General features: G+C 41.6%; 64 protein-coding genes and 1 riboswitch (2 of these 65 running past the window's edge). Of the genes, 45 read left to right on the plus strand and 19 right to left on the minus strand.

Features of this window, described 5'->3' with window-relative positions:
* From trhO to BN2425_RS13345, 6 genes are all read left to right on the plus strand, one after another.
* On the plus strand, nt 1-431 hold the end of the coding sequence (gene trhO, locus BN2425_RS13320) for an oxygen-dependent tRNA uridine(34) hydroxylase TrhO (protein WP_042460225.1). 544 nt of this gene lie to the left of the window's left edge; the window shows 431 of its 975 coding nt (coding positions 545-975); the start codon falls outside the window, past its left edge; the stop codon is at nt 429-431.
* A gap of 160 nt (nt 432-591) precedes the next feature.
* Complete coding sequence (locus BN2425_RS13325) at nt 592-1203, plus strand: superoxide dismutase (protein ID WP_042460228.1); 612 nt, start codon at nt 592-594, stop codon at nt 1201-1203.
* A gap of 247 nt (nt 1204-1450) precedes the next feature.
* Nucleotides 1451-1954 carry a DinB family protein gene (locus BN2425_RS13330; RefSeq protein WP_235714633.1) on the plus strand — a complete coding sequence of 168 codons (504 nt, stop codon included), beginning with the start codon at nt 1451-1453 and terminating at the stop codon, nt 1952-1954.
* Between the two features lie 111 nt (nt 1955-2065).
* On the plus strand, nt 2066-2677 hold the full coding sequence (locus BN2425_RS13335; RefSeq protein WP_042460231.1) for a DUF421 domain-containing protein: 612 nt from the start codon (nt 2066-2068) through the stop codon (nt 2675-2677).
* A gap of 54 nt (nt 2678-2731) precedes the next feature.
* On the plus strand, nt 2732-3055 hold the full coding sequence (locus BN2425_RS13340; RefSeq protein WP_042460234.1) for a YnfA family protein: 324 nt from the start codon (nt 2732-2734) through the stop codon (nt 3053-3055).
* Between the two features lie 52 nt (nt 3056-3107).
* The gene (locus BN2425_RS13345) at nt 3108-3779 is read left to right on the plus strand and encodes an alpha/beta family hydrolase (protein WP_042460237.1); all 672 of its coding nucleotides are present in this window, start codon (nt 3108-3110) and stop codon (nt 3777-3779) included.
* A gap of 336 nt (nt 3780-4115) precedes the next feature.
* Here the strand turns inward: BN2425_RS13345 and BN2425_RS13350 are convergent, their stop codons facing one another.
* Nucleotides 4116-4352 carry a hypothetical protein gene (locus tag BN2425_RS13350; RefSeq protein ID WP_042460240.1) on the minus strand — a complete coding sequence of 79 codons (237 nt, stop codon included), beginning with the start codon at nt 4350-4352 and terminating at the stop codon, nt 4116-4118.
* Nucleotides 4353-4707: 355 nt separating this feature from the next.
* Between BN2425_RS13350 and BN2425_RS13355 the strand changes: the two genes are divergently transcribed.
* The 3 genes from BN2425_RS13355 (at nt 4708) to BN2425_RS13365 (ending at nt 7150) form a co-directional block, all read left to right on the plus strand.
* On the plus strand, nt 4708-5955 hold the full coding sequence (locus BN2425_RS13355) for an MFS transporter (protein ID WP_042460243.1): 1248 nt from the start codon (nt 4708-4710) through the stop codon (nt 5953-5955).
* A 119-nt stretch (nt 5956-6074) separates the two neighbouring features.
* Complete coding sequence (locus BN2425_RS13360; protein ID WP_042460246.1) at nt 6075-6614, plus strand: HD domain-containing protein; 540 nt, start codon at nt 6075-6077, stop codon at nt 6612-6614.
* Between the two features lie 32 nt (nt 6615-6646).
* On the plus strand, nt 6647-7150 hold the full coding sequence (locus BN2425_RS13365; protein WP_042460249.1) for a GNAT family N-acetyltransferase: 504 nt from the start codon (nt 6647-6649) through the stop codon (nt 7148-7150).
* Nucleotides 7151-7195: 45 nt separating this feature from the next.
* Here the strand turns inward: BN2425_RS13365 and BN2425_RS13370 are convergent, their stop codons facing one another.
* Nucleotides 7196-7963, minus strand: a complete 768-nt coding sequence (locus BN2425_RS13370) for an alpha/beta hydrolase (RefSeq protein WP_042460252.1) — start codon at nt 7961-7963, stop codon at nt 7196-7198.
* A 244-nt stretch (nt 7964-8207) separates the two neighbouring features.
* Between BN2425_RS13370 and BN2425_RS13375 the strand changes: the two genes are divergently transcribed.
* The 3 genes from BN2425_RS13375 to BN2425_RS13385 all read left to right on the plus strand — a co-directional run bounded on the left by BN2425_RS13375 (nt 8208) and on the right by BN2425_RS13385 (nt 11314).
* Entirely contained in the window at nt 8208-9455 is a 1248-nt protein-coding gene (locus tag BN2425_RS13375) for a cation:dicarboxylate symporter family transporter (RefSeq protein WP_042460254.1), read from the plus strand.
* Nucleotides 9456-9703: 248 nt separating this feature from the next.
* Nucleotides 9704-10741, plus strand: a complete 1038-nt coding sequence (locus BN2425_RS13380; protein WP_052352867.1) for a GGDEF domain-containing protein — start codon at nt 9704-9706, stop codon at nt 10739-10741.
* Nucleotides 10742-10903: 162 nt separating this feature from the next.
* A complete protein-coding gene (locus tag BN2425_RS13385) occupies nt 10904-11314 on the plus strand; it encodes a vWA domain-containing protein (protein WP_042460256.1) in 411 nt (136 codons plus the stop codon).
* A gap of 420 nt (nt 11315-11734) precedes the next feature.
* Here BN2425_RS13385 and BN2425_RS13390 read toward each other — a convergent pair whose 3' ends face one another.
* Nucleotides 11735-11833, minus strand: a complete 99-nt coding sequence (locus BN2425_RS13390; RefSeq protein WP_074433064.1) for a YjcZ family sporulation protein — start codon at nt 11831-11833, stop codon at nt 11735-11737.
* Nucleotides 11834-12021: 188 nt separating this feature from the next.
* Here BN2425_RS13390 and BN2425_RS13395 point away from each other — a divergent pair, with 188 nt between their 5' ends.
* The 20 genes from BN2425_RS13395 to BN2425_RS13490 all read left to right on the plus strand — a co-directional run bounded on the left by BN2425_RS13395 (nt 12022) and on the right by BN2425_RS13490 (nt 29598).
* Nucleotides 12022-12879: an ABC transporter permease subunit gene (locus BN2425_RS13395; protein WP_042460258.1), complete on the plus strand. Its 858-nt coding sequence runs from the start codon at nt 12022-12024 to the stop codon at nt 12877-12879.
* Nucleotides 12880-12997: 118 nt separating this feature from the next.
* Nucleotides 12998-13891, plus strand: coding sequence for an ABC transporter permease subunit (locus BN2425_RS13400; protein WP_195891938.1), 894 nt, complete (start codon nt 12998-13000; stop codon nt 13889-13891).
* Nucleotides 13892-14095: 204 nt separating this feature from the next.
* Nucleotides 14096-14266, plus strand: coding sequence for a hypothetical protein (locus BN2425_RS13405; RefSeq protein WP_154663506.1), 171 nt, complete (start codon nt 14096-14098; stop codon nt 14264-14266).
* Nucleotides 14267-14575: 309 nt separating this feature from the next.
* Nucleotides 14576-15325 carry a nucleoside phosphorylase gene (locus BN2425_RS13410; RefSeq protein ID WP_042460262.1) on the plus strand — a complete coding sequence of 250 codons (750 nt, stop codon included), beginning with the start codon at nt 14576-14578 and terminating at the stop codon, nt 15323-15325.
* A 15-nt stretch (nt 15326-15340) separates the two neighbouring features.
* The gene (locus tag BN2425_RS13415; protein WP_042460265.1) at nt 15341-15946 is read left to right on the plus strand and encodes an ECF transporter S component; all 606 of its coding nucleotides are present in this window, start codon (nt 15341-15343) and stop codon (nt 15944-15946) included.
* 34 nt (nt 15947-15980) lie between these two features.
* Nucleotides 15981-16748: an energy-coupling factor transporter transmembrane component T family protein gene (locus BN2425_RS13420; RefSeq protein WP_042460268.1), complete on the plus strand. Its 768-nt coding sequence runs from the start codon at nt 15981-15983 to the stop codon at nt 16746-16748.
* Entirely contained in the window at nt 16745-17590 is an 846-nt protein-coding gene (locus tag BN2425_RS13425; RefSeq protein WP_042460271.1) for an energy-coupling factor ABC transporter ATP-binding protein, read from the plus strand. The genes BN2425_RS13420 and BN2425_RS13425 overlap by 4 nt, the downstream gene beginning before the upstream one ends.
* A complete protein-coding gene (locus tag BN2425_RS13430; protein ID WP_042460275.1) occupies nt 17587-18384 on the plus strand; it encodes an energy-coupling factor ABC transporter ATP-binding protein in 798 nt (265 codons plus the stop codon). Before BN2425_RS13425 ends, BN2425_RS13430 begins: the two co-directional genes overlap by 4 nt.
* A gap of 307 nt (nt 18385-18691) precedes the next feature.
* A complete protein-coding gene (locus BN2425_RS13435; RefSeq protein WP_042460278.1) occupies nt 18692-19138 on the plus strand; it encodes an Lrp/AsnC family transcriptional regulator in 447 nt (148 codons plus the stop codon).
* A gap of 15 nt (nt 19139-19153) precedes the next feature.
* Complete coding sequence (locus BN2425_RS13440) at nt 19154-20215, plus strand: M42 family metallopeptidase (RefSeq protein ID WP_042460281.1); 1062 nt, start codon at nt 19154-19156, stop codon at nt 20213-20215.
* Nucleotides 20216-20295: 80 nt separating this feature from the next.
* On the plus strand, nt 20296-21144 hold the full coding sequence (locus tag BN2425_RS13445; RefSeq protein WP_042460284.1) for a M55 family metallopeptidase: 849 nt from the start codon (nt 20296-20298) through the stop codon (nt 21142-21144).
* 28 nt (nt 21145-21172) lie between these two features.
* Nucleotides 21173-22099 carry an ABC transporter permease gene (locus BN2425_RS13450; protein WP_042460287.1) on the plus strand — a complete coding sequence of 309 codons (927 nt, stop codon included), beginning with the start codon at nt 21173-21175 and terminating at the stop codon, nt 22097-22099.
* 2 nt (nt 22100-22101) lie between these two features.
* Nucleotides 22102-23046 (plus strand): ABC transporter permease, encoded by a 945-nt coding sequence (locus tag BN2425_RS13455; protein ID WP_042460290.1) that lies wholly within the window; start codon nt 22102-22104, stop codon nt 23044-23046.
* Between the two features lie 13 nt (nt 23047-23059).
* A complete protein-coding gene (locus BN2425_RS13460) occupies nt 23060-24079 on the plus strand; it encodes an ABC transporter ATP-binding protein (protein ID WP_042460293.1) in 1020 nt (339 codons plus the stop codon).
* Nucleotides 24076-25029, plus strand: a complete 954-nt coding sequence (locus BN2425_RS13465) for an ABC transporter ATP-binding protein (RefSeq protein WP_042460296.1) — start codon at nt 24076-24078, stop codon at nt 25027-25029. Before BN2425_RS13460 ends, BN2425_RS13465 begins: the two co-directional genes overlap by 4 nt.
* A 23-nt stretch (nt 25030-25052) precedes the next feature.
* Nucleotides 25053-26681, plus strand: coding sequence for a peptide ABC transporter substrate-binding protein (locus BN2425_RS13470; RefSeq protein WP_042460299.1), 1629 nt, complete (start codon nt 25053-25055; stop codon nt 26679-26681).
* 159 nt (nt 26682-26840) lie between these two features.
* Complete coding sequence (locus BN2425_RS13475; RefSeq protein WP_042460302.1) at nt 26841-27206, plus strand: DUF3899 domain-containing protein; 366 nt, start codon at nt 26841-26843, stop codon at nt 27204-27206.
* A 42-nt stretch (nt 27207-27248) separates the two neighbouring features.
* Nucleotides 27249-28424: a M20 family metallopeptidase gene (locus BN2425_RS13480; RefSeq protein ID WP_042460305.1), complete on the plus strand. Its 1176-nt coding sequence runs from the start codon at nt 27249-27251 to the stop codon at nt 28422-28424.
* Nucleotides 28425-28648: 224 nt separating this feature from the next.
* Nucleotides 28649-28873, plus strand: a complete 225-nt coding sequence (locus BN2425_RS13485; protein WP_042460309.1) for a hypothetical protein — start codon at nt 28649-28651, stop codon at nt 28871-28873.
* Between the two features lie 107 nt (nt 28874-28980).
* Nucleotides 28981-29598, plus strand: coding sequence for an exonuclease domain-containing protein (locus tag BN2425_RS13490; RefSeq protein ID WP_042460312.1), 618 nt, complete (start codon nt 28981-28983; stop codon nt 29596-29598).
* 50 nt (nt 29599-29648) lie between these two features.
* On the opposite strand, the gene BN2425_RS13495 is transcribed toward BN2425_RS13490, so the two are convergent.
* The 3 genes from BN2425_RS13495 to BN2425_RS13505 form a co-directional block, all read right to left on the minus strand.
* Nucleotides 29649-30074: a VOC family protein gene (locus BN2425_RS13495; RefSeq protein WP_042460315.1), complete on the minus strand. Its 426-nt coding sequence runs from the start codon at nt 30072-30074 to the stop codon at nt 29649-29651.
* 259 nt (nt 30075-30333) lie between these two features.
* Nucleotides 30334-30861, minus strand: coding sequence for a DinB family protein (locus BN2425_RS13500; RefSeq protein ID WP_042460318.1), 528 nt, complete (start codon nt 30859-30861; stop codon nt 30334-30336).
* A gap of 118 nt (nt 30862-30979) precedes the next feature.
* On the minus strand, nt 30980-31516 hold the full coding sequence (locus tag BN2425_RS13505) for a QueT transporter family protein (RefSeq protein WP_042460321.1): 537 nt from the start codon (nt 31514-31516) through the stop codon (nt 30980-30982).
* 6 nt (nt 31517-31522) lie between these two features.
* Nucleotides 31523-31567, minus strand: a riboswitch (PreQ1 riboswitch).
* Nucleotides 31568-31805: 238 nt separating this feature from the next.
* On the opposite strand from BN2425_RS13505, the gene gndA reads away from it, so the two are divergent.
* A complete protein-coding gene (gene gndA / locus BN2425_RS13510) occupies nt 31806-33218 on the plus strand; it encodes an NADP-dependent phosphogluconate dehydrogenase (protein WP_042460324.1) in 1413 nt (470 codons plus the stop codon).
* Between the two features lie 237 nt (nt 33219-33455).
* On the opposite strand, the gene BN2425_RS13515 is transcribed toward gndA, so the two are convergent.
* The gene (locus BN2425_RS13515) at nt 33456-33968 is read right to left on the minus strand and encodes a DoxX family membrane protein (RefSeq protein ID WP_042460327.1); all 513 of its coding nucleotides are present in this window, start codon (nt 33966-33968) and stop codon (nt 33456-33458) included.
* Between the two features lie 351 nt (nt 33969-34319).
* Here BN2425_RS13515 and BN2425_RS13520 point away from each other — a divergent pair, with 351 nt between their 5' ends.
* From BN2425_RS13520 to BN2425_RS22780, 3 genes are all read left to right on the plus strand, one after another.
* Complete coding sequence (locus tag BN2425_RS13520) at nt 34320-35585, plus strand: S8 family peptidase (protein ID WP_042460329.1); 1266 nt, start codon at nt 34320-34322, stop codon at nt 35583-35585.
* Between the two features lie 129 nt (nt 35586-35714).
* Nucleotides 35715-35873: a hypothetical protein gene (locus BN2425_RS22545; RefSeq protein ID WP_154663508.1), complete on the plus strand. Its 159-nt coding sequence runs from the start codon at nt 35715-35717 to the stop codon at nt 35871-35873.
* A 46-nt stretch (nt 35874-35919) separates the two neighbouring features.
* Nucleotides 35920-36063 (plus strand): hypothetical protein, encoded by a 144-nt coding sequence (locus BN2425_RS22780; RefSeq protein ID WP_195891939.1) that lies wholly within the window; start codon nt 35920-35922, stop codon nt 36061-36063.
* 91 nt (nt 36064-36154) lie between these two features.
* Here BN2425_RS22780 and BN2425_RS13525 read toward each other — a convergent pair whose 3' ends face one another.
* The 3 genes from BN2425_RS13525 to liaG all read right to left on the minus strand — a co-directional run bounded on the left by BN2425_RS13525 (nt 36155) and on the right by liaG (nt 39001).
* Nucleotides 36155-37543 carry an MATE family efflux transporter gene (locus tag BN2425_RS13525; RefSeq protein WP_042460332.1) on the minus strand — a complete coding sequence of 463 codons (1389 nt, stop codon included), beginning with the start codon at nt 37541-37543 and terminating at the stop codon, nt 36155-36157.
* 106 nt (nt 37544-37649) lie between these two features.
* Nucleotides 37650-38039 (minus strand): hypothetical protein, encoded by a 390-nt coding sequence (locus tag BN2425_RS13530; RefSeq protein WP_052352869.1) that lies wholly within the window; start codon nt 38037-38039, stop codon nt 37650-37652.
* Between the two features lie 104 nt (nt 38040-38143).
* Complete coding sequence (gene liaG, locus BN2425_RS13535) at nt 38144-39001, minus strand: LiaG family protein (protein WP_042460335.1); 858 nt, start codon at nt 38999-39001, stop codon at nt 38144-38146.
* Between the two features lie 384 nt (nt 39002-39385).
* Here liaG and BN2425_RS13540 point away from each other — a divergent pair, with 384 nt between their 5' ends.
* The 6 genes from BN2425_RS13540 (at nt 39386) to BN2425_RS13570 (ending at nt 44346) form a co-directional block, all read left to right on the plus strand.
* Nucleotides 39386-40351 (plus strand): bile acid:sodium symporter family protein, encoded by a 966-nt coding sequence (locus BN2425_RS13540; protein WP_042460338.1) that lies wholly within the window; start codon nt 39386-39388, stop codon nt 40349-40351.
* Nucleotides 40352-40964: 613 nt separating this feature from the next.
* Entirely contained in the window at nt 40965-41612 is a 648-nt protein-coding gene (locus tag BN2425_RS13550; protein ID WP_052352870.1) for an NTP transferase domain-containing protein, read from the plus strand.
* Nucleotides 41613-41706: 94 nt separating this feature from the next.
* Complete coding sequence (locus tag BN2425_RS13555; protein WP_042460344.1) at nt 41707-42642, plus strand: dipeptidase; 936 nt, start codon at nt 41707-41709, stop codon at nt 42640-42642.
* Entirely contained in the window at nt 42639-43700 is a 1062-nt protein-coding gene (locus BN2425_RS13560) for a DmpA family aminopeptidase (RefSeq protein ID WP_042460347.1), read from the plus strand. Before BN2425_RS13555 ends, BN2425_RS13560 begins: the two co-directional genes overlap by 4 nt.
* Nucleotides 43672-43902, plus strand: coding sequence for an excisionase family DNA-binding protein (locus BN2425_RS13565; RefSeq protein ID WP_042460350.1), 231 nt, complete (start codon nt 43672-43674; stop codon nt 43900-43902). The genes BN2425_RS13560 and BN2425_RS13565 overlap by 29 nt, the downstream gene beginning before the upstream one ends.
* Before the next feature lie 54 nt (nt 43903-43956).
* Complete coding sequence (locus BN2425_RS13570) at nt 43957-44346, plus strand: DUF488 domain-containing protein (protein ID WP_042460352.1); 390 nt, start codon at nt 43957-43959, stop codon at nt 44344-44346.
* 179 nt (nt 44347-44525) lie between these two features.
* On the opposite strand, the gene BN2425_RS13575 is transcribed toward BN2425_RS13570, so the two are convergent.
* Both BN2425_RS13575 and trhA read right to left on the minus strand, forming a co-directional pair.
* On the minus strand, nt 44526-45347 hold the full coding sequence (locus BN2425_RS13575; RefSeq protein ID WP_235714635.1) for a YitT family protein: 822 nt from the start codon (nt 45345-45347) through the stop codon (nt 44526-44528).
* Between the two features lie 182 nt (nt 45348-45529).
* Nucleotides 45530-46177 carry a PAQR family membrane homeostasis protein TrhA gene (gene trhA, locus BN2425_RS13580; RefSeq protein WP_042460356.1) on the minus strand — a complete coding sequence of 216 codons (648 nt, stop codon included), beginning with the start codon at nt 46175-46177 and terminating at the stop codon, nt 45530-45532.
* Nucleotides 46178-46308: 131 nt separating this feature from the next.
* Here trhA and BN2425_RS13585 point away from each other — a divergent pair, with 131 nt between their 5' ends.
* Nucleotides 46309-46899 carry a DUF1836 domain-containing protein gene (locus BN2425_RS13585; RefSeq protein ID WP_042460359.1) on the plus strand — a complete coding sequence of 197 codons (591 nt, stop codon included), beginning with the start codon at nt 46309-46311 and terminating at the stop codon, nt 46897-46899.
* A gap of 27 nt (nt 46900-46926) precedes the next feature.
* Here BN2425_RS13585 and BN2425_RS13590 read toward each other — a convergent pair whose 3' ends face one another.
* Complete coding sequence (locus BN2425_RS13590; protein ID WP_042460362.1) at nt 46927-48504, minus strand: glycosyl hydrolase family 28-related protein; 1578 nt, start codon at nt 48502-48504, stop codon at nt 46927-46929.
* Between the two features lie 102 nt (nt 48505-48606).
* Complete coding sequence (locus tag BN2425_RS13595; protein WP_042460365.1) at nt 48607-49332, minus strand: RDD family protein; 726 nt, start codon at nt 49330-49332, stop codon at nt 48607-48609.
* Between the two features lie 100 nt (nt 49333-49432).
* Here BN2425_RS13595 and BN2425_RS13600 point away from each other — a divergent pair, with 100 nt between their 5' ends.
* A complete protein-coding gene (locus BN2425_RS13600; protein WP_042460368.1) occupies nt 49433-49747 on the plus strand; it encodes a DUF3892 domain-containing protein in 315 nt (104 codons plus the stop codon).
* 23 nt (nt 49748-49770) lie between these two features.
* Complete coding sequence (locus tag BN2425_RS13605; protein ID WP_042460371.1) at nt 49771-50349, plus strand: GNAT family N-acetyltransferase; 579 nt, start codon at nt 49771-49773, stop codon at nt 50347-50349.
* A gap of 32 nt (nt 50350-50381) precedes the next feature.
* On the opposite strand, the gene leuD is transcribed toward BN2425_RS13605, so the two are convergent.
* From leuD to ilvC, 5 genes are all read right to left on the minus strand, one after another.
* The gene (gene leuD / locus BN2425_RS13610; protein WP_042460374.1) at nt 50382-50963 is read right to left on the minus strand and encodes a 3-isopropylmalate dehydratase small subunit; all 582 of its coding nucleotides are present in this window, start codon (nt 50961-50963) and stop codon (nt 50382-50384) included.
* Between the two features lie 2 nt (nt 50964-50965).
* On the minus strand, nt 50966-52384 hold the full coding sequence (gene leuC / locus BN2425_RS13615; protein WP_042460376.1) for a 3-isopropylmalate dehydratase large subunit: 1419 nt from the start codon (nt 52382-52384) through the stop codon (nt 50966-50968).
* A gap of 279 nt (nt 52385-52663) precedes the next feature.
* On the minus strand, nt 52664-53770 hold the full coding sequence (gene leuB / locus BN2425_RS13620; RefSeq protein ID WP_042460379.1) for a 3-isopropylmalate dehydrogenase: 1107 nt from the start codon (nt 53768-53770) through the stop codon (nt 52664-52666).
* Nucleotides 53771-53836: 66 nt separating this feature from the next.
* On the minus strand, nt 53837-55381 hold the full coding sequence (locus BN2425_RS13625) for a 2-isopropylmalate synthase (RefSeq protein ID WP_042460381.1): 1545 nt from the start codon (nt 55379-55381) through the stop codon (nt 53837-53839).
* A protein-coding gene (ilvC, locus tag BN2425_RS13630; RefSeq protein WP_042460383.1) for a ketol-acid reductoisomerase crosses the window boundary here: on the minus strand, nt 55368-56330 show its 3' portion. The gene runs 69 nt beyond the window's last position; 963 of the gene's 1032 nt are visible here — the last part of the coding sequence; its start codon lies beyond the right edge, outside the window; it ends in the stop codon at nt 55368-55370. Before ilvC ends, BN2425_RS13625 begins: the two co-directional genes overlap by 14 nt.

Below are 56330 nucleotides of genomic sequence, written 5' to 3' on the forward strand. Positions count from 1 at the left end.
CTGGAGGAATCCGTTGCGAGAAGTTCTCCGGCTGGCTTGTGAAAGAGGGCTTTGAAGATGTAGGACAATTGCATGGCGGCATTGTCACTTATGGCAAAGACCCTGAAGTGCAAGGCGAGCTATGGGACGGTCAGTGTTACGTGTTTGACGGAAGAATCAGTGTTCCTGTCAACCAGAAAGAACATGTCGTTGTAGGGAAAGACTATTTCTCAGGTGAACCTTGTGAACGGTACGTAAACTGTGCCAATCCTGAATGCAACAAACAAATTCTTTGCTCCGAAGAAAATGAGCATAAATATCTGCGCGGCTGTACTCATGAATGCCGGGTCCATCCTAGAAACCTTTATATAAAGGAACATGAGTTAACCGAGGAACAGGTAGCAGAGAGATTACATGCCATTGGTGAAGACTTGCCAGTAAAACAATCATAAGGCTGTTAGCCGTGTGCAATGATAGTATGAAAAAAGGAGCCTCAGGCTCCTTTTTATTATAAAGATGTTTTTTATTTTTAAACTAATTAGTTGAAAAAGTTAATTATCATATTCTATAATGAAAAAGTAGTAAATCAATATTTAATTGGAGGAATGGAAAATGGCAAAATACGAACTTCCTGCATTACCATATGCAGCAAATGCACTTGAGCCTCATATCGACGAGCAAACAATGAATATTCACCATGACCGTCACCATGCTACATACGTAAACAACTTGAATGCAGCTCTTGAAGGCCACGATGATCTTTCAAGCAAATCTGTTGAAGAGTTAATTGCAAACCTTGATGCTGTTCCTGAAAATATCCGCACAGCAGTGCGCAACAATGGCGGCGGACATGCTAACCATAGCCTATTCTGGAACCTGCTTTCTGCAAATGGCGGCGGCGCTCCAACAGGTGCAATTGCTGACGCTATTAACGAAGCTTTCGGAAGCTACGATCAATTCAAAGATGAATTTACAAAAGCTGCTACAGGCCGCTTCGGTTCTGGCTGGGCATGGCTTGTTGTTGATGGCGGCAAATTGGCTGTTACTAGCACACCTAACCAAGACAGCCCATTAATGGAAGGCAAAAAGCCAGTTCTTGGCCTTGATGTTTGGGAGCATGCTTACTACCTAAAATATCAAAACAAACGCCCTGATTATATCGCAGCATTCTTTAATGTTGTTAACTGGGATGAAGTTAACAGACTTTATGCTGAAGCAAAATAATTGCTGTGTTTTATTAAAAGGAACACTTTCCTACTAAGGAAAGTGTTCTTTTTTTATTGTTAACTAATTTAAGGAGGAATTTATTTTTAAAAGTCGAATAGTGTGGGAAACCCCGATTAGACAGCATGCGAGTATGGACCAGGGGATAGTAGCAACTTTTTCGGGCGTTAAAAGAGGGGATATCGAGGAAAAAGGTACCAGACATCCGAAAGCGTGCATTTGGATCAATAGAATGGAGGGAATGTTTTTGGGCGGACAACTAATAGAGTATCATTTATGGGCAAATCAGCGGGTTTTTAACCATTTGAAGGAATTGCCCTCAGAGATTTGTTTTCAAGAAGTCAAGAGTGTGTTTCCATCTCTGTACGAAACTCTTTTCCATATGTATCAAACTGATTATACCTGGCTGCGGACGATAAGGGGAGACAGTTTTGATGAGGTTGTTGCAGGTGTTGCTCAATTAAGCAAGGAAAAGTCCGAGAGAAATCTGGAGAAGCTTGAACAAAACTATATAGAATTAGGCGGTCAATACCTTGAGTTTATCAAGAGTAAAGAATTGAATGAACAGACAAGTATCCAACATCCTAGCTACGGAACATTAACAACCAGTTATTCTGAGCTCTTCCATCATGTTGCTAATCACGGAACTTATCACCGTGGCAATCTTACCGCTATTTTAAGACAAATAGGATATAAGGGAATCCCGACGGATTATATATTTTTTTTATACGAGAAAAATACAAATTCTTAACCCAAGGAGGATGGCAATTGACTGCCATCCTCTTTGGATTCATTTGAAAAAATAAAAATTCAGCCGTTTGGAAAAAGTAAGGAAAATCACTTTTGAAAGGCGGCTGATGAGATGAATGGGTCATTTCTTTGGCAATCACTAGTATTAATATTAGCGGGATTATCACTATTGAGATTATCGGGTAGAAAGTCCATTTCCCAAATGACCATAGCACAAACCATTGTGATGATTTCAATTGGAACGATCATCGTTCAGCCAATTGTTGAAAAGAGTACCATAAAGGCCATTGTCGCATCCGCTATTTTTGTTGCTGTTACCGTACTGTTGGAATACCTGCAGGTGAAGTTCAATCCTTTTGAAAAATTGATAACCGGAAAATCAAAAATAGTTATTCAAAATGGAACTGTAAATTCTATGAATTTGCGAAAGCTTCGTATGTCGGTGGATCAATTAGAAATGCGGCTCCGCAATGTAGGAATTACAAAAATATCAGATATTAAGACCGCGACAATTGAGGCAAATGGACTGCTGGGATATGAATTAATGGAAGATGCGAAACCGGTAACAGTGGGAGAGTTGAAGAAAATTTTAAGTCTTTATATGAAACCAATACAGGAACAAGCCGATAATGCCACAAATCAATCATCTTCTAATAAGGAGATGGAAAATATATTTACGGAAATTGAAAAGTCGATTCAAAACCATCCGGATTATTTAAATTAATTGATATAATGAGGGAAAGTCTTGGATAGCTCCGATGGTTAGGAAGTGTCATGGTTGAAAGCTATTTTTATATTTATATTGGCTGGACTCGCCGAAATTGGCGGCGGTTATCTTGTTTGGCTATCTTTACGAGAAGGAAAACCATTTTATTTCGGGATATTGGGTGGAATTATTCTTGCCTTGTATGGTGTGATTGCAACCTTTCAGGCATTTCCTTCCTTTGGCAGGGTCTACGCGGCATATGGAGGAGTCTTTATTGTTTTGTCCGTATTGTGGGGATGGTTAGTGGATAAAAAAATACCTGATTTTTATGACTGGTTAGGAGCCGCCATTTGCATAATTGGTGCTTCTGTAATTCTTTGGGCACCGCGCCATTGACCTATTTGAGAGAGAGAAGTTTTAAAAAAATCACTTACGAAGGGGAAGAAACATGTATCAAATTACTGAAGGGAAAGTTGTCAGGAATAGATATTCGACCATTCCATTTACCTGGATACGAGGACAAAGCCCCAATAAAAGTATTTGTATTATGCTGCCAGGACTTGGTTACACAACACAGATGCCTCTGTTTTATTATGCGACCAATGTGTGTATGACCTATAACATAGATGTTCTTCATGTGAACTATCAATTCAAGGAAAATGAACAATTTGCGAAATTGCCTGATGCTGAACAGGAACAATGGATTTACGAGGATGTTAAAGCAACGGCAGCAGAAGTACTAAAAGACGCTGAATATGAACAGTGTTACCTTTTAAGCAAATCAATCGGAACCATTCCGATGGCTATGGAGTGGGCACAGCAAACCTTCGTTCACAATTCGGTTGGAATATGGCTCACACCACTTATGAAAGACGATAAGGTATATCAAGCTATTTTGGAGACGGCAGTACCTTCACTTTGCATCATCGGTAGTAACGATCACCATTTTATGGAGGAACGGGTGGAGTCATTTAAACAGAATAAACTTGTAAGGACCGTAGTCATTCCAAAAGCAGACCACAGTTTAGAAATTAATGGCGATATTTATGCCTCAATCGATGCATTAAAAATAGTAATCGAAAACTCTCAAGCATTTATTCTTCAGAACAAACTGGATTAAATAAGATAGATCAACGATTAGTTAAAAAAATATTCTCTCTACAAAACCCCATATAATAAATCCAAAAACAATAAAGCCAAGAAATATCAAGGTGTCCCTTGATTCCTTTTGCTTATTTGTTGGTCTAGTTAGATTTTCCCTATAGATTTTCTGCACTTTTCTTTGCGTGAGGTCAAACGGGCTTTTTTGTTTTTCCATTCATTTTTCACCCTTTAAAGCGCTTTACTTTTTTGACGATAAAGGCGCTCTGTAGGTTACGGTGTGATCGCAAAATAGGTACAAAAAAAGGAAAATGATTCCGTACACATAACGGACATTTTCCTTGCTTCTCTATGGCTAGTAATCAAAAAATCCCAAAGCATAACTTACTGCCTGATGGATGTCCTTCGTTTCATAAGCCGTTAAGTCCTCAAATGAAATATGCATCTTGACACCTTCCAGGTCATAACCACTGTCTAGGTCAATATTCAACGTAACATCATAGCCTTCCTCACTCACACTGGTATCTAAAATATTGAAAGTCCGAACCGAAGTGCCTGTTTGATAATCAATCGGATCCAAACTATCCGCCATTCCAATCACCCCTTAAGATTCTAATAGCACGTTATAATTGCCTCTCATATTTTATCCTGTCAGGAAAGTGGTATGCATGAAAGAGTGTCTGTCCTAATTTAACATAAAGTGTAAAATTTTCTTGAATCTTCTATCGGATTACAGTAAGATAGAACTACATTTCAGTTCGGAAGGGTGACGAAAAGGCCAATGATCAACTAGTCCTATTTTAGAAGCTATTCGTATTATGACGAAAAATTTTCTGGATAGGATTGGTTTGGGCTTTTTTGTATGAAAGATCTCCGTATGATATTACGACTTCTTTCTGTGCTCATTTTCCTCCTGTCCAGATTTATGGATAAGGAGGATTTTTTTTATGGAAAATGCTCAAGCTGGCATGTCTGTGGGTGCTTTATTCCGAAATCGGGTGATTCAAACCATTCTACTATCTACCCTTTTCCTGCAAATCGGCATCTGGGTAAGAAATTACTCCATACTGCTATTTGTTGTGGAAAAGACCAACGAAAACCCGGTAGCAGTGTCACTGATTTCCGTTGCTGAGTTCGCCCCCATCTTTTTATTCTCGTTTATCGGGGGAACGTTTGCTGACCGGTGGAAGCCGAAGCGGACGATGATATGGTGTGATTTCTTAAGTGCCGTATCTATTTTTGTGGTGCTGCTGACACTCGTTTTTGGCAGCTGGAAAGTCGTATTCTTTGCCACACTTGCTTCTTCGATTCTGTCGCAGTTTTCCCAGCCTTCGGGAATGAAGTTGTTTAAATTGCATGTAAAAGAAGAATTGGTCCAAATGGGAATGTCTATCTATCAAACGCTGTTTGCTTTGTTCATGATCCTTGGGCCGGTACTGGGAACGTTTGTCTACCAACAATACGGGATCGATATTGCGATTGCGATTATGGGGATTGCTTTCTTGCTGTCAGCAGGGATTTTATTCCGACTCCCGCCTGATAAAGACCAAGAGGAAAAACAAGAAGATTCAACTGTTATGGAAGAAATGAAAGCGGGGTTTCGTTATGTATGGAACCGCCGGCCGCTGACTTTACTAGGAGGGTGTTTTGCTGCATCCGGATTAGCATTAGGGCTGACGCAGCCGTTAACCGTTTTTCTCGTCACCGAGCAGCTGGGTCTGCCAAAAGAGCAGATGCAATGGCTGATGATGGCGTTTGGAGTTGGTATGATTTTGGGCGGCGGAATTACGGTAGGAATGGCGAAAAAGGTTCCGCCGCAAATCCTGCTTGCCATGGGGATGACGGCAAATGCCATCGGCTTTCTGATCATGGGTTTCTCAGAATTGTTCTGGCTGACGCTCTCCGTAGAATTTATTTGCGGAATCTTTATGCCATGTATTCATATTGGGATTAATACCATGATTTTAAAGAACACAGAAGCTGATTTCATTGGAAGGGTAAACGGCATTCTTAATCCGGTCTTTATGGGAACGAATGTCATTACGATGACAATGAGTGGTTGGTTAAAACAGTCATTTTCGTTGGTAATGATGTACGAAATCTCCGCCATCCTGTTTGTTGTAGGGGCCCTGTTTTTAGTCCCACTGTTTAAAGGAACGGTATCTTCCGCAATGGAAAAGGGCGAGAAAGTATAATAAGTTTTGTGCAAGGAGCCGGCATTGCATTTGCGGCTCCTTTGCTTTGTTTAAAGTCCATAACATTACAACCAAGTGATACAATAAAGAGGAGTTAAGTCAGTTTAAGGGGGATTCAAATGGATGTAATTGATAAAGCGCTTCAATTTGCGGCCAAAGCCCATGCTGGTCAGTGCCGGAAAGGGACGGATATCCCGTATATTTCCCATCCGGCTGCTGTTGCTATGATTTTATTGAAGGCAGGCTATAGCGATGCCATAGTGGCTGCCGGGATCCTACATGATACAGTCGAGGATACCGAGATAACCTTGGGTGACATCAACTGCGAGTTTGGACCTGAAATTGCGGCCATCGTAGAGGGATGTTCCGAGCCGGATAAGTCACTTTCTTGGGAACAGAGAAAACTGCATACGATTGAATTTTTAAAAAGAGCATCTAATGACATAAAGGCAGTAGCCTGTGCCGATAAACTGCATAATGTTCGTTCCATTTTAGCTGATTATCAGCAGGAGGGGGAAGAAGTTTGGACCAGGTTTAAACGTGGGAAAGACAAGCAAAAGTGGTACTATTTCAATATTGTAAACAGCCTGCAGCATGAAGGGACGTTTCCTTTGGCAGAAGAGTTGGAGAAAGAGGTCAACCGACTGTTTCATACATAGATGAACTGAATAGGCGGGGAGGGGAATTCGATTTGGAAATCAGACGATTACATGCAGCCGATGCAAAAATTTACTGGAATCTCAGATTGGAAGCATTAAAAGGTAATCCGACGGCGTTTTTAACCAGTTATGAAGAAGCATCCGCAAGGGAAAACCCGGTAGAACAGACGGCTCGAAATTTAACCCAAGAAGATGCCTATACATTTGGGGCGTTTACGGGGGCAGAGTTGATTGGGATGGTCACACTCACACAAGAAAAGGCACCCAAAATCCGGCACTGTGGAAATATTGTTGCCATGTACGTGACTCCTGAAAACCAAGGATTGGGCGTGGGGACTGCTTTACTGACAGAAGCCGTTGATTTTGCCAAATCATTGGATACCATTGAAAAATTAAATTTAGTTGTTACAGCAGGCAATCAAAGTGCAAAAAGACTCTACAGTAAATTAGGTTTTAAAGTATTCGGGCGTGAGGAAAAAGCTTTAAAGATCGATAATGTGTATTATGACGTTGAACTAATGGTTCTTCATTTATAATGAAAAATGGGAGCGAGACCAATAAGGATTCACTCCTTTTTCCATTCATTCACTAAATAAATAAGCCAACATTGCAGGAATTCTTTCCCTAAAGAACCTATAATGGTGCTCGGCGTTGATAATCTCTGTAAATTGGCTATTGCCGATTTTGCTGCTCACAATCTCGTAAACACGCTTTGACAAATCCACAAAAAGTTCACTTTCGCTCACATTGTCGGGTACTTCCCTTGTTCCGATATCCATATAGAACTTTTCAACAGAGGAAAGCTCCGAACCGTTCAATAACTTCTCGATTGCTTCCTGATTGCGATAATAAGCGGGAGACAGAGCCGCTATTTTTTTAAAAATAGTAGGATATCGGCAGGCCGCATAGGTACTGATTAGAGCCCCTAAAGAGATTCCTGCCATGGCTGTCTCGGCTGGAATTGTCCGGTACTTTTTGTCGATAAATGGTTTTAATTCATGTACGATAAATTCCAAATAGGCCTCACCTTTGCCACCCAACGGACAGTCAAATCCAAGAATTTCCCGGCTTAGTGGGCCATGTCCCCATGGACAATATTCATTGATTCGTTCCTCACTATTTTGATTAATGGCCACTACAACAATGTCCATGCAGGTTTTATCCAAATATTGCTTCATGCCAAGGGAGACCCCGTTAATGGCACTCGCGTCTTCAAATACATTTTGTCCGTCATGCATATACAAAACGGGATAATGCTTGTCCCCCGTTTGGTAGGTTTCTGGGAGGTAGACCGTTATCTGACGGTCTTGCTCAAGAGCCTTCATATAGATAAAAAATTCTTCTAACATGCCGCACCTTCTATTCTGAATCTTTTAAACTATTTGTTTAGTATTATAATACCCCATATTTCCTTATTTCCAAAGGTACTATAGGAAATTGGAATGTATTTCAGATTGATTAACCCGTTGAACATCATTAAAATTATTCTAGTATGACAATAAAATAGGAATTAAAGTATATTTACTATTATTCTCATATAGGATAAAATAAGGAATTAAATTATTATAACATCATAGAATAGGAGAGGTGTAGATGAAAAAAATAAGCCTAGCCTGGCAAATATTTATTGGTTTAGTTCTTGGTATTATTGTCGGCGGGATTTTCTATGGAAATCCTCATGTTGCCGAAATATTGCAGCCAATTGGAAATATTTTTATACGCTTAATTAAAATGATCGTCGTGCCGATTGTCATTTCCAGTATCATTGTCGGTGTTGCCGGAACTGGTGACATGAAAACGTTGGGGAAACTCGGCGGGAAGACACTTATTTACTTCGAAATCATTACGACGATTGCTATTGTAGTCGGCCTCCTGGCAGCCAATCTGTTCCATCCAGGCACAGGAGTCGATATGTCTCATTTAACGAAAACCGATATTAATACGTATGTAGAGACAGCTGAAACCACACAGTCGCACTCGAAAATTGATACCTTTGTCAATATTGTGCCTACGAATATCATTCAGTCATTAGCAAACGGTGATATGCTTGCCATTATTTTCTTCTCAGCTATGTTTGGACTTGGTGTAGCAGCGATTGGGGAAAAAGGACAGCCATTAATTGGATTTTTTAAGGGTACCGCCGATGCCATGTTCTATGTCACAAATCAAATTATGAAAGTGGCACCGATTGGTGTATTCGCATTAATTGGTGTGACTGTATCAAAGTTTGGTTTATCATCATTGGTACCGCTTGGAAAATTAGTGCTGGTCGTATATGGAGCCATGATCTTCTTTATTATCGTGGTACTCGGTATAACGGCAAAAATCGCTGGTTATAACATCTTTAAGTTGTTGAAGTATTTAAAAGACGAACTATTATTGGGTTACTCAACAGCAAGTTCGGAAGCCGTTCTTCCAAGAATTATGGAAAAAATGGAGAAAATCGGCTGTCCGAAAGCCATCACTTCATTTGTTATTCCAACTGGTTATTCCTTTAACCTTGATGGTTCGACTCTATATCAAGCCATTGCTGCGTTATTCATTGCGCAGATGTACGGCATTCATATGAGCATAACCCATCAAATTACGTTGGTTCTTGTGTTGATGGTCACTTCTAAGGGAATTGCTGGCGTTCCTGGTGTTTCTCTAGTTGTTCTACTGGCGACATTAGGCAGTGTAGGGATCCCTGCAGAGGGCTTAGCATTTATTGCTGGTATTGACCGGATTCTTGATATGGCCCGCACATGCGTGAACATTGTTGGTAACTCTCTAGCTGCTATCGTCATCTCTAAATGGGAAGGTCACAATCTTAAAGATAGCTCAGAGAATATAGCTGCATAAAATAAAGGAAAAAGGTGCTTGATACCATGGTGTATCTGGCACCTTTTTTATTTTCCCAAAAAGATTGGAAGGTAATAGTCCTTTTCTCATAGAAACTAAAAAGAACAGTATGAAAATATATCCAAATAAAGTAAAATAATAACAGATGGAGATATTTTAAAAAAGAATGCCAGTTTATAATTTAAATATACTATTTATTGTAGCAAATCCGATCAGGATCGAATGTCCATAGTCGGGAGAGGAAGTCAATGGCAAAATCTATAAGGTCGTTTGCGGAACTAAAAAGACATATTTATTTGTGGGTTCTACCCATTCTTATCTTTTCACTGTTTACAAACAGTATTTTAGAAAAGTTGTTTTTTGCACGCAGCCTCAATGGAATCATCAATATATCGTTGATAATCTGGTTTATTGTGAGCTGGATACTGCTTTATAAACGGGGAATATCGACTATTATTGAGTACTCTAATTTGATCTTAATTAGTATTTATCATGTTACAAAAGTGGCCTCCGTTATTTATTACAGAATTGTTCAATCAGGCGGTGGGGAGTTAGGTGATTTTATTGTATGGATGCCGTTATATATAATGTTTATTTTTTTTACATTAGGGCAAAAACGCGGTTTGTATTTTTCTTTCATCATTTTTTTGATAACGTTAATAAACGGCCTGATGTATATTGGGGAGTTGCCGCCTGAATCGGTTGATTCCTTCATACAGTTTTATATTGCAACGTCTGTCTATATCATTGTCCTTTATTATGCCCAGCATTTATTTAAGGTATTTACAGAGATGGAGATAGTAAAAAAACATGCTTTTCTGGATTCCCTAACCAGCATCGCTAATCGGCATCAAATAGATGAGTGGCTGGAAGGAATGATAAGGGATGCCAGGGAAACCGGCACTCAGTTTGCCGTTATCTTTTTTGACATTGATCACTTTAAGCTGGTGAATGATCAGCTTGGTCATAAAACGGGTGATTCTGTTTTGATTGAGTTTGCTCAGCTTGTAAAAAGTAGTCTGCCACTAGGGGATAAGTTTGGTCGTTGGGGTGGAGAAGAATTTATCCTCATCTCAAGCAGTTGTGGAGACAATGCCCTCAAATTAGCAGAATATCTAAGGGCTATTATTGAAAATCATGCTTTTAGAGAGGTAAAGGGGCTGACAGCAAGTTTTGGTGTAGCTGATTATCAGCCAGGTGATACCATTGATACGCTTTTAAACCGGGCTGACAAAGGGTTATATTTGTCTAAGAAAACTGGCAGGAATAAAGTACATACAGGATAATCTTTTTCAAGTAGCAGAAAGAGGCAAAATTACCTAAGGTGGTTGCCAACCAGGATCTTTCGTTATTTTAAACGTTTTATTGTGAAAATTTCCAATTATATTCCCCTTAAGATTGACTTAAAATAATAGCGCTCGCTCATTCCGAACAAGGGGGAAACAACGGTGAAATGGCATAAGCGGATCCTTTCAATGATTCAAGAACGCCAAGATAAAAAGGTGGCATTAGCGGTGGACACCTCTACTAAGGACGCCCCTGCTATTTTGATAAACAATATTGTTACTTTGTTTGAAACAGTAAAACCTGACACCATCTTAGTTCAAGCAGACTTCAAAATAAGAAGTATTACCCCTGTTAAAAGCAATACTATTACGTACCAAAATCATGGGAAATCTTCCTATACATTAGTGCTTGAGTGGGCAAAGGAAGAGAAGATTGATACATTGTTTTATATCACAGATGTCACCGGCTTTTTACCAGAAGACTTGGAACGTGTGGATTTTGAGTTATTTTGGCTCGTATCCGGTACCTTTATGCCGAAAATTCCGTTTGGAAAAGCAATCAAAGTGGCATAGTTATACCGATCCCCCTGGTTTAAAACAGGGGGAAAATATTTGTGGGGGAACTAATAAAAGCCCTGACACTTTCAGTATAGTGGATGTAAAAAAGTTTCCTGAAAGGGCAAAAAATGAATGAATGTGATTTTTTGGCTGCTAAAGTTTGCATGGTTGTTTCTTATCATTTTCATTGGCAATCAATTTATGGATGACCTGAAGAGTTGGTCTATTCCAATATGTATTGCTGTCTTTTTGTTTGGCAACAGCCTTATTAACCATTGGCTTAGGGCTAGTGTAAGATAAAACAATAAAAAAAGTGGCTGTCCCCTGTCCTACAAAGGATGTCACTCGCTCAGAATGAAGTCAGCCACGTTTTAATAAAACCGAGGGAACTCTATTGTTTGCTTTGGCTTTGCTCGGCTTAACATACAGGCTGCTTTAATATCCGCCGCCCGCGTAGAAGGTACCCACAATGATCAAGAGGATGAACAGAACAACAATTAATACAAAACTGTTGTTGTATCCATAACCTGACATCTATTTCACCTCCTTAATCGTGAGCTAATATCAATATATGTGTTGACAAGGACAGAAGATATGGACAAGCATGGAATATTATTTTTAAAATTTCGATAAAATTTGAAACTAACCTGACAAATGATACGACTATACATAAGAGGTTTGCTTGAAATATAAATATAAAATAATGAGGTAGAAAATGCCGTATGAAGATGCAAAGATTTGTTCAGAAACTGCTTGCATTGTTATTGCAGTGTGTTGTTGGAGTGGAAATACTCATTTTTGTTACTGTATTGCCTGTTTTATTTAATCATTTATCCTTTCATTTTTCCGACTTTCTTCAAGCAATCTATCACTTAAACGTAAAAGTAGCCACTTTTGGTGATTTCTTTACGGAAGATCAAAAGAATTCCTTATTTCCAGTCATTTTTATTAAATACTGGGATTCTATGAAAATGCTAATATTAGGAGTATTGGCCGCCATGGTGATTGCTTTTGCCATATCCTATTTGGCCCTCTTGTTTTTTAAAGATCGGTTAAAACAATTGAAAAATTTGCTGGAAATCGCGGAATCAATCCCTGATTTGATGCTGATCCTGTTGCTGCAATTATTTGTTATTGTGGTCTATAAACAAACTGGGATTAAGCTGGCGCAGGTGGTGACAGTCAGAGAGGAAGCGATTCTCCTACCGGTAATTTGCTTAAGTGTTCCAATTAGCTTTTATATTACCAAAGTCATGATTCATTACATAGAGGAGGAGTTAGAAAAGCCTTATATCTTGCTTGCCAAGGCCAAAGGGCTGCCGTTTGCCTATATATTGAATATCCACGTCCTAAGGAATATTGCTGACAGCATGTTTGGCACATCCAAAACAATTTTATGGTCAATGCTTTCGACCCTATTAGTGATAGATTACTTGTTTAATATGAATGGGTTGCTTCGAATCATGTTAACGGCTGCTGACCCCTTTTTTATCGGCTGTATTCTGATTTTCATTCCTTTTTTCCTTATGTTTAGGATATTTGAATGGATCAGCTTCAGCAGCAGAAAGGAAATCCAATAATATGCTGATGTTCTTATTAAAGAGAAAGCGTTTTCTAATAAGTGCCTTATTTCTCATTTCCCTTTTCGTCGGAAGTATTTTCAATACGGTTTTAAATGATGGGGAGATCAGACAGACGATGATTCAGACCGATGAGCAGGGAAAAATCCTTGATAAACCGCCATACCCGCCATTTTCTGTTTACCTATTAGGTTCAGATATCTATGGTTATGATCTAGGGCATAAAATGGTAGAAGGGGCAAAATGGACGATTGGTGTTGTGCTGGTCGTAACGTTTTTTAGGATGCTGCTATCGTTGATTTTCAGCTTCTGTGTTTATTCACTGCCCAGTCCAATCTATAAAAGTATGAAAATGATATTTGAACCGTTTTCTGTAGTGCCGCAAACCATTATTGCGTATTTTATTCTTTATAGTGTTCTTTGGATGCCAATAGACGGGTTTGCCAATCCTTTTTGGCAGCGGGCATTGTTTGAAACATTGATCTTAGTAATGATTGCCATTCCCAACTTAACCATCCATATATCAGAGGAAATCAGAATGGTGGTGAAGGAAGAATTTATAGAAGCATCCAAAGTACTGGGATCGGGGAAAACGCACATTTTTTTCAAACATATCGTGCCGCATGTCTATGAAAAGTGGATTTTATTGTTTGGTCAGCAGTTTATTCAAGCCTTACAGTTGTTAGCCCATCTTGGTTTTATGCTGCTGTTTTTCGGGGGCACCTATGTCCCATATGGAGCACCGAAGGAAGAAGCACCTCACTCTGTTTCCTACGAATGGTCGGGAGTCATTGGCGGTGATGTGAGTTATTTATATTCTTATTCTTGGGTTGTGCTAGTTCCTATAGGCTTCTTTATCTTAACGGCCATCAGTGTCGCGCTTATAAATGATTCGGTAAAAGCTTATTTCCAAACAAGAAACGCTATCCAGTTCAAAAGTAATGGATTCAGGGAGCAAGCAATTTCTGAAGGTATGTATAGAGATCCTTCACCATTCTCTGGTCCTAAGTGAAAAACCTTTGTTATATTAGCACTTACACCTTCAGAAAACATTTGTCTTCCTCAACAGACAAATGTTTTTTTGATTAGGCTCTGCTAAACGATCATGTTGATTTTTTCACTCTGGGCTTGGAGCGTAAGGCATTCGACTCCTCGAAAATCCTTAATTATGCTATCGCATAATTTCGTGCCAAGAAAGTTCATGGATGCTTTCCTTGTGCTATCGCATTTTCTACTTGCGTGGGCTGATCCAAGGAAGAAATTCAGTGTCCTGCGGGAAAACGGGCTGGGGAGAGACCCCGCAGGCGCGGTACTCGATGAGGAGGTTCCCCGGCAAGGCCGCGGGAACGCTTTAGCGACTGGAGCGGAAATCAACAGCCAAATTTAACAGAGCCTTTGTTTAAGGGCAAAAAAAAAGATTGGTGTCGGCACCAATCAAAATTATGGGAAGTTTTAAGAAATGAGTTCAGGTGAACCAATTTCTTAATTAAGTTACTTATATAGTAAGTAAAACTTGTGTAGAATTTATAAGCAAATTATGTGGAAGTTGTGAAGAATTGTGAGTCAGGAAGGATATCGATAAAAACGTTTAAGAGCAGAAAAGAATTTACATTTTTCAATTATCTATTTCAACCACTATTTGGTAAAATTAACATAAACGTAATGGACTTCGGCCATATAAGAAGGAGTATAAAATATGGAAACAAAATTGCAGCCTCATATCAGACTAGGAGAATCAGGCATTAACTATGCTTTATTGCCTGGAGACCCCGGACGTGTATTGGAAGTCGCTAAATTCTTAGATGACGCAAAGGAAATGGCCTATAATCGAGAATATCGTACAGTAAAAGGAAGCTATAAAGGTATACCCATTTTAGTAACGTCCACGGGGATTGGCGGGGCCTCTACAGGAATTGCAGTAGAGGAATTAAAGAATGTTGGTGTCAATGTGATGATTCGGATTGGCTCAAGCGGAGCATTACAGCCGCACCTTAAGCTGGGAGACCTAGTCTTGGCTTCAGGTGCAGTCAGAAATGATGGCGCTTCCGCTGCTTATATTGAGCACACTTATCCAGCGGTACCAGATACTCAATTATTGTTTCACGCGACAATGGCAGCAAGGAAATTACAAGCAGAATTCGACGTAGGTATTGTCAGATGTCATGACAGCTTTTATACTGATAAGGAGCTCGAAATTGACGAGTATTGGTCGCAAAAAGGGGTGCTGGCTTCTGATATGGAAACAGCTGCCCTATTCGTCATTGGCGGTCTGCGCGGGATTAAAACCGCTTCTATTTTAAATGTCGTCGTCGAAAAAGAGGGAGATTTGGAAGGGGGAATCAATGACTACGTCGATAAGGAATCAAAAAGCAAGCAGGGGGAAGAACTCGAAATCCTTACGGCATTAGAAACCATTGTCTCTTATCATTCTAGTTTAAAAGATTAAAAGGGGGTATTTAAGATGAAAAAACAAAGCATGTGGTCGTTACGTTTATCAACAGCATCACTTGTCCTTATTCCGGTGGCAGTAGGTGTAAATTATATCGGAAAATTACTTGCTGGTTTATTAAAACTGCCACTATGGCTGGACTCCATTGGAACCGTACTTGCAGCAATGCTGGGCGGCCCCATTGTTGGGGCTCTTGCTGGTGCGATTAACAATATTATTTACGGGTTAACTGCAGATCCAATCTCATTCGTTTATGCCATTACTAGTGTAGCAATCGGTTTAGTCACCGGCATTCTTTTTTACAGAGGCTATATATCTAGTTGGGGGAAAGCACTGGGCGCGGGGATTATCATCGGACTTGTGGCTACTGTCGTTTCGACACCGCTTAATATCGGTTTCTGGGGAGGGCAAACAGGGAATGTGTGGGGAGATGCCTTATTTGCCGCGGTGCTAGCCAATACGGACTCAACATGGCTTGCCTCGCTGCTTGATGAAGTAGTGGTGGATGTCCCGGATAAACTATTAGTCGTCTTAATTAGCTATGGTATTTTCATGGGACTGCCAAAAAACATTGTCCAATTATATAACCAGAATGATAAGGTAGAAACCCTTGATTAAACCTCTTTTTGAAATAGAAAGACGGTGAAGCATTTTGAAATCAATCAGTTTATATGTCAATAGAAATTCTTTCGTACATGATGTCGACCCAATCACCAAACTAATTTATATTGCTTTTGCTATCTTGGTACCCATTATTGTGCCATCTTTTACGATCTCGTTCATATGTGTGGGGATTAGTTTGGTACTCCTTGCGTTTGCTAAAGTATTGCGAAAAACCGTCCCGGTGTTTAGTTTTGTTTTTCTGGTCCTAATAACGGTTGTGATTATACAGGGATTGTTTAAGCCGGAAAATGAAACAGTTTTATTTCAGTTAGGTCCCATCACCATGTATCAAGAGGGATTGTTATTTGCCCTGACGATTACACTTCGAGTTCTCACTATTGTAAGTGCCTTTATGATTTTGGTCCTGACCACTAAGCCGTCGGAACTGGTAGAATCGCTAGTCCGCAAAGGAATGTCTCCAAGCATTGGTTATATGATTGTATCCGTGTTTCAAATTATTCCAGAGATGATGGCTGCGGTCAGTACCATCACGGATGCCCAAAGAGCACGGGGAATGGAGACGGAGGGCAGTTTCTTTGTCCGATTCAAGGCCTTCTTGCCATTAATGGGTCCGGTTGTGTTAGGGGCGTTGATTAATACCAAAGAGCGGGCGATGGCACTTGAGGTTAGAGGTTTCAACTCTCAGGTTCAGAAAACGTATCTGTACGAAGAAAAAACATACGCTTATAGCAGGCTCATCCGAGCTTTGCTTCTGCTAGCGATCGCTGGTGCTCTTGTGTGGAGGATCTTATCATGAACAAAATTGTCGTAGAAGGCCTAAAGTATAAATACCCACTATCTGAAACACTGGCATTGGATAACATTTCTTTTTCAGTAAAGGAAGGCGAGTTTATTGGAATCATTGGCCGGAACTCAGCCGGTAAATCCACGCTTTGCCAAGCAATTGTAGGCCTGGTCCCACATTTTTATAAAGGTGCATATGGGGGCAAGGTATTAGTTGATGGTCTTGAGGTGAAGACCCATTCTATCGCTGACATTTCTCTCAAGGCAGGAATGGTGTTTCAAAATCCATTTACCCAAGTAACAGGCTCAAAAATGACTGTCTATGAGGAAATTGCCTTTGGTCTGGAGAATATTGGTGTACCGCGTACAGAAATGATTAATCGGATTGATGAGGTGCTGCACCTTTTTAAAATCGAACATGTAAAGGACCATAACCCGTTTGATTTGTCTGGTGGGCAAATGCAGCGGATGGCCATTGCAAGCATCATCGCAATGAAACCTGAGATTATTCTGCTTGATGAACCAACCTCACAGCTTGATCCGGGAGGTTCTGAAGAGGTCTTCCAGGCGGTACAAAGCTTAAAGAATCAGGGGATTACTATCCTCATGGCGGAGCATAAAATGGAAAAAGTGGCTCAATATTGTGACAAGGTTCTGCTTCTCGAAAGCGGTAAAGTAGTCGATTATGACACTCCTGAGGTAGTTTTTTCACGAAATGACCTGGATGTCTTTGGTGTAACAGCTCCTGTTTATACAAAAGTTTGTCAAGCGTTAGGCGTTAAAAAGAAGGGGGCCGATACGTACCCTGTTACATTAAAGGAAGCAGAAGCGGCCCTAAAGGAGATGAGGAGATGATTAAAGTGAAGAATCTCTCATTTTCTTATAAACAAAATCCCCAAGTTCTCTCAGACATACAACTAGAGTTTGATCAACGTTCGACTGCTATTATTGGTCAGAATGGCGCTGGGAAAACAACCTTCGTCAAGTTGTTGAAGGGTCTATTGAAACCTAATGCCGGGCAGATTGTTGTGAAAGGCCAGGTTATAAAGGAGCAAACGGCAGCTGAACTGTCTCGGACAATTGGACTTGTTTTTCAAAACCCAAATGATCAAATTTTTAAACGGTCGGTACTTGAAGAAGTCATGTTCGGTCCACTTAATATTAAAATGGAGAAGTCAGAGGCAAAGGAAAAAGCGATTGAGGCACTGCGCCTAGTCGGTCTCGAACATCAATTGGACATCAATCCCCATGATTTAAGTTTATCGGAAAAGAAATTACTATGTATTGCTTCTGTTATAGCAATGGATACCGATATTATCATATTTGATGAGCCTACCATCGCCCAGGACAGCAATGGTAAGGAAAAGATCAGGAGAATCATCCGTACGCTTAAGGAAAAGGGCAAACTGGTTATGACGATTATTCATGATATGGATTTTGTTGCCGAAAACTTTGAACGAACAATTGTTTTTAATCAGGGGCGGGTCTTGGCAGATGGACCAACACGTGAGGTCTTTTCACAAAAACAAGAATTGTTACGAGCGAAAGTCGAGCCGCCCTATATCACCCAATTGGCTGACAAGCTTGGAATCCCCGGTACAATTCTGACGATTGATGAATTTATTGCCAAGTATCATTCAGTCAAATAAACAATAATTTTATTATCCTACTTGAGGATTGGGCTCTTGCCAATCCCCAAGCAGGATTTTTTTATGAAAAAAAAGTTAATGGCAATAGTGGAAATGAAAGCGAATACATAATATTTGCATTTAAAAAATATTTCAGAAAAGTAGTAAAAATAGTTGCATTATAGAAACTATTTAACTATAATAACTCTTAAATTCCTAATTCAGATAATAAAATAAAGTCTGAATAATGTAATCCGCCCGATATATTTAATTTCACTACTGTGATGAGGAATAAGTGGGGAAAATCAGACCGAAATGAGGAAGTGACTTGAAGTACGAATTGGATGAACTGGACAGAGGAATCATTCAGTATCTATCAAAGGATGGGAGAGTCTCTTTTACTGAAATTGCTTCCAATTTAAATGTTTCTGAGAAAACCATACGGCTGCGTTATAAAAACCTTTTGGACAATGGAATTATTGAAGTTGTCGGTGTCGTGAATCCAGCAGCAATAGGGATTAAATCCGGTGCAATCATTCAAATTAAGACCGCTCCTCAACAGATTATGCAAGTAATTGAGAGATTGAGAGAGTTCAAGGAAATCCGTTATATTACCATGACTTCGGGTCCATACTCCTTACTTGCCCAAATTGCCGTTCCGAGCCAGGAGGATATTACCGACTTATTATACAAGCTGAATGAAATTCCTTTTATTACAGAAATGAATACAATCATACAGATGGACGTATTCAAGAATACATTTGATTATTTCTAAAGGGGTGTTTTAGAAATGTTAGAGATTTTAAAAACATTAACAAGTTTATCGGGGCCATGCGGCTACGAACATTCGGTTTCCTATTTCCTTAAAGAATATTTACAGGAAAAAGTCGACCAAGTCACGATTGATCCGATAGGCAACGTGATAGCCAGGAAAAAAGGGGATAAGCCGGGACCAACCGTGTTATTGACTGCCCATATGGACGAGGTTGGGTTTATTGTCAAAAAGATTGAACCAAACGGCTTACTGCGGTTTGAAAAACTTGGCGGAAATGATGACAGAATTCTCTTGGCCCAGCCTGTTACCGTAATGGGCACAGACGGTGAGATTCCTGGTGTCATTGGGACCATTTCTGCCCATTATGCGAAATTTGACGAATCATCGAAGGTAAGAAAGCATAGCCAAATGTATATTGATATCGGTGCCGCCTCTAAGGAAGAAGTACTGGGAATGGGTGTTGACATTGGAACTCCCGTAACATGGGGAACACAATTTCAGGTAATTGGGCCAAAAGCAGCACCAAGATACCGTTCCAAGTCACTCGATGACCGAGCCGGGTGCGCCGTGCTTTTGCAGACGCTAAACGAATTGCAAAACGAATCATTTGCTGGAGAATTGATTTTCCTTTTTGCCGTGCAAGAGGAGGTTGGCTTACGAGGAGCTAAAACAGCTTCAGAGCATTTGGATGCGGATGCAGCCATTGCCGTGGATACAACCGCTGTTAGTGATACGTTGGAAGAAACAATGGACCAAAGCTTGGCATTAGGTGCAGGTACTGGCATCAAAGTCATGGACTTTAGTTTGATTGTACATAAAACCATGAAAGATCTGCTCATTAACTTGGCTAAGGAGAAGAAGATCTCCTATCAGCTTGAAGTGTTTACCGGTATAGGAACCGACGGGGGCGCGGTCAATTATGCCAATAAAGGAATTCCAACAGGAGTGTTGTCGATTCCATCCCGTTATGCCCACTCTCCAGTCGAGGTTGTCGATGCTGGTGACTTAGAAGCAACTAAGGAGTTAGTTAAAGCCTTTATTTTAAATCTTTACGAGGGTCAGACATTTCCTTTTTAAAAGAATGATAGTATTTTAATGAAAAACTTTTAAAATGAATTTTCTTAATATTTAAATTTAAACAGCGGAGGTTTAAAAAAATGAAAATATTTATTTCAGCCGATATGGAAGGCATTTCCGGCGTAGCAACCAATCAACAGCTAAAAACGAATTCCGAGTATCAGCGATTTCGCAAATTAATGACGGCTGATGTAAATGCAGCCATTGAGGGAGCCTTTAATGGTGGGGCAACCGAAGTGGTCGTTGCAGACGGCCATGGAAACATGTCCAATATTTTAATTGAGGATCTAGACCCCCGTGCCCGCCTAGTATCCGGCAGCAACCGTGTGATGTGTCAGCTTGAAGGATTAGATGATACATTCGACGGCATCATGTTCGTCGGCCATCATGGACGTGAAGGAGGCTCAGATGTAACGGTTATTAGCCACACATTAGCCGGCATTTGCATCAATGAAATGAAAATTAATGGAAAAGTTGTCGGTGAAACAGAAATGAACACGCTTGTTGCTGGAGCATTCGGAGTGCCATCCATCTTCATCAGCGGCGATGATGCATATGTCCGGGAAGTAAAAGAAACATTGCCGGATGTAGAAGCTGCAGTTACCAAAAGAGCGGTAGACCGATTTGCTGCAGAATTGCTACATCCTGAAGTGGCCCGTGCGGAAATTCGCTCAAAAGCTGAAGCGGCTGTAAAGAAAATCAAGACTTTTAAGCCTATGACATTCGAAGGTCCGGTTACGTTTGATATTGAATTGAAAGGACCACAGCAGGCAAAAATGACAACCACGCTTCCAACTGTGGAACTGACTGGGCCGAAAAACATCCGTTTCACCTGTGGGGATATTGTAACAGCCTACAAGCATATGTGGGGCTGCGCGATTATTGCCATGACAGCCACTAATGGTGTGTTGGGATCAGTAAATGCATAGTTTCAATCAAAAATAGGAGGTGAATGGAGTGTATATCATCAAAAGAATACTCATGATGCTGTTAACGATTTGGGTGATTATCACGTTAACCTTTGTCATTATGAAAAGTATTCCGGGGGATCCATTTGCTTCTGACGCAAATGTATTGCCGGACGAGGTGCTCGCAAATATGAGAGCGAAGTACCACTTGGATGAGCCTCTCCCAGTTCAATATGTGTTATATATGAAAGACCTTGCCCAGCTTGATTTTGGACCGTCGATTAAATCAGAAACAAGATCGGTGAATGATATCATTTCTGATGGGATTCCAGTCTCCTCAACACTTGGAATTCAAGCGCTAATCATTGCCCTTGTATTTGGGTTGATGTTAGGAATTATCGCGGCACTTTATCATAACCGAGCAATTGACTTTATAGCGATGATGATTGCCATTTTAGGAATTTCCGTTCCAAGCTTTATTTTGGCACCGCTATTGATTAAGTACTTTGCGGTCGAGTGGCATATGCTCCCGGTAGCATCCTGGGGAACGTGGGATCACACCATCCTGCCGTCTGTCGCCCTCGCTTTATCGCCATTAGCAGTTATTGCAAGGTTTATGCGGTCAAGCATGATTGATGTCATGAACCAGAACTATATTAAAACGGCGGATGCTAAGGGTTTATCCACCTTTAAGATTGTCCTGAAACACGGAATCCGCAATGCCATCCTTCCGGTTATTACCTTTATTGGCCCGTTGGCCGTTACCTTAATTACCGGTACGTTTGTTATTGAAAAAATCTTTGCCATACCTGGTTTAGGTAAATATTTTGTTGACGGCATTTTCAACCGTGATTATCCGGTCATTATGGGAACGACGATTTTTTACAGTACGGTTCTAGTCGTTATTCTCTTCCTGATCGATATCTCGTACCGGTTGATTGACCCAAGAATTAAATTATCAAGTGGGGGGAACTGAGGATGCAGACAAATTCAATGGAAAATAATCTGTTTAGACCGGTTTCTCCTGATCAAAAGGCAACAGAAACCATTCATCGTCCTTCTTTAAGTGCATGGAAGGAAACGGTTTTAAACATCTTGAAAAATAAGCTGGCTGTTTTGGGAGTCTCACTGCTATTAATCGTTGTCTTCTTAGCCATCTTTGGTCCATTAATGGTCAAGTTCAGTCCTACTGAGCAAGACCTGTTGAATGCGAACATGGCACCTGACGGAAAACATTGGTTTGGGACAGATGATCTGGGACGTGATGTTTGGTCGAGAACCTGGTACGGAGCCCGTGTATCACTTGCCATTGGCATTATCGCCGCACTGATTGACCTGGTAATTGGGGTCACGGTCGGCGGGATTGCTGGTTACATGGCTGGCAGAAGCAAGCTTGGTGACAGAGTGGACACCATCATTATGAGGATTGTCGAAATTCTTTATGGCATTCCGTATTTATTAGTAGTTATTTTGTTAATGGTGATTATGGATCCTGGGATTACGACGATTGTCATTGCCCTTTCCGTAACAGGATGGGTGGGAATGGCCCGTCTGACTAGGGGGCAAATCCTCCAGCTGAAGTCTCAAGATTATGTCTTGGCAGCTGAAAAGTTAGGTACATCCCATGCTAAAATCATTCTTCGTCACCTTATTCCCAATACATTGGGGATTATTATAGTTAATTTAACATTTACCATCCCGCAAGCGATTTTTTCCGAGTCTTTCCTAAGCTTCCTTGGACTTGGCGTACAAGCTCCTTTCGCCAGTTGGGGAACAATGGCTAACGATTCGTTAGGGGTTATTTTAAGCGGCCAGTGGTGGCGCCTGTTCTTCCCGGCCTTTATGATTTCACTGACTATGTTTGCATTTAATGCTTTTGGGGATGGATTACAAGACGCATTAGATCCGCGTAATCGCAAATAAGGGAGGTGACTTGATGTCTCATTTACTAGATGTAAAAAACCTAGAAGTTAATTTTAAAACCTATGGCGGCGAGGTAAAAGCCGTTCGAAATGTATCATTTCATGTAGATAAGGGAGAAATTGTCGCAATCGTAGGGGAGAGCGGCAGCGGAAAAAGTGTAACCGTCCAATCAATCATGGGCCTGATTCCAACTCCTCCCGGGAAAATAAAAAATGGACAAGTTCTGTTTGACAATAAGGACCTTCTCAAACTATCAAAACGAGAGATGCAAAAAGTAAAAGGTTCAAAGATTAGTATGGTCTTCCAAGACCCGATGACATCACTGAACCCAACTATGAAAGTCGGCAAACAAATTGAAGAGGGCCTGAAAGTCCACCAGCATCTGAGCAAAGCTGATGCGAAGAAGCGGGCCATTGAGATGATTAAATTAGTCGGCATCCCAAATCCCGAAGAACGCTACAATCAATATCCACATGAATTTAGCGGCGGGATGCGGCAACGGGTCATGATTGCAATTGCCCTTGCTTGTAATCCGGAATTGCTAATTGCCGATGAACCGACAACCGCTTTGGATGTTACCATTCAAGCGCAAGTCCTCGATTTAATGAAAGATTTACGGGATAAGATGAACACCGCGATTATCCTCATTACCCATGATTTGGGTGTCGTTGCAGAAACCGCTGAACGGGTAATCGTAATGTACGCAGGCATGACAGTGGAAACCGGTACGGTTGAGGAAGTATTTGCTAATCCAAAACATCCATATACATGGGGATTGATGGCATCAAGGCCAAATCCTCAGGCAGATGGGAAAGAGCGGCTTGTTCCGATTGAAGGGTCACCACCGGATTTATTTTCACCGCCGAAGGGGTGCCCGTTTGCACCAAGATGTCCTTATGCGATGGAAATTTGTCTGGGCGAAATGCCTCCGGAATTTGAAGTTGTAAGCGGCCATACAGCCAAATGCTGGCTAAATGACCCTCGTGCAAAAATGGCTCAAGAGGAAATTGCAGCAGGGAGGGTTCAAAAATGAGTGAAGTATTGCTCCAAGTAGATGGATTAAAAAAGTATTTTTCAATAAGCAAGGATCAATCGGTTAAATCCGTTGATGATATATCGCTATATATCAAAAAAGGCGAAACATTCGGTCTTGTAGGCGAGAGCGGCAGCGGAAAATCTACCCTTGGTAAAACAGTAGTCGGCCTGCAAGCACCGACTGAAGGAAAGATTATTTACAATGGCGTTGATGTCGCCACTCTAAACAGAAAAGAAAAAAGTATTGTCAACAGAGAAATGCAAATTATTTTCCAAGATCCGTATGCCTCCTTAAACCCGAGAATGCGTGTTGGTGACATCATTGCGGAGGGTATTGATGCCCATGGCTTAGCCAAAGGGAAAGAGCGCCAAGAACGGATCTATGACCTGCTCGACCGAGTAGGCTTGGTGCCAGAGCACGCCAAACGCTACTCCCATGAGTTCAGTGGAGGGCAGCGGCAACGGATTGGCATAGCCCGAGCCTTGGCAGTGAAGCCACAATTTATTGTGGCTGATGAGCCAATTGCAGCACTTGACGTGTCCATCCAAGCACAGGTAGTCAACCTTTTGGAAGACCTTAAGGAAACAGAAGGATTAACCTATTTATTTATTGCCCATGACCTCAGTATGGTTAAGCATATCAGTGACCGAATCGGGGTTATGTATTTAGGGAAGATGATGGAGCTGGCTAGTAGTGATGACCTATTTGCAGAGCCGCTTCATCCGTACACACAGGCATTACTATCGGCGATTCCGGTTGCGGACCCAAGGGCAAAACGGAGAGAACGAATTGTCCTTGCGGGTGACCCGCCAAGTCCGGTTAACCCACCAAGCGGATGCCGATTCCGTACAAGATGTCCGCATGCTATGTCTATATGTTCGGAGGCCGCTCCAGTTTGGAAAGAGGTTCAGGCCAACCATTGGACTGCATGCCATCTATATAATTAAACGATTTAAAGGGAGGAACACACATGAAAAAGTGGCTAACAGCAATTGCAGCTTCGCTTGTGATCAGCACTTCGTTAGCAGGCTGTGGGAGCGATAATGCAGACAAAGCTTCTGGCACGAAAGACAGTGCAAAAAATGTGAAGCAAGAACTTACATTAAACGCTATCTCTGAGCCGCCGGCAATTGACCCGGCAATGGCAACTGATACAACGTCTGGCTGGGTGTTGGATCACATCTTTGAAGGTTTGTACAAAAAAGATGAAAAAGGAAATGCGGTCCTTGGAACAGCGAAGGATGTAAAAGTTTCGGATGATGGTAAAACCTATACTTTCACACTTCGTGATGATGCAAAATGGTCAGATGGTACACCTGTTACCGCACAGGATTTCGAATATGCTTGGAAGCGTGTTTTGAATCCTGAAACAGGAAGCCAATTTGCTTTCTATCTTTATTACCTAAAGGGTGCTGAAGATTATAACAAAGGAAAAGGCACCGTCGACAATGTCGGGGTTACAGCAAAAGATGATAAAACACTTGTTGTTGAGTTAGCTGCACCACTTGGTTACTTTAAAGAACTTTTAACCATGTGGACATTCTACCCTGTTAAAAAAGAGCTTGTTGAAAGCAATAAGAGCTGGGCAGCAGAAGCTGATGGCTATGTTTCAAACGGACCTTTCAAAATGGCTGAGTGGAAGCATGATAGTAACGTTGTTGTAGCCAAGAACGAAAACTACTATGACAATAAAAAGGTTAACCTGACGAAAGTTACTTGGAAAATGGTACCTGATGCCACAACCTACTATCAAATGTATAAAACGGGCGAGCTTGATGCCATTCAAACATTGCCAACAGATGTAATCGACCAAGAGAAAAACAGCAAAGAATATAAGAATGTTCCTTATTTCGGAACTTATATGTACATGTTTAACGTGAAAAAGGCACCGTTCACAAACGAGAAAATCCGTCGTGCATTTAACCTTGCACTTGACCGAGAAACGTTAACGAAGAATGTCACAAAAGCTGGAGAAATCCCTGCATATTCATTCGTGCCTAGCGGCGTTAAAACACCTGATGGCGACTTCCGCAAAGATGGCGGCGACTACTTCAAAGAGAATGCTGCTGAAGCGAAAAAATTGCTAAAAGAAGGTATGGAAGAAGAAGGCTGGACCACTCTTCCAGAAGTAACCTTACTGTATAACACTGCTGAGAACCACAAGAAAATTGCAGAAGCTGTACAAGAGATGTACAAAAAGAACCTTGGTGTCAACATTAAACTAGAGAACCAAGAGTGGAAAACATACTTAGATACGACTGCAACAGGAAACTACCAAATGGCTCGTATGGGCTGGATTGGTGTATTGCTTGACCCTGCAGTTATCCTTGACTACTACCTTGGTGACAGCCCGAACAATCGTACAGGTTGGGTAAGTGAACAGTATGACAGCTTAATGGCTCAAGGAAAAACAGCTCAGGATCCTAAAGAACACTTCAAATTAATGCATGATGCGGAAAAAGTGTTAATGGATGAACTTCCATTTGTTCCGGTTTACCATTACACGAATACTTACTTAACATCATCTAAATTTGAAGGCATAAACTACCCTTACAACCGTTATCCGGATGTAAGATATGCGAAAAAGGTCTCTGAGTAAAAAGGGAGCCCTATTGAAAAAAGCATCATCTATCAAGGTTTTCATAAACTGATAGAAATAACCAACATTTCAAAGCAGACAGGATGAATCAAAATCCTGTCTGCTTATCCATTTTTGTCAAAAGACTATAGATGATGTACATCAGGAAGGATGGAAAAGATGAAAAAGGTAATAACTTTTCTTTTGTTCATATTCATTTGGATAGGAGTTAAAGCAGTTTCAGGACTATCTTTGGTTGAGTGGATTAACCAATCCTTCTTGGTAGGGATCATTAGTCTGTTAGTCTGGGCAATGATGGTTATTTTCCGATCCGGTTTTTTATCTCTATTTTTCAAAGGTTTCCGTATTATTGGTTCTACGATTGCACCGAAACCAAGAGCGATGGAACAAACGGATAGGTTAATAGAAGCGGATCAAAACTATCAGTCCTTTAAGAAAACAGTTATCGCCAATCTTGCTATATTAATGTTTTTAGCAGGTTTTAGTTCCATTACTGTATCGGTTTTCGGTCTCATTTTATACTAAGCATTATTTGACAACATGTTGATACTAAAGGGAGAGAGAATAATGACATCAGTTGACATGATTGAAATAACGGATGAAGTAAAAGAAGATGTTATCCGTTGGAGAAGATATTTACATCAAAATCCGGAGTTGTCCTTCCAAGAGGAACAAACAGCTCAGTTTGTGTATGACACCCTAAAATCGTTTGGCAATCTAGAGCTTTCCCGTCCGACTAAGACAAGTGTAATGGCCCGCTTAATAGGGGATCAGCCTGGTAAGGTTTTAGCGATTCGCGCTGATATGGACGCTCTTCCGATTGAAGAGGAAAATACCTTTGAATTTGTATCCAAAAATCCTGGTGTGATGCATGCTTGCGGACATGACGGCCATACGGCGATGCTGCTGGGCACTGCCAAAATCCTTACCCAAATGAAAGACCGAATTAAGGGAGAGGTCCGCTTCTTTTTCCAGCATGGTGAAGAGTTATTCCCAGGCGGTGGATCTGAAATGGTAGCAGCCGGTGTGATGGAGGGCGTGGATTTCGTCATTGGTGCTCATTTATGGTCGCCGCTGGCAAAAGGCAAGGTAGGCATTAAGTATGGAGCGATGATGGCTTCTCCAGATACCTTCTACATAACTGTGAAAGGAAAAGGCGGACACGCTGCATTGCCGCATCAAACAGTTGATTCGATAGCCGTTGCCGCACAGGTGGTAACCAACCTGCAATATATCGTTTCCCGCAACACCGACCCACTTGAGCCGCTCGTTATTACTGTTGGAAAATTTGTGGGGGGAACTACCCACAATGTCATCCCAGGGTCAGTCGAAATTCAGGGTACTGTACGCAGTTTTGATAAAAAGCTCCGGGAATCAGTTCCAGCTTTAATGGAGCGAGTCATTAAAGGCATCACGGAGGCACATGGGGCAACGTATGATTTCCGATTTGACTTCGGGTATGCCCCAGTTATCAATCATGAAGAGGTTACCCGTGTCCTGGAAGAAACGGTCCTTGAAGCATTTGGCGAGGATACCTTGGAATTAATCCCTGCCAATATGGGCGGCGAAGATTTTTCTGCCTTCCAGCAGGCGGCTCCAGGGGCATTCTTTTATGTGGGGGCAGGCAATGCAGAAAAAGGCATCACCTATCCGCACCACCACGCCCGCTTTACAATTGATGAGGATGCTTTGAAAATAGGCGTCAAAATGTTCGTGAATTCCACATTGAAATTTTTAAAATAAATTCGGGGATTATTCTCGTTAAGTAACAAAAAGAACAGCCATAGCTTCGGCTGTCCTTTTTGTTGTTTTCTAAAGTGTAAATAAAATTTTAAAAATTTAATGAGTTAAATTCATTGTAGATTTCTCTATTGTTGCTATATAATGGGGATAAGATGTTCACAAAATTGTCAAATTTAATTTTATTATTATTGTAAATATGATACCAATATGGGGGGGAGAAGAAAGTGATTAGAGCTGCTGTTGCGGGTTTTGTCGGGTTTATCCTGGTTTTTATTGAATCGATGATTGTTATGAAGCTAAAGGGGTATGTAACCATCGAATTTGGCGGTCTCGCTCCCTTCATCAACGTGTGGGCAATGAATTTCTTCTTTGTCTTTACTATTCTGACACAAATTACAAACTGGTACTCCAACAGACATGAGCTGGAGGAAGACAGCAGATTTGAATAGACAATGAGATAAGCATCCGGATCTTAATCAAGATCGGGGCTTTTTTTTATGAAGGGAAAGTTTCTAAGAGCTAGTTCTGGTATAATGGAATAAATTTTAATTAAAGGATGATCATTGTGCTAAAGAAGGAAAGGATCGGATTGGTGTTGGACGTTGAGACGACCGGTCTAGGCCCAACAACGGACGAAGTGATTGAGTTGGCATTGAAATTGTTTTCTTATCGGTCTGATACCGGTGAAATTATCGAAGTGCTTGAAGAAGAATCATTTTTAAGAGAACCATTGAAAAGTACGGCAAGACGAAACTATGAAAGAGCATACCGTGTCCACGGGATCCCGTTTGAAGCTGTGCAGGGAAAAAGTTTTGTGGATGACAAAATACAGACGTATTTTCATAGGACTGACTCAGTTTTTGCCCATAATGCTTCCTTTGACCGCAGTTTTCTATTTCAAATGTATCCAGAAGTCAATGAATTACATTGGTACTGCACGATGAGAAATGTGCCTTGGAAGCAATATGGTTTTCCTAATGGAAAGCTGCTTACACTGCTTCAAGCCCATCAAATCACAAACTATCAAACCCACAGGGCGATGGATGATATTACATATTTAATGGAATTGCTTAAAAAAACAAGTCCGAACGGAAATCTCTATCTGCACGAAGTGTTGGAATACGGTCCAATGAGAAAATATCAGTCTTCAGCGTCAAAAACGAAACTGGGCTGAATATATGAAAACAGCTCTGACGCCAATGCGAACAGAGCTGTTTTTTCGTTCTATTGCTTACCTTCTGTGAAGATTTGGAAGGTTACCCCAAACTTGTCCGTCACTGTCCCATAGGCGGGGCTGAAAAAGGTTTCTTGCAGAGGCATTTGGATTTGGCCGCCATCTGCTAAGGCATTGAAAAATTGTTTGGATTTTTCCGCATCGTCAGTTGTAAGGCAGATGGTCACTTGACTTCCCCTTTGGGCAGGCTGACCAGGAAATGTATCAGAGAACATCATTTCAGATTTGCCGATTTGGATTGTAGCGTGACTCACCCTGTCCTTTGCACTTTCTGGCAGTGGAAAGTCAGGATTTTCCGGCATCTCACCGAAAGATTGACTAAAGAGAATCTTACCGTCCAATGCTTTTTGGTAAAAATCAAGTGCTTCCTTAGCGGTTCCGTCCATTACCAAATAGGGAATAAGTTTTACATTCATTAACACCAGCTCCTGTTCAATGGGTATTTAAATTAATGGCTCTGTTAAATGATAATGTTGATTTCTTTAACCCTGTTGATTAGCGCCGAGGAGGCTCCCCGTCCCCGGCATGCCCGCGGCAACGCTTAAGCGACTGGAGTGGAAATCAACAGCCAAATTAATAGAAATAAGGTAAAAATATAGGACTAGTATTTTATGTGATTACCTATTATTTCCATTAAGTTTATTATAAGACATAGAACTGGCGTTCGCAACATAATTATCCTTGTAATTGGGATAAATATCGCTCGGTAACGATTTTTCGATGGTGGGTTTCATGTCCGGCAATGATATAAGCAACGGCACGAGCTGTAACCTCCATGTCATTAGCAATACCAATGTTCGCCCACGCCGATTCTGGCATATTTTGTACTAATGTAATGGTGGCGTTCCTTACGGCTGTAAAGTCATTGAGAATTTGCTCAAGGGACAGCTGTGCTGCTTGCGATCCTGAAACAAATTCAGTTTCGTCAAATCCAGCCAAAGGTGTCTGGTCGCCGCGGCCGATGCGGAGAAGACGATAGCTCATAATCCTTTCCGTATCAGTAATGTGGCTAAGCACCTCTTTAATGCTCCATTTATCTGGCGCATAACGGGAATTTGCGTCATCATCGGATATCCTTCCAAAGAGTGCGGTTACTTGTTTTAGATTTTCCTTTAATATTTCCAGCAGGTCACCTTCCGGGACTAACTGCACATATGGAACATAATACTGTGGATACTCATTTTCATTAGGACGATTTACCATTATCAACTCTCGCCTCCCGTTTTGATTCTTACACTTCTCATTCTAATTTTATTTATAAGAAATTTCCATTAAAAAAGAGGCTGGCTCATGAGGAGCCGCCTCTTCCCTAAAACTGTTTTTATACGAGTTTATCAAAATGTACACGTCTATTAATTGCATACATAATCGGCATGCCAACTGCCATTACTACTAATTCCCCGACGGCCGTTGTTAACCAAGTAAATAAGTAGGGCAAATCAAAGGCCAGGTGGAGTTCGAGAGCAATCAAGAACATTGTAAAGGTAAAGACAATGGTATTTACCAGCATTCGGGCCCAGATGCCTTTAATAAAACGAGCACACAGAATCGTAATTAGTAAGGCAATGAGGGACTGACCAACCCCAAAGATAAGGTCATAGGCCTTCATTGGCGAAAAGAATAAATTGGTTAGAAAAACACCAAGGATAATTCCATATAGATATTTTTTATTGAAAACGATCAGATGGTTAAACATCTCCGATACACGGAACTGAACCTGGGTGAATCCAAACGGCTGTATCAGGGCCGATACAGCAATATACAATGCTGCGATAATCCCGTTCACCACAATCTCTTGTACTTTGTTGTGCGCTTTACCGGATGCATATGGTGCACCCAATGTGTTATTTTTCTCCATATTCACTTCTCCTTAGTTTTTTATAGTGGGAGGTTCTCGAACCACTGTATTTAAGAAACCTGCAATCTAATATATTAATATAAATGAAGTCTTTGGTCAATGACATTATTTTATAATTAATTTGCAAATAGTAAAAGTAGAATTTGCAGTAAATGGGCAAAATAGCCAAGTGGGAATCTAATCATCATATTTTTCAAAAGGAAATAAAAAACTTTAGGCACATTTATTGTCATATAGGATAGAATATGGTTATCTAAAATGTGATGAAGAAAGAAAAGAGGGAGTACATATGTCAAAACAACAAATAGGCGTGATTGGTTTGGCCGTAATGGGTAAGAACCTTGCCCTAAATATTGAAAGCCGTGGTTATTCCGTGGCAGTATTTAACCGCTCATATGATAAGACAGAAGATTTTATGAATAACGAGGCAAAAGGCAAGAACTTTGCTGCTGCCAAAACCATTGAGGAATTTGCAAATTCCTTAGAAAAACCACGAAAAATTTTAATCATGGTTAAAGCTGGTGCAGCAACTGATGCTACTATAGAACAGCTAAAGCCTTTCCTTGAAGAAGGGGATATCCTAATTGATGGTGGAAATACGTTCTTCCAGGATACGATGCGCCGTAACAAAGAGTTGGCGAATGCGGGCTTCCATTTCATCGGAACGGGGGTATCAGGAGGAGAAGAAGGCGCATTGAAAGGCCCTTCCATCATGCCTGGGGGACAAAAGGAAGCGTATGACCTTGTACAGCCAATCTTAGAAGCGATTTCTGCTAAAGTAAACGGTGACCCATGCTGTACCTATATTGGACCAAATGGTGCCGGACATTACGTTAAAATGGTTCACAATGGCATCGAATATGGTGATATGCAATTAATTTGTGAAGCCTATTTTATCCTCAAAAATGTTCTTGGACTTAATGCGGAAGAGTTACATAGCGTTTTTGCCGAGTGGAATAAGGGTGAACTTGACAGCTATTTAATTGAAATTACTGCTGATATCTTTACCAAAATTGATGAGGAAACCGGAAAACCATTAGTTGACCTGATCCTGGATACAGCTGGCCAAAAAGGCACTGGTAAATGGACAAGCCAGAATTCATTGGATTTAGGTGTGCCGCTTCCGTTAATTACGGAGTCGGTATATGCCCGATTTATTTCAGCCATGAAAGAAGAGCGTGTGCGTGCCAGCAAGTTATTAAAAGGTCCGGAAGCTGCGGCGTTTGACGGAGACAAAAAGGAATTAATCGAAGCCGTTCGCAAGGCTCTGTATATGAGTAAAATTTGTTCTTATGCCCAAGGGTTTGCACAAATGCGTGCGGCATCTGAAGAGTATGACTGGAATCTTCGCTACGGCGACATTGCGATGATTTTCAGGGGCGGTTGTATTATTCGCGCCCAATTCCTGCAAAAAATTAAAGATGCCTATGACCGTGATCCGGAAATAGCTAATCTTTTATTAGATCCTTACTTCAAAGAAATTGTAGAATCTTATCAGTCAGCATTGCGTAAGGTGGTTGCGGTTTCGGTAGAGCGCGGAATTCCTGTACCTGCCTTTGCAAGTGCGATTTCTTACTATGACAGTTACCGTACTGAGACTTTGCCAGCTAACCTGCTGCAGGCACAGCGTGACTACTTTGGAGCGCACACGTACCAACGGACTGACAAAGAAGGCATCTTCCATACAAATTGGATGGAATAAGGAGGTTTAAGAGTGCACTTTTGGGTGCACTTCTTTTTTTTTGACCAAATAAATTACCTATCCAAAACCCGTTTACTTTCCAAATACACTTATTTACTTTCCCAATATAGCTGGTTACTTTCCAAATGAACAAGTTTACTTTCCAAAATCCTTTGGAGTAGTAATTTTGGTCATTGAGGGGCTAACACAAAAAAGACGATTCGGATTTTCGAATCGTCTTTTTGAAGATGGTGCAGTTTACAACGTTGCTTTATGCTTATCAACTCCGGCCTTCTTGTTGAACTTTCTGATGAACGGAATAAACCAGCGATCCAATCCGATTTTGCCGGCGTTGTAGCCCGCCGTTAAGATGATAAAACCTAGGAAGATATCTCTAGGGTTATGGGATACTGTCCCTGCAAGGAAGAAGGCGAAGTTCATCACTAAACCGAAGAACATGGCAGCGGTGGTCAGGCAGCCTAGGATTAAGCCAAGGCCTATTAAGAGTTCTCCCCAAGGAACAATAAAGTTAAACAGGTCAACGTTTGGCAGAGCGAAACCGTCTAGAAATTTTACATACCATCCAAACAGGACATCGCCTTCAGGACCTTTTACCGGGTTGGCAATTGCTCCCTTCAGGTAACCGGCAGCGTCGAAGCCGCCTGTAAGTTTATGAAAACCAGCAGTGAACCAGGAATACCCCAAATATAAACGCAATACCGTTAGAATGACAGCAGCGATTTTGTTTTCCCGTAAAAACTTATTAAACATTTTAATTCCACCCTTCTACCTTTTTTGTTTCTCTTTACACTTCTAATATATGGAATTTTTCTGTAAAAAACTTGGGAATAGGGATATGTTCATAGTTTATTCGAAATGTTTTGACTTAATGGTGAACTATAGTAATAGTGGGGTTTTTTTAGAAACAAACAATGAATTAATGTGTAATTCTCAAGGTCATTAAGTAGGATTTTTTTTAATGGATATAACGCCTCTACTTAAGCTACATAAGATTTTCCCAACCATTCCCCAGCACAATACTATTGATTTACCAGAAAAATGGAAATAAACTCATAATTACAACCGATCGGCTTGATAAATAAAAGGGGTGGAGGAAATTATATGAAAAAATTAAAATGGCTTGGATCTGGAATCCTCGCTGTAACCATGGGTGCATCTTTGTTTGCAGCAGGCGCTTTTGGTCAGGCGGCAGCTCCTGATGAGTCTTATCGCGTTATCATTAAAGGTCCAGGTTCAGAAATGGCAAAGGCAAAACATAATGTGAGCGCCCGCTGGGATTTTGGGGCAGAAGGATTTACATCTACGGTTAATTCCGCTCAATACCAAGCCTTATTGAAAAATAAGAATTTAGAGATTACTAGAGTTCCAGAGGTGCAGCTTGATAGTCTGGAAAACCGATCTGCAGGCAAAGCCGGCACAAAAGCAGCATCCCTTCCTGCAGACCGTACCCCTTGGGGAATTGAAGCCATCTATAATGACCCATTGATTACAAGTACGTCTGGCGGGACAGGAATCAAGGTGGCCGTTTTAGATACAGGTGTTTATATTAATCACTATGACTTGGCTGGAAGTGCTGAGCAATGTAAAGATTTTACACGTATTACCACATCCATGGTCAATGGGTCGTGCACGGATAAAAACGGTCACGGTACCCATGTAGCCGGAACGGCACTTGCGCATGGCGCTTCAGACGGGCTGGGAGTATATGGCGTAGCACCCCAAGCAAAGCTTTGGGCATATAAGGTGCTAAATGACAGAGGCTCGGGATATTCTGATGATATTGCCGGAGCAATCCGACATGTGGCAGATGAAGCTGCCAGAACTGGCTCAAAGGTTGTTATATCCATGTCACTAGGTTCTAGTGCCAAAGATAGTATGATTTCGAGCGCAGTGGATTATGCATATGGCAAGGGCGTGCTAATCGTAGCGGCAGCAGGCAATGATGGATATGCAGATAATACAATTGGCTATCCGGGTGCTTTGGTGAATGCTGTTGCAGTAGCTGCTTTAGAGAATGTTCAGCAAAACGGAACCTATCGTGTAGCCGATTTTTCTTCGCGGGGTAATTCGGCAAGTGATGGTGATTATGTCATTCAGGAACGTGACGTAGAGATTTCTGCACCAGGACGCGACATCCTATCAACATGGTACGATGGCAATTACAATACTATTAGCGGAACTTCCATGGCCACTCCTCACGTTTCCGGTTTAGCAGCCAAAATTTGGTCAGAGAACCCCTCATGGACCAATACACAGCTTCGGGCTGAGTTACAAAGAAGGGCGAAACTATACGATATTAAAGGTGGGTATGGTGCCACAACTGGTGATGACAATGCATCCGGATTCGGATTTGCAAGGGTAAAATAACAATAGAAAAAGCCATCAGTCCTCATTGATGGCTTTTTCCATTGTTTCAAAAGATATGTGAAGAGACACTGCCTTACATGTTTAGAGAAAAAATAGCAAATAATAGGAAACATAGAAAGGGGATAGTGCATGGTTAAAAATGAAAATCAACAGGACCTTCTCGTACAGCCGTTAATGTCTACAGGAACAACGGAAGCGGGCTTTGATGCACAAGACCATAATAGCCAAACACAAGCCAGTAAACCTAAAATTGGAGAGGTTATCGTCGGAGAGCGTAACGAGGATTAAAGGCCTTAACCCACGAATCAAAAATACTTGCTAAGGAGCTAATATTATGAAAACTAAAGATAATTTTTCAAGAGGAGCTAAAGTGACAAAGGATAATCAAATCATGGGAACACCGAATAGCAAAAGCAAGAATGGAACAGGTGATTCACCTAACGATAATATCGGAGGAAAAACGCATCCCAATCGTTAGAACACAGAACACGTCCTTGATTCAAAAAAAAGCTGACTCTTACGCGAGTCAGCTTGAGTATAATTTGAAATTTCTGTTGAAAGCTGGTTATTTATGCCGGAACTCGAACTTTACTTAACCGTTCCCATGGCTTCATGAGCCAGCGTCTTAATGCAAAGCAGCCTCTTAACCACTCGTCAGCTCCTTGCGCCAGCCAAACTCCCAATAGTCCAAGTCCAAGATGGATACCGAGCAAGTAACTTAAAGATACGGCAATTCCCCACATGGAAATGATTCCAATGACTACGGGGAATCGGACATCCCCGGCTGATTTTAACGACCCCATAAACACGATATTAGCCGCCCTTCCCGGCTCAACAAACACGATGGCCCATAGCACTGGGAGCCCAACCGCAATAATCCGTGGATCGCTTGTGAAGGTTTCCAGCAGCGGGGAACCTATCAAGGCAATAATTAATGCAGTAGTGGTCGAAGCAGCTATAGCAATTTTAAATGTACGAAGCCCGCGGCGTAGAGCACGGTCATATTGCTTCGCCCCAATATAACGGGCTACTAGCAGCTGTGTCCCTTGTGCAATGGCAACAGTAATCAAAAAACAAAGCATGTTGATATTTAATACATATACACGGGCAGCAAGGGAAGCGGTACCGAGTGATACGACAAAACTGGTAATGACCAACTGTGACAATTGATAAGATAAATTTTCCCCTGCGGATGGAATTCCAATCGCCAGCAGTCCTTTAATATCCTCTTTTTTTGCTTTCATAACATCCTTTAATGTTAGGCTTAAGGACAGGCGGTTATAGACAAAATAGAGCAGGGCGCCTACCGCAAACGCCCGCGCTATCATAATACTCCATGAAACGCCTTGTACGCCTGTAACAGGCAAGCCAAAGATACCGGACAAGGCAATGATGTTGCCTGTCACACTGATCAGGTCCATGGCCAATGTAACAAACATCGATTCCTTCGTGTACCCATAACTGCGAAGGACAGAGCTTAATGCGAGTGACAAGGATTCGAAGAATAAAGAAATCCCGCATATTTTTACAAAAGTATGCCCATATTCAAATACTTTTCCTTCAACATCAAATAATGATAATAGATGTCCGCCGAAAACAAAGATGAAGGCGGCGACAATAATCCCAAACCAAAAATTCAAACCAAATACAGAACGGGATAAATCTCTGGCTTTTTTTAACTGGCCTGCTCCTAGATTTTGGCTCACCAGTACCGTGGCGCCAATGGAAGTCACGTTAAATACCAAAATAAATAAGTTCAAAAGCTGGTTTGCCACGCCAACACCTGCGGCTGCATCATCCGAGTAGTGGCCAAGCATGAAAGTGGCAATAATTCCAACCCCCATGTGGAGCGTCAATTCAATAAATAATGGCCAAGAAATACTGAAAAGAGACTGTTCCTGAAAGGTGCTGTTCGTTTTTTCCAATGGTGTAAGACACCTCTTCTCTATTAAGTTCATAAGCTACATTTTACTCCTTTTTAAAAATTTGATAAATAGAAAATATCCCTTTCCACGCATAAAAAAATACCTGCCAAAGGACAGCAGGTATCATCGTTATATTCATTTATAATCCCCATTTTAATGAGATGGTGAGACTGCAGCAGTCATTTGGGCTGCCGGGCCCAGTCTTTGTTGTGAGGATGAAATTCACACCGCTTGGGGTATATTTTGTTAAAACCGGCACATGTAGGCCAATCGACTTCATGAGTTGGTTGACTTCATTTTGCTTTCCTTGCTGGGCAGCATTCATCAGCCTGCGGGCAAATTGCGGGTTAGCTAATCGTGAGAGCAGGAGGCTGCCTTGTTCCATTAATTGATGAAAAGATTGAATTGAACTTTGAAATAAGGATATGTCCGCTGGCGGATAAGTACGATATGCCGGCCAACCAAAAACGGAATGGCCATAGGGCGGGACTGGAGCCATTTCCGGATAGTGAAAAGGGCTATAGTACATGATGATTCTCCTTCCATATGAAAGCACAAGGCACTATACGGTATGCTTTTGGCAGTTGTTTGGTGATAGAAAAACCAGGGGGAGACCCCTGGTTGAGCTTCTACTTAAAAGATATGAATATTTCCGCTAGAGACATCCAAGTTCAGTTTATATTTGCCAGAGCCGTGTTTTCCCTTTAAGTGGTTGTTGGAGGACTCTTTTTCGGACAAAGGAAAATCACAGGAGATGTTTCCACTGCTTATATCGCTTTCCAGCGTAAAATCAGCATTTTTAGGCAGATCTACATTAACCTTGCCAGAACTGACATCCATGGTAACGGAATCTGTTAATTGATCCATTTGAATGGTAAACAATCCTGAGGCTACATCAGCCTTGACGGCCCCTTTATAGTGCTTGATATCTAGCTTGCCTGAACTGACATCAAAGGTGCCGGAGTTTGCTTTAATGGTATCGAGTTTAACAGCTCCTGAAGAGACATCCTGTTGCAATTGGTTCACTTCAAGGTTCTTTAAATCCATTCGTCCCGAACCGATCTCGACAGTTACATGATCCAATTTCATTGGGGCACTCTCCGGACCGAAGAATTGCAGACTTCCTGAACCTAACTCAATGTCCATATCACCTTTGTAGTTTGCTGGAATGTAGATGGTCAGTTTGCTCTTTGAAGGACCCCAGTTGAACCAATCAAACCAGTTGTTTTTCAAATGAATTTCAACTGCATCACCCGTATCTTTTACTTGCAGCTTTTGTTTGCCATTGTACACAGCTTTTACGTTTGACCGTTTTTCAGGAATAATGGTCGTAGATGCGCTTGATACATCTAACGTAATGGTTTGTGTATCGGTGGATATTTCAGCCTGCCCGTTTGCCCGCTTTGCATTCCATAGGTCAAAATGGATCGGCGGGTTAACAATAATATATAGTCCAGTAATAACCAACAGTAAAATCAAAATCCTCTTCATAAGGACTCTCCCTTCTTGTATCTTGCTTCTACATAAAGGATACAAAATCCTCCACCTTTCCTCCATGTACCCGAGTTTTATCTTCTTCTAAGACTTGAGATGTATTTGGCGCATAATAGGGCGAATAGGAAAATCAAATTGATTAATTGGTGAAAAAAAGGCATTGCTCACATAGTTTTTATTGGATAAGTGTTTTACAATAAAATAGGGCTTGGAAAATGCATCAGTTTTAAGTCCAAGCTACTTAAATCTACAGGTATGCTTGGTTCATCAATCTGGCTGATTAGCAGCCGCACCCAGCGGACTTTAACGCTAGGGGCATTGCCCCGAGCTAAATAACCTATTGTCTATCAATTTATTAAAATACATGAAGAGGTGCCTCGAATGCTGCAAAAATTAAATAAATTTCTTGAAAAAATCATGCCAGCACTGACTCCGGTAAGTGTAGTGATGGGGGTACTTCTAAGTGCGTATCTAAAAGATTTCTCCTATCTCATTCCATGGATTTTCGCTTTCATGACCTTTGCGGGCAGTCTGGGTTCGAACTTTAAATCCATTAAAGATGTAGTTTCCCATCCGTTTCCCATCTTTATGGCGATGTTGATCCTCCATGTGTTTATGCCGATTTGGGCATGGGGAGTCGGCCATGTGGCATTTCCGGGAGATATTTATACCATAACTGGGCTTATTTTAGTCATGGTGATTCCAACTGGGATTACTAGTTTTATTTGGGTATCCATCTATAAAGGGAACATCCCGATGGTTTTATCCATCATCTTAATTGATACGTTGCTATCACCTGTAATTGTGCCTTTTTCCATTTCGCTGTTTGTGGGGCAGACGATTGTCATGGATTATCTTGATTTAATGAAGGGACTTTTGTTGATGGTGGTCATCCCTTCCATCCTTGCGATGCTGTTGAATCAACTGACCAAAGGAAAAATCCATCAGCAATGGGGACCACGTCTTGCTCCTTTTTCAAAGCTCGGTGTAGGGATCGTGGTAATGCTGAACGGTGCCATTGTTTCCCCATATTTAAAAGATTTTAACCTTAAACTTCTTGGCATTATGGTTGTTGTATTTTTAATTGCCATGACCGGCTATATCTTTTCCTTCCTAATTGGACGGATAGTGATAAAAGATTGGGATAACCTCGTCACTGTGACTTTCTCAGCAGGCATGAGAAACATTAGTGCCGGTGCCGTAATTGGTGTTACCTATTTTCCTGCGTCCGTAGCAGTCCCAGTTGTAATTGGGATGTTGTTTCAACAAACCTTGGCTTCGCTTAGCGGCCATTTCTTAGCCTGGTATCATCATAAAAAATCAACTCAAGGTTCTGTGGCTGCCTAGACGAAGGAGCCCAAACCACCAGAGGATAGGGACAAGCCCAGCATGGGTTTGTCCTTATTTCCTGTAGTCTAATAGAGGGAAAAAGGAGCTGTGCCCTCAAAGTTAAATCCTTAAGGACACAAGGCATCAAAAAGGAAGTAAGGGGCCCTCAACCAAAATGAGGGGTCCCCTTGACAGCCAAGGGGAAAATAGTAGAGGAGATTTCCTTTTTTGTATTAACGCATTACTGCAGTGGGGGACAGGCCCCCGCTGGTTTAACGTATCACTGTGGTGGTGGACAGGCCCCTCGTTGCTTAGTTATATTATTCTACTATTTTCTTGTGTTTTGGGAGGTCATCTGACAGACATTTTTTGCATAGGTATGGAAGTGAGAAACTGTGTGAGATTATGTTACGTTAGTGTAGAGGATTGGGCGCGGTTTGTGTATGATAAGTGAAACTTGATGGATGATTTGCTTTTGATTGGTTTAGATTGACTGTACACATCCATTGCATATAGAGAGAGGTTTTGCTTGTTTTTTAGGGGGTCTTTTATTTGATGCATAGTAAAGGGAGGAGAGTGATTAAGTGGAAGAATCGGCTTATCGGAGTAAAAAGATGGCAGGTGGGGTTATTTGAACAATAACCAAATAGCGGTCGTCTATCTTGCAGCCGGCATGAGCAGAAGAATGGGGGTCCATAAACTAGCATTGCCTCTCGGGGATACTGCCATCGGAAGTATGCTGTTAAAGAAGGTAGTGACAGCAGATTTGGGCCATGTATTCGTCGTGGTTACAAAAACAGATGGCCTTGACTGGTTCCATCCAAGTTTATTTCAAGAGCCATTAAAGAATAATTGGACGGCTGTTCGCTGCCCGAAAGCTCACCAAGGAATGTCCCATTCGTTAAAGTGTGGATTATTGGCTGCAGACCAGGCAAAGCCAGCAGGATTTTTGATCTTGTTGGCAGACCAGCCGTTTTTATCGTTGGACACCATTCAAGTGTTACTAAAGCATTTCTTCAACCGATTAAACGAAGGGAAAAACTCATCCTACATAGCTGCTAGCTTCCAGGGGATACCACGGCCGCCCATCCTTTTCTATCCGAGTGCCCTTCCACGGTTATTCCAGTTGAAGGGAGACGAAGGGGCAAGAAAATTGCTCCAGGGCAAGCAATTAGACGGTGTTTTGATAGAGTGTCAGAATCCGACTGACTTTATTGACATTGATACGATGCAGGATTATCAAGACCATAAAGGTTTAGTGCATCAGTCAGAACTATAATTAATGCGGAGCTAGGAAATGAAAATCCTAGCTCTTTTCCATGTAAAGGGCTGCTTTTATGATAAAATATCTTTAAAAAAGGAGTCAGCCTTTTATGAATATTATTGATTTGCATTGTGATGTATTATTAAAGCTTTGGGAAGCGAAAGGCTCACTTCGATTTGCAGATTCACCCATGCTTCAGGCCAATAAAGCCAGGTTATACAAAGGGAAAATTAAAGTACAATGTTTTGCCATCTTTATTGAGCCGAACATTCCCGCTGATTTAATGTTTCAGGCGGCACTCGGACAAATTAATTATTTTTATAAAGAAGTATTAGGTAAAAATCCGGGGATGGTACATATAAAGGAATGGTCTGATTTCGACCGTTTGAAAATCGGCCAAATTGGCGCTATGCTAACGCTAGAAGGCGTGGAGGCCATTGGAAATGATTTAACCAAGCTGGAAACTTTATATCGGCTGGGGGTTCGTTCGGTAGGCCTGACGTGGAATTTTGCCAATTTAGCGGCAGATGGTGCCGAAGAACCGCGGGGGGCTGGCATCACCCGTTTTGGCCGGGAAATTGTCCTGTTAAATAACCAATATCAAATACTGACGGATGTTTCCCATTTAAGTGAGAAGGCATTTTGGAACGTCATGGAACTCGCTCAATATCCAATTGCCAGTCATTCAAATGCAAGAGAACTTTGTGATAATTTACGAAATTTAACAGACCAGCAGGCTCGTGCCATGTTTCAAAATGGGGGATTAATTCATGTGGTTTATCATTCACCTTTTGTAAAACAAGCTGAGAGGGCTGACATTAGTGATTTAGTGAAGCATATTGACCATTTTTGTTCCTTAGGCGGTGTAAAGCAGATTGGCTTGGGATCAGATTTTGATGGAACATCACAGCTGGTATTGAATTTGGAAGATGCCTCTAAGAGTCAAAATTTAATTAATGAACTGTTAAAATATTATTCCGAAGAAGAAGTCAAAGGCTTTGCTTCACAAAACTTCCTCGATCATCGTCCGGGGGTGGGCAGATGAAGGCAAGAGAGCAAGGAATCGTTGTTGGACAACTGCCTGCAGGAGCCAAAAACTGTATTACCGATGTAGCCGGTGTTAGAATCGGACATGTGACGCTCGACTATCCTCTTGATGACACTGGTACCGAATATGCTTGTACAGGAGTAACGGCCATCCTGCCGCATAATGGAAATCTGTTTAAAGAAAAAGTGATAGCCGCTAGTTATGTAATTAACGGATTTGGAAAAACCACCGGTCTTGTGCAGTTGGATGAATTAGGTTTGCTCGAATCGCCGATTATGCTTACCAATACATTTGGCGTTCCTGCCGTAACGCAGGGAACCCTTCAGTACATGCTTGAGAAAAACCCTGAAATAGGTGACACAACAGGGACCCTCAATGCGGTTGTTGGAGAATGCAATGACAGCCACCTGAATTCTATTCGACTATTTCCCGTAAAGCCGGAGCATGCCATAGAAGCTATTGCCAACGCCTCCGATCAGAGAGCAGCTGAAGGAGCCGTCGGGGCAGGGAAAGGGATGGTCTGTTTTGGCCACAAAGGGGGCATTGGCACATCCTCACGAATCGTTGGTGATTATACAGTGGGATGCCTGGTTCTATCCAACTTTGGCAGAAAAGAAGAGCTTCGCGGTTTTCAATATGATAAGCAGAAAGGATTGTCGGAAACCTCAGATGGTTCTATAATCATTGTTCTAGCAACAGATGTTCCTTTAAACGACCGCCAGCTAAAGCGGATGGCTAAGCGCTGCGGAATTGGTCTAGGACGGACGGGAAGTCATTTTAGCCACGGCAGCGGTGATATTGTGATCGCTTTTTCAACATCACATAAAGTCGTGCACTTTACAGAAGACATCCTAGAGAGCCGGGTACAGATCCGAGAAGATCATCCGATTATGAACCAATTGTTTACTGCTGCGGCAGAGGCAGCTGAAGAAGCCATCCTTAATTCCCTTACGCAGGCTGTTACAACAAAGGGAAGAGCAGGACGGGTTGTCCATCAGCTTGATATTTGGAAAGAAGGTTATTTACATGTATTTAACAATCAAGGAAACAGCTGAATATTTAGTTCTGCCAGAAGAGAAGATTAAAAAGTTAATTCAGCAGAAAAAAATCCGCGCACTATTTGATGGAAGCGAATACCTAATCTACAAAGAACAATTCAATACCCATCTCAAACAAATGGAAAAATATAAACTGCTCGTTGAAGAATATTTAAACGAGCCAGTTCCAGAGGACATCGATGTAAAAGACGAAGATTAATCATAAAAATTGCGTGTCTGTGATTTTGCTGCCAGGCACCTGGGAGTGTTCGGAATGAGTATATTCTTAAAGAGAGTTTATGAACCTTATGATGAGGCCGATGGGTGCCGGGTTTTGATTGATCGACTGTGGCCCCGCGGGATCTCAAAAGAGGCGGCAAAATTATCGTATTGGTTGAAGGATGTGGCGCCAAGCCCCGAACTTAGAAAATGGTTTTGCCATAAACCGGAGCTATTTGCTGAGTTTCGATTAAGGTATTTGCAGGAACTACGTACAGAGGAGCAGAAATGCATTTTATTAAATCAACTGCTCGACGAAGCAGCTAAGACCAGTGTAACGCTACTATATGGGGCCAAGGATCCTATATATAATCATGCGGTTGTATTATACGAGGAACTGGAGAGATTACAAGAAAATAAGAAAACTTCCTTCCCATCCAACTAGCTTATACAGGTAGGTTGGAAAAGATATTAAAGGTGAATTGATTATTCGGCCGGAGTTATTAAGAAAGTTCACACCCGAAGCAGGCACAATTGTTTTATCATTACCTTCAAAAATTAGTTATGAAAAGAGCTCGGAGAACGTTACCTTAGCATTCCCTGAGCTCTTTTTTGCTTATTCCATTATTCTTTTCGAAAACGGCCTATGACTTCCATAGTTTGGGTGATGTTGACAAAAGCTTTTGGGTCCACCTCTTTAATGGTATGTTTCGTTTCATTAAGCTCAAATCTCGTAATAACAGTGGTTAACACCTTTTTGGGTTGGTGGGTATAGGCCCCCTCCGCATCGGAAATCGTGACGCCCCTAGAGTGTAATCGGATGAGTGCATCACTAAGCTCCTGATACTTTTCCGTAATAATCGTTAACGTTAATTTATTTTGAGTTGTGTACACCATATCAACTGCCCGGCCGGCTACGTAAATGGCAATAACCGTATAGAGGGTAACATTCCAACCGAAAAACAACCCTGATAGGCAGACAACTAGTGCATTCATACACGTATTTAAAAAGCCAACCTGGAAGTTTTTTCTTTTTGCCATAAATAAACTAATGATATCGGTTCCCCCCGTTGAACCCCCAAAGCGGATGAGCATCCCAATTGCTGCTCCATATAGCGCGCCACCAATTATGCACGATAATAGGATATCAGGGGAAACGGCATGAATGGGAAAAAACCTCATGCTTAAGGATAGAACTGTCACACCGTAAATGGTGAGCAGAATAAATCTTTTTCCTAAATACTTTAGCCCGAAAATAAATAAAGGTAAATTAAGCAATAAAACAATCCAGCCTGTATTGATTGGTACAAACTGATGAATCAAAAAGGCTATTCCTGTTACACCGCCTGATGATAGTTGATGTGGTATAAGGAATGAATTATAGGCAAATCCATATACCATTGCACAGATGCCAATCACAATAATTTGAATAGGTAGTCGTAACAAAAAAGATACACCTCTGTCAATGAATTCAACTTTTATATTTAAACTCTCATTTTCATAGGAGTCAATATAAAATTATTGAATGGCAGGAATTTGTCGACAAATTGGAAGACATAGGCAAATTTGGCCAAAAAAACTACATAAAAACGCCCCAGTCTAGCAAGGGCGTTCTCCAATAGTATATATTAAATAACAAAAAAATAGACACTTAGAAAATGGGCGAGACTTCCTAATAGTATAAACACATGGAAGATTTCATGGAATCCCCAATTCTTAAACTTTAAAAATTTCGGTTTGGCACCGTAAATCACAGCACCAATGGTGTAAAAAATTCCCCCAAGCACTAATAGAAACAAACCAGCAGGGGCCAGACGGCCTGCAAGCGGAGAGAAAACAAATACAACCACCCAGCCCATAATGATATATAGGGCAGTTGAAATCCAGCGTGGGCAGTGAAACCAGACCATTTTAAACACGACTCCACAAATGGCAACAGCTGCAATAATTGAGAACAGAATGGCGCCTGTCTTGCCATTTAGGCTTATAAAACAAAAGGGAGAATACGTTCCTGCGATTAATACAAAAATCATTGAGTGGTCAATGCGTCTTAGGAAGGCAATTACTTTCTCTTTGGCAATAACCATATGGTAAGTGGCCGAGGCAGAATAAAGAAGAATCATACTGATCCCAAATATAATCACGGCAGTTATGGCAAGCGGAGATGGGGTCGTAACGGACGTTTTAATCACCATGGCAAGTAATCCAATAAACGCTAAGATGGCACCGGCTAAATGGGTCAATCCATTAATAGGTTCACGTATGTAGCTGTTCATATCATAGGCTCCTCCAAAACATCATGTAGTATTGATAACTACATACAATAATACAGATGTTTTGTTATCTAGTCAACGAAAATGTAATTCTGTATAATAAACAATATACAAAGAATGAATGAGGTCATATTATGGAGTATATTAATCAGTTAATAGAACAGCTTGGCTTAGACGTTAATTTATTTTTAGAGGAAATACCGGAAATCGATTTATATATGGACCAAGTCATCCAGTTATTCGAAAATAAATTTGCCGAAACCAAACGGAATGACGAGGAAAAGATTTTAACGAAAACAATGATTAACAATTACGCAAAAGGAAAGCTGATGTTTCCCATTCAAAATAAAAAATATTCAAAAGAGCACCTGATACTTATCAGTCTGATTTACCAGTTAAAAGGGGCACTTTCGATAAATGATATCAAGACCACACTTGATGGGTTAAATAAGCGGATTGTTAAAGAAAATATCGACTTAGATCGTTTTTATAACAGCTATGTAAATCTTTCTAGCAAGAATGCAGCTGCACTGAAAATGGATGTACAAAAACGAGCTGAAGAAGTTTCAGCAGAAATAGAAGATACTCAAGCAGATGATTCCAATTACCTGGAGCAGGTATTGATGATTGCTTCACTAGCCAATATGAGTAATCTCTATCGAAGGGCGGCTGAAAAGCTTGTGGATGGAATCATAGTGGAGAAAGAAGGAAAGCGCCAAAAATAAAATTGGCGCTTTTTTCATTAGACCTAGTTAACTATATTTTCCGTTTATAGTTTGGTGGATATTTTCTATTTTGATGTTCCGGACGTTGGAACCAACTTGAACTACAGCATCTGCATTCATAAAATCATGATAGACGTTAATAATTTGCACAGTATCAGCATGATTCTCCCCGCCAAACACCTTGATCCCGGCGGAAGCATTTTTAAAATTCCTAAATGCAAAATGATTTAAGATGACGTTTTCGGCACGATATTGGATAGCGGCAATGGGCTGGTCTGGAGTCTCCCATCTAGGGTCGCCGTCGCCAATAAAGGTTACATGGTTAAGTACAACATTGTGATAGGCAGATACTACTAATCCACGCGGTGTAGACCCTTTATAGAGTTCCGTTGGAACGGGGGCGAAGCTTACAAGATTGATACCAAGGATGTTCCGTGCTGTTTTTGACATAGAATCGGTGATTTTATGATGTCCAATATGGCGGAAGTTGAAGGAACGGTTGTCATGGACAGAAATATGGCCAACAATTTGAATGCTCGATGCGGCTGACGAGTTTTGGTGGGCTTTTATTTCCACTCCGCCAAAGCAGCGAGCAGTGGAATTATTCACTAACAATATATTGCATGAGCCATCATCAACTTCAATTCCATTGGAATTGGAAAATCCCTTCTGATGGGCACGACCGCTCGGGTCGCACATGTGGCAGTTGGAAATCCAAACATACTCACTGTGGTGCGTAGTAATTCCGTCATCCCCAAAGCCATAGCCGGTCAACTTGTCGAGCCAAATAAACTTGCTGCCGCCGCGGGCGCGCCAGCCGTCGCCGGCGTAATTGTAGAGTGTCGAAGAAATATCAAACCCGTGTAAACCGGCATTGATTGCTTCCACCTCTTTTACCCAGCCAAAGGTAACATTGGCATAGGTTAAACAGCTGGAATGGTTCCCCCACGTGCTTGTTTTTTCGGTATTTCCAAGCCTTTCTGCATTCCAATCGAGACTTAAATCTTGAACGCAGATATGGTGGTTTCCCCGCCAATGATTGGCATTGGTAACCAGCCTGGTCCTTTTATGCGCATTTTCATGTAATCTAATGATTGTTTGTCCTTTCCCAGCTCCAATCAGGCATGTCCATGACGGAAGCCGGATTTCTTTGGTGATAAATACTCCTTTAGGCACAATCACTCTTACTCTCCCGCGCCCGATTGCCTTTTTAAAGGCTGCGGTGCAATCGTTTTTTCCATCTCCAATTGCACCGTAATCTAATAGATTTACTTCCCTTGTGATGGTGTTATGTAATAGACGGTATTCCTTATCCAAGTGTTCCTTCCATTCTGGGGAGACATTTCCTGTTTCGTCCACAGAAATCAGGGAAGGATCCTGTAACTCCGCCCGTTTTGCTAACAACAAGTGCAGCGCTTCTGTCCACTTTGGTTTTATGCTTGCTGAGGTCTTAATTGTGTCTGTCTTAGGTGGCAATGCCGAATATTGCTTGAAGAGTGCCACCGTTTCCTCCACGGCAGCTTTTAGGTCAAATTTCATGCCTGATAGCTGGTTCAGGAGCCCAGCATTCTGCTTTGGGTTATAGTTTTTATCGAAATCAAGCATTATTTTCACTCCAACCGTTTTGATAAAAATATTATAGCCCAGAAATGTCCCTTAAATAAAAAAAGCCTCCATTGGATAAACGGGGCTTTGATTTATGTTGAATTATATGACAAAACCGACAATCAGCAATGCAACAGGGAGGAGACTGACCAATAGGATCCTGGAAAAATTGACGTGTCCATATAAAACCACTGTTCCGAATTGTTTATCCCATTGTGAAGCTCCATGCTTTTTCAAATCAAAGTAAGAAAAAAGTGAACAAATTACATTAAGTATCGGGACACCAAGTCCAAGTCCAGCCGTATTAACATATAGGCTTCTTTTGAGAGCGGTAAAAAAATTAATGGGCCGTCCATCAACGGTTTTTACCTTTGTATGCAGTAGGGTTTTACCTAATGTATTCCCAAAAATAGAGAGGATGAATGCCTCTGCTATAATATAAAGAATGAGGATTGCCATAATCATAAAAAGATGAGAAGATTCGAAGATTAATTTCGGGGAGATGATAGCAGTAAGTGCAATAAAGATTAAAGAAAAAACGGAAAGATCGAAAAGCCTGGCGAGAAATCTGACAAACGGCCTTCCGTTTAGCTCTGCCTTCAACGATTTTTGCAAGTCCTGCCCGTCTGTGATTCCTGAAAATTTGAGACCTTCAAAAGGTTTTACTAGTCTTGCCATCTGCCAGCTGTCCATGTCTTTGGTCCAAACCATTGAATTCCCAGTTAGGACCCCTTGTTCCAACAATTTTTCTAACTCAAATGTGCCGACAGGTCCTTGCTGCTCATGGTCTTTCATGTAAAACCATACCTGTTCTCCAAAAACTTCCATTATAAAACGCCTCCTAACATACTAATTATACTCCTATAAATAAAAAGAGGATAATTTTTAAATTTATAAAAATACTACCAAATGTTCGGAGGTGGAACAGATGGATCAACAAAATTTTGAACAAGTTTATCAACAATATAAGCAGCAAGGGGAGCAGCAGGCACGAATAGAGGCTGGTAATGGCAGCCAGGGTGGCAAAGAAGAAGTTGTTGCAGTAAGAAAAAATGAAGATGGGGACATTATTGCGTTTAAGACCAATACGGGGCGTGAGCTCGATTATCTGACAGCTCTGGATGAGGCAAAAGCCGGTATGATTGCCCATATCGATGTGTTCCATAAATATGGCAGAGATATTATACGCAGTGAGCCTGATGGTGTGAAGGAGAACAATTTAGATCAACTGCCTGAATTTTAATTCCTGAAAAGGAGCCGTACTCTATGCATTGGTATGAAAAACTGAACCAATACTTTCCCATAGAAGAAATGAAATCAAGAGAACATATGGAAACGCTTCTTAAAGAGCGATCGGATATCTATCATAAAGATGAGGGGCCGCATCATGTTTTAATGTATGTGGAAGGAGAGCATTTCATTTTTATTGATTACTTATTTGTCTCGAAGGAATCCCGTGGGCAGGGGCTGGGACATCAATTGCTCAAAAAATTGAAACGAAAAGGTAAACCAATAATTTTGGAAGTGGAGCCCGTCAATTATGAAGACAGCGATACTGAAAAGAGATTGCGCTTTTATAAACGGGAAGGCTTTGAACATGCACAATCGATTGGGTATGAGCGACGGTCGTTAGCAACCAATGAGATTAACAAAATGGAAATACTCTATTGGGCGCCAAATGATGAATCAGAAGAAATGATTTTTGAAGCAATGAAAAAGACCTATGAAGGAATTCATACCTATAAAGATAAACACTTTTATGGTGAGTCCTACCAGCCGACTGAAGAGGTACTTACGTTTAATAAAGAAGCAGTAACCAAAAATATTTTCGAAGAAATGGAATGAAAACAAGCTTGGGAGTCCCCAAGCTTGTTTTATTAACGGGCAAGTTCATATTGCTTGATTTTATCCTCATACGTTAAGGTAACCCCAATCTCGTCCCAGCCATTCAACAGCATTTCTTTTGGATAAGGAGTGATATCGAATGTGAATTGGAATCCTTCACTGTCTGAAACCATTTGTTCCTCCAGGTTGACAGTTAATGAGTATCCCTCTGTATCAGCCTTTTTGATAATGGTTTGAACTTGTTCTTCTGTGGCCTGGATGGCGAGAATGCCATTTTTCACACAGTTGTTTTTAAAAATATCGGCATAACTTGGAGCAATGATGACTTTAAAGCCAAAATCCTGGATGGCCCAAGGGGCATGCTCCCGAGAGGAGCCGCAGCCGAAGTTTTCGCCGGCAACTAAAATCGAAGCACCCTTATATTTTGGGGCGTTCAGAGGGAAATCCGGACTCGGATTTCCTTCATCATCAAAACGCCAGTTGTAAAACAGGAATTGTCCAAAACCGCTTCGCTCAATTCGTTTTAAAAATTGTTTAGGAATAATCTGGTCTGTATCAATGTTTGTCCGGTTTAATGGACAAACCAGGCCTTGATGTATACGTAACGCTTCCATGGTTAGATAACCTCCTGTGCAGTAAACTCGCGAACATCAACGAAATGGCCGGCAATTGCGGCAGCAGCAGCCATTTCCGGACTGACAAGATGAGTGCGTGCCCCTTTGCCTTGGCGTCCTTCGAAGTTCCGGTTGGATGTTGAAGCACAGCGTTCGCCAGAAGGGATGATATCATCGTTCATGCCAAGACACATGCTGCATCCGGAGTCGCGCCATTCAAAACCAGCTTCTTTAAATACTTGGTCCAATCCTTCTTCTTCCGCAGCTAGCTTTACACTGAAAGACCCTGGAACTACAATCGCTTTAACGGAAGGGTTCACTTGTTTGCCTTGAATCACTGCTGCAGCTTTACGCAGGTCACTTAAACGTGAATTTGTGCAAGATCCGATGAAAACATGGTCAATTTTCACACTTGAGATCGGCTGGCCAGCTTCTAGACCCATATACTCGAGTGCCCGTTTGATTTCATCCTGTTCGCTCGCTTTCTCTGCTTGTTCTGGACTTGGTACGTTAGCTGTAACCGGAATACACATACCTGGGTTAGTGCCCCAAGTGACTTGCGGCTCTACCTCAGCAGCGTCAATTTCCACGACATCATCGTAGGATGCACCCTCGTCAGTTGCTAATGCCAGCCAGCTTTCTGCAGCTTGTTCAAAAGCTTCTCCTTGAGGCACGTAGCGTCGTCCGCGTAAGTAGTCAATCGTTGTTTGATCAGGAGAGATTAGACCTGCTCTCGCACCGCCTTCGATAGACATGTTGCAGACGGTCATGCGCTCTTCCATAGACATTTCACGGATGGCTTCGCCGGTATATTCAATGACATACCCTGTTCCGAATTTCACACCGAATTTACCGATGACGGCTAGAATTAAGTCTTTTGCGGTTACGCCTGTCCCAAGCCGGCCATTCACTTTCACATTTAAGGTTTTTGGAGGTGCTTGCCAGAGTGTCTGTGTTGCCAATACATGCTCGACTTCACTGGTGCCGATACCAAAAGCTAGAGCTCCAAATGCCCCGTGAGTGGAAGTATGGCTGTCACCGCAGACAATCGTTTTGCCTGGCTGAGTGAGACCTAGTTCAGGTCCGATAACATGGACGATTCCGTTATCAGGATGATGTATGTCTGCTAATGTAATACCGAATTCGTCACAGTTTTGCGCAAGTGTGTCGATTTGGTTTTTGGAAATAGGGTCATTGATTACTTGGCGTTGGCGGGTAGGCACATTATGATCCATCGTGGCAAATGTTAAGTCCGGACGACGGACTTTACGGCCGTTCATGCGTAAACCCTCAAAAGCCTGGGGGGAAGTAACTTCATGAACAAGATGGAGGTCAATGTAAAGCAGATCCGGTTTTCCGTTTTCTTGATGGACTACATGCTGTTCCCAAACTTTTTGAACAATATTTTTTGGTGTTTGCATAGATTCCTTCCTCACATTTCTAGATTTTCTGGAAAAAAGCCAGTATTGCTAGGTTCTCGAAATAGCAGTTTGGCTGTATTATTAGGCCTTCTTGAATTTAAACTGCCGGGAACATGGTTTATTTGCTAATTTAGTAGTTTTATTTGCGAATTTCTAGGTTCTATTTGCGAATTTCAACATTTTATTTGCGAATTCCCGGTTTTTATTTGCGAATCACAGAGTTTAATAATGGAAAGGGTAAACCGGGATTACTTCACCCAGTTTACCCAGATTCATTTTTTAATAGTAACAGCTCGCAATGCATTTAGATGTGTTGAGTGTACGGATATAATCGACAATCAGATTTGTCATTTCGGTTGTGTTGACTTTCCGTCCATCTTTTACCTGTAGGTCGGCAGTATGGAAACCGGCATCAAGAATCGACTGAACAGCATCCTCAATTAATTTGGCTTCAGTTTCTAGGCCGAATGAATAACGCAGCATCAGAGCAGCTGACAGGATCATTGCTGTCGGATTAGCGATTCCCTTGCCTGCAATATCCGGTGCAGAACCATGAACCGGTTCATAGAGCCCCACGCCGCTTTCATTTAAGCTGGCAGAAGGGAGCATACCAAGTGATCCGGTCAATACGGAGGCCTCATCACTTAAAATGTCGCCAAACATATTCTCTGTCACAATGACGTCGAAATGGGTTGGATTGGTGATCAACTTCATTGCTGCAGCATCTACTAAGACATGTTCCACTGTAACATCGGGATACTGGGCTTTCTTCTCTTCCACAATTTCGCGCCATAGTTTGCTAGATTCAAGGACATTTGCTTTATCTACTGAAGCAAGGCGTCCGCTTCTTCCCTGGGCAGCTTGGAAAGCTTTATCTATGATTCGTTCAATTTCTTTACGGGTATAGGAAAGGGTATCAACCACAGATTGGCCGTTATCCCGCCGTTCACTTGGCGTCCCAAAGTAAAGTCCGCCCGTTAGCTCACGAACAATAAGGAGATCGCTTCCAGCAACTACTTCTTCTTTTAATGGCGAGGCATGGAGCAGATTTTTAAATCCTTTGATTGGGCGCAAATTGGCATATAAATCAAGGGCTTTTCTGATTCCCAGCAGACCCCGTTCAGGTCGTAGATGGGAGGGGTTGTTATCCCATTTTGGGCCGCCAACTGCTCCAAGCAGAACGGCATCTGCCTGTTTACAAGCGTCGACTGTGGTTTCGGGAAGCGGAGTGCCATAAAGGTCGATGGCCGCTCCTCCGATTTCATGGGTTTCAAAGCTAAAAGTATGATTATATTCTTCCGCAATGGCTGTTAACACGTCACGAGCCGCATTCATAACTTCCTTGCCAATACCATCACCGGGAAGTAAAACAATTTGTTTTTTCACTAGAAGCAGCCTCCTTATATTTTAATTTTTTTGGAAAAGGGAGGGGGGCAGGACTGCTGCCCTCCTTTATAATACTGCAGGTTCTTTCACACCTGTTCTTTGATTGAGAAACATCCGATTGACGGCATTTAAAAATGCCCTTCCCGATGCTTCAAGTACATCTTGTGCAGAGCCGCGGCCGCTGACATTAGTACCATTCACTGTCATTTTTACATGTGCCTCTGCCAGGGCATCGCGTCCACGTCCAACTGAACTTAAGCTATAATCGGTTAAATGAATTTCTTCTTTAATAAGAGCATCTAGTGTGTTAAATAGAGCTTCTATACTTCCCGAGCCAGTGCGGGCAGTTTCTACCTTTTCACCTTCAGGAGTCGTCAGAGCCACTGTTGCGGTGGGCAGGTTAGCTGACCCATACTGGACTTGGAATGCCACAAGCTCATATTTTTTTACATCAACTGCTGAGGTTTGAATATCGGTTAAAATTGTAAATAAATCTTCATCCGTTACTTCTTTTTTACGGTCCGTAAGTTGTTTAAAGGACTGGAAAGCCTCATTCAATTTTTCTGCTGATAAGTCAAAACCCATCTGTTCGGCTTTATCTTTAAAGGCATGGCGTCCTGAATGTTTGCCAAGCACTAAATCATTAGAGGATACACCAACCAGTTCAGGTGTAATAATTTCATAGGTTAAAGCATTTTTCAGGACGCCGTCTTGGTGGATACCGGATTCATGCGCAAAAGCATTTTTTCCGACAACAGCCTTGTTTCCCGGAACTTTCATGCCGGTAAACCGGCTAATTAGATCGCTAGTTCGTTTGATTTCTTTTAAAACGAGATTAGTAGTATAAGGATACCGGTCTTTCCGAATATTTAAGGCAACGGCTATTTCTTCCAAAGCAGCATTGCCGGCCCGTTCGCCGATTCCATTAATGGTGCCTTCTACTTGGGTTACGCCATTTTCGATGGCGGCCAGGGAGTTGGCGACGGCCATTCCCAGGTCATCATGGCAGTGGCAGGAGAGGGCAGCTCTATGAATATTCGGGACATTTTCTCTTATATAGCGGAACATACGGCCATATTCTTCAGGCGTGGTATAACCAACTGTATCCGGAAGATTGATGACGGTTGCTCCGGCATCAATAACTTTTGTAATGATTTGAACTAGAAAATCCAGGTCCGATCTTGATGCATCCTCAGCTGACCACTCAATATGAGGAAATCTCTTCTTTGCATAAGTGACCATGTCTACGGCAGTCTGCATGACTTCCTCCGGTGTTTTTAACAGCTTATACTGCATATGGATAGGGGAGGTAGCAATGAAAACATGCAATCTTGGTTCCGCTGCATCTTTTAAGGCATCCCACGCAATGTCGATGTCCGACTTTGTTGCCCTTGCAAGACCTGTAACGGAAGAGTTCTTAATTGTTCTGGCAATGGCTCTTACCGCTTCAAAATCTCCTTGAGAGGAAGCCGGAAAGCCGGCCTCCATAATGTCAACGCCAAACCGTTCGAGCTGTCTGGCAATTTCCAACTTTTCAAGCTGGTTTAAATTTACACCAGGGGACTGTTCGCCATCGCGTAAGGTTGTATCAAAGATGTTAACGTGAACCATTTACCACCACTTCTTTCTTTTCATTAATTGGTTTCTTAATGAATGGCATTAATGCACGAAGTTCGCGGCCAACTTTTTCAATTTGGTGATTATTTTCAGCGCGGTTGATCGCGTTGAATTGTGGGCGGTTCGCTTGGTTTTCTAGAATCCAGCCATGAGCAAATTTACCTGTTTGGATATCTTTTAATACTTCTTTCATGCGTGCTTTGGTCTCTTCGTTCACTACGCGCGGACCGGAAACAAAGTCTCCCCATTGAGCGGTATCAGAGATCGAGTAACGCATGTTTTCCAAGCCGCCTTCATATAAAAGGTCCACGATTAATTTCAATTCATGCAGGCACTCGAAGTAAGCCACTTCAGGCTGATAACCTGCTTCCACAAGTGTTTCGAAACCGGCCTTGATTAGGGCAGTAGTTCCGCCACAAAGGACAGCCTGCTCTCCGAATAAGTCTGTTTCGGTTTCTTCTTGGAATGTGGTTTCTAATACACCTGCACGAGCTGCACCAATTCCTTTCGCATAGGCAAGAGCAACATCGCGTGCTTGACCAGTATGATCTTGATAAACCGCATATAAAGCAGGTACTCCAGCGCCTTCAGTGAAAGTACGGCGGACTAAATGTCCTGGACCCTTTGGTGCAACTAAGAATACGTCCACATCAGCAGGAGGAACGATTTGGCTAAAATGAATGTTAAATCCGTGAGCAAAAACTAAAGCATTACCTGCTTCTAAGTTTGGTTTGATGCTTTCCTCGTAAACTTTTGGCTGCATTTCATCCGGAAGTAAGATCATAACGATGTCAGCTGCTGCTGTTGCTTCGGCAACGGAACGAACATCAACGCCATCTTCAACTGCTTTATTCCAAGACTTGCCCTCACGTAATCCAACAACTACATCAAAGCCGCTTTCTTTTAAGTTAAGGGCATGAGCATGACCTTGAGAGCCATAACC

The organism is Neobacillus dielmonensis (assembly GCF_000612665.1).
GTDB classification, from domain to species: domain Bacteria; phylum Bacillota; class Bacilli; order Bacillales; family Cytobacillaceae; genus Neobacillus; species Neobacillus dielmonensis.

What these genes read in the sequence shown, in the direction of transcription:
- BN2425_RS13325 (WP_042460228.1), top strand. Translation starts at nt 592, where the DNA reads ATGGCAAAATACGAACTTCCTGCATTACCATATGCAGCAAATGCACTT.
- BN2425_RS13335 (WP_042460231.1), top strand. Translation starts at nt 2,066, where the DNA reads ATGAATGGGTCATTTCTTTGGCAATCACTAGTATTAATATTAGCGGGA.
- BN2425_RS13345 (WP_042460237.1), top strand. Translation starts at nt 3,108, where the DNA reads ATGTATCAAATTACTGAAGGGAAAGTTGTCAGGAATAGATATTCGACC.
- BN2425_RS13350 (WP_042460240.1), bottom strand. Translation starts at nt 4,352, where the DNA reads ATGGCGGATAGTTTGGATCCGATTGATTATCAAACAGGCACTTCGGTT.
- BN2425_RS13355 (WP_042460243.1), top strand. Translation starts at nt 4,708, where the DNA reads ATGGAAAATGCTCAAGCTGGCATGTCTGTGGGTGCTTTATTCCGAAAT.
- BN2425_RS13360 (WP_042460246.1), top strand. Translation starts at nt 6,075, where the DNA reads ATGGATGTAATTGATAAAGCGCTTCAATTTGCGGCCAAAGCCCATGCT.
- BN2425_RS13370 (WP_042460252.1), bottom strand. Translation starts at nt 7,963, where the DNA reads ATGTTAGAAGAATTTTTTATCTATATGAAGGCTCTTGAGCAAGACCGT.
- BN2425_RS13375 (WP_042460254.1), top strand. Translation starts at nt 8,208, where the DNA reads ATGAAAAAAATAAGCCTAGCCTGGCAAATATTTATTGGTTTAGTTCTT.
- BN2425_RS13380 (WP_052352867.1), top strand. Translation starts at nt 9,704, where the DNA reads ATGGCAAAATCTATAAGGTCGTTTGCGGAACTAAAAAGACATATTTAT.
- BN2425_RS13390 (WP_074433064.1), bottom strand. Translation starts at nt 11,833, where the DNA reads ATGTCAGGTTATGGATACAACAACAGTTTTGTATTAATTGTTGTTCTG.
- BN2425_RS13395 (WP_042460258.1), top strand. Translation starts at nt 12,022, where the DNA reads ATGAAGATGCAAAGATTTGTTCAGAAACTGCTTGCATTGTTATTGCAG.
- BN2425_RS13400 (WP_195891938.1), top strand. Translation starts at nt 12,998, where the DNA reads ATGATTCAGACCGATGAGCAGGGAAAAATCCTTGATAAACCGCCATAC.
- BN2425_RS13410 (WP_042460262.1), top strand. Translation starts at nt 14,576, where the DNA reads ATGGAAACAAAATTGCAGCCTCATATCAGACTAGGAGAATCAGGCATT.
- BN2425_RS13415 (WP_042460265.1), top strand. Translation starts at nt 15,341, where the DNA reads ATGAAAAAACAAAGCATGTGGTCGTTACGTTTATCAACAGCATCACTT.
- BN2425_RS13425 (WP_042460271.1), top strand. Translation starts at nt 16,745, where the DNA reads ATGAACAAAATTGTCGTAGAAGGCCTAAAGTATAAATACCCACTATCT.
- BN2425_RS13430 (WP_042460275.1), top strand. Translation starts at nt 17,587, where the DNA reads ATGATTAAAGTGAAGAATCTCTCATTTTCTTATAAACAAAATCCCCAA.
- BN2425_RS13440 (WP_042460281.1), top strand. Translation starts at nt 19,154, where the DNA reads ATGTTAGAGATTTTAAAAACATTAACAAGTTTATCGGGGCCATGCGGC.
- BN2425_RS13445 (WP_042460284.1), top strand. Translation starts at nt 20,296, where the DNA reads ATGAAAATATTTATTTCAGCCGATATGGAAGGCATTTCCGGCGTAGCA.
- BN2425_RS13455 (WP_042460290.1), top strand. Translation starts at nt 22,102, where the DNA reads ATGCAGACAAATTCAATGGAAAATAATCTGTTTAGACCGGTTTCTCCT.
- BN2425_RS13460 (WP_042460293.1), top strand. Translation starts at nt 23,060, where the DNA reads ATGTCTCATTTACTAGATGTAAAAAACCTAGAAGTTAATTTTAAAACC.
- BN2425_RS13465 (WP_042460296.1), top strand. Translation starts at nt 24,076, where the DNA reads ATGAGTGAAGTATTGCTCCAAGTAGATGGATTAAAAAAGTATTTTTCA.
- BN2425_RS13470 (WP_042460299.1), top strand. Translation starts at nt 25,053, where the DNA reads ATGAAAAAGTGGCTAACAGCAATTGCAGCTTCGCTTGTGATCAGCACT.
- BN2425_RS13475 (WP_042460302.1), top strand. Translation starts at nt 26,841, where the DNA reads ATGAAAAAGGTAATAACTTTTCTTTTGTTCATATTCATTTGGATAGGA.
- BN2425_RS13480 (WP_042460305.1), top strand. Translation starts at nt 27,249, where the DNA reads ATGACATCAGTTGACATGATTGAAATAACGGATGAAGTAAAAGAAGAT.
- BN2425_RS13490 (WP_042460312.1), top strand. Translation starts at nt 28,981, where the DNA reads ATGATCATTGTGCTAAAGAAGGAAAGGATCGGATTGGTGTTGGACGTT.
- BN2425_RS13495 (WP_042460315.1), bottom strand. Translation starts at nt 30,074, where the DNA reads ATGAATGTAAAACTTATTCCCTATTTGGTAATGGACGGAACCGCTAAG.
- BN2425_RS13500 (WP_042460318.1), bottom strand. Translation starts at nt 30,861, where the DNA reads ATGGTAAATCGTCCTAATGAAAATGAGTATCCACAGTATTATGTTCCA.
- BN2425_RS13505 (WP_042460321.1), bottom strand. Translation starts at nt 31,516, where the DNA reads ATGGAGAAAAATAACACATTGGGTGCACCATATGCATCCGGTAAAGCG.
- gndA (WP_042460324.1), top strand. Translation starts at nt 31,806, where the DNA reads ATGTCAAAACAACAAATAGGCGTGATTGGTTTGGCCGTAATGGGTAAG.
- BN2425_RS13515 (WP_042460327.1), bottom strand. Translation starts at nt 33,968, where the DNA reads ATGTTTAATAAGTTTTTACGGGAAAACAAAATCGCTGCTGTCATTCTA.
- BN2425_RS13520 (WP_042460329.1), top strand. Translation starts at nt 34,320, where the DNA reads ATGAAAAAATTAAAATGGCTTGGATCTGGAATCCTCGCTGTAACCATG.
- BN2425_RS22545 (WP_154663508.1), top strand. Translation starts at nt 35,715, where the DNA reads ATGGTTAAAAATGAAAATCAACAGGACCTTCTCGTACAGCCGTTAATG.
- BN2425_RS22780 (WP_195891939.1), top strand. Translation starts at nt 35,920, where the DNA reads ATGAAAACTAAAGATAATTTTTCAAGAGGAGCTAAAGTGACAAAGGAT.
- BN2425_RS13525 (WP_042460332.1), bottom strand. Translation starts at nt 37,543, where the DNA reads ATGAACTTAATAGAGAAGAGGTGTCTTACACCATTGGAAAAAACGAAC.
- BN2425_RS13530 (WP_052352869.1), bottom strand. Translation starts at nt 38,039, where the DNA reads ATGTACTATAGCCCTTTTCACTATCCGGAAATGGCTCCAGTCCCGCCC.
- liaG (WP_042460335.1), bottom strand. Translation starts at nt 39,001, where the DNA reads ATGAAGAGGATTTTGATTTTACTGTTGGTTATTACTGGACTATATATT.
- BN2425_RS13540 (WP_042460338.1), top strand. Translation starts at nt 39,386, where the DNA reads ATGCTGCAAAAATTAAATAAATTTCTTGAAAAAATCATGCCAGCACTG.
- BN2425_RS13555 (WP_042460344.1), top strand. Translation starts at nt 41,707, where the DNA reads ATGAATATTATTGATTTGCATTGTGATGTATTATTAAAGCTTTGGGAA.
- BN2425_RS13560 (WP_042460347.1), top strand. Translation starts at nt 42,639, where the DNA reads ATGAAGGCAAGAGAGCAAGGAATCGTTGTTGGACAACTGCCTGCAGGA.
- BN2425_RS13565 (WP_042460350.1), top strand. Translation starts at nt 43,672, where the DNA reads ATGTATTTAACAATCAAGGAAACAGCTGAATATTTAGTTCTGCCAGAA.
- BN2425_RS13570 (WP_042460352.1), top strand. Translation starts at nt 43,957, where the DNA reads ATGAGTATATTCTTAAAGAGAGTTTATGAACCTTATGATGAGGCCGAT.
- trhA (WP_042460356.1), bottom strand. Translation starts at nt 46,177, where the DNA reads ATGAACAGCTACATACGTGAACCTATTAATGGATTGACCCATTTAGCC.
- BN2425_RS13585 (WP_042460359.1), top strand. Translation starts at nt 46,309, where the DNA reads ATGGAGTATATTAATCAGTTAATAGAACAGCTTGGCTTAGACGTTAAT.
- BN2425_RS13590 (WP_042460362.1), bottom strand. Translation starts at nt 48,504, where the DNA reads ATGCTTGATTTCGATAAAAACTATAACCCAAAGCAGAATGCTGGGCTC.
- BN2425_RS13595 (WP_042460365.1), bottom strand. Translation starts at nt 49,332, where the DNA reads ATGGAAGTTTTTGGAGAACAGGTATGGTTTTACATGAAAGACCATGAG.
- BN2425_RS13600 (WP_042460368.1), top strand. Translation starts at nt 49,433, where the DNA reads ATGGATCAACAAAATTTTGAACAAGTTTATCAACAATATAAGCAGCAA.
- BN2425_RS13605 (WP_042460371.1), top strand. Translation starts at nt 49,771, where the DNA reads ATGCATTGGTATGAAAAACTGAACCAATACTTTCCCATAGAAGAAATG.
- leuD (WP_042460374.1), bottom strand. Translation starts at nt 50,963, where the DNA reads ATGGAAGCGTTACGTATACATCAAGGCCTGGTTTGTCCATTAAACCGG.
- leuC (WP_042460376.1), bottom strand. Translation starts at nt 52,384, where the DNA reads ATGCAAACACCAAAAAATATTGTTCAAAAAGTTTGGGAACAGCATGTA.
- BN2425_RS13625 (WP_042460381.1), bottom strand. Translation starts at nt 55,381, where the DNA reads ATGGTTCACGTTAACATCTTTGATACAACCTTACGCGATGGCGAACAG.